Raw genomic sequence first — 57,671 nt, 5'->3', positions numbered from 1 at the left:
GTTTGTGCTGATGACACTGGGGGATGATCGGGCGGTATTGCAGACCTACGCGGCCGGCAATCTGGTGCACCAACGCTAATTTCAGAGGCACCAAAAAACCAATGTGGGAGGGGGCTTGCCCCCGATTGCGGTGGATCAGCCAACCTATGCATTGACTGACACACTGCTATCGGGGGCAAGCCCCCTCCCACATTTTTATCCCCGGTGAATCAGGGAAATTACAGTTTTACCGAAGAGCGCCCCGCCTTCTTGGTCTGCAACAGATGCGAGAACACCGCATGCAAATCATCCGATGCACTTTCCTCATCGAGGTTGAGCTTGCTGTCGATGTGATCCATGTGATGCATCATCAAATCCACCGCCAGTACCGCATCCCGGGCTTCGATCGCGTCGATCAACTGGGTGTGCTCATCGTAGGAACAGTGCGAGCGGTTGCCGCTTTCGTATTGGGCGATGATCAATGAGGTCTGGGACACCAGGCTGCGCTGGAAGCTGATCAGCGGCGCATTCTTCGCCGCTTCGGCCAGCTTCAGGTGAAATTCGCCGGAGAGGCGAATACCGGCGCCACGGTCACCACGGGAGAAACTGTCGCGTTCGTCGTTGACCATCTGGCGCAACTCGGCCAGTTGCTCGGCGGTAGCGTGCTGCACCGCCAACTCGGTGATCGCCCGCTCCACCAGACGCCGCGCCATGAACACCTGGCGGGCTTCATCGACGCTCGGGCTGGCGACGACCGCGCCACGATTGGGCCGCAGCAACACCACACCCTCATGGGCCAGGCGCGACAACGCGCGGCGAATGATGGTACGGCTCACGCCGAAGATTTCGCCCAGTGCCTCTTCACTCAATTTGGTGCCAGGTGCCAGGCGTTGTTCGAGGATCGCCTCGAAGATATGCGCGTAGACGATATCGTCCTGGGTTCCGCTGCGACCGGTCTTGCCGGCGCGCGGTTGTTTCTTGAGAGGTTGCAACTGTTCGTTCATGGGCACTCGGGTAGGGAGAACGGCGGCGAATTAACGGTAATACGACAACTTTAAGGTAATACGGCAACAGGGAGTCGCTGGCAAGTATCGCCTGAAAACACGGCACATTGTACACAACCCAATGCGCCAACACACTGTACGGCTGTTTGCGGCGCCGGCTGTATTGCAATGGGTCGCTGCGTTTGAGTTTAGGCTTGATTCCACGATTTCCCATGAACGACATCCCGCTGTAGGAGCGAGCTTGCTCGCGAAGAACCCAAGGGCGCCGCGTTTAATCTGATTGCGCGCGTTATCGTTGGCGATTTTCGCGAGCAAGCTCGCTCCTACCGCGTGCGGAGTCAGGTAAAAGGAACACCCTTTCATGACCGACGCCACCCAAGCGCCGCTGCGCCCGCTGGCCGACACTTCACCTTCGGCCATCGTCGCCGGTTTCATCGCGATGATGACCGGCTACACCAGCTCGCTGGTGCTGATGTTCCAGGCCGGCCAGGCCGCCGGTTTGACCACGGCGCAGATTTCCTCGTGGATCTGGGCGATTTCCATCGGCATGGCGGTGTGCAGCATCGGCCTGTCCCTGCGTTATCGCACGCCGATCACCATCGCCTGGTCGACACCCGGCGCGGCGCTGTTGATCACAAGCCTGGGCGGCGTCAGTTACGGCGAGGCCATCGGTGCCTACATCACCTGCGCAGTGCTGGTGACGATCTGCGGGATGACCGGCAGCTTTGAAAAACTTGTCAAGCGTATCCCCGCGTCGCTGGCGGCGGCGTTGCTGGCGGGGATTCTGTTCAAGATCGGCAGTGAAATCTTCGTCGCCGCGCAGCATCGCACCGGCCTGGTGCTGGGGATGTTTTTCACTTACCTGATCATCAAGCGCCTGTCGCCGCGTTATGCGGTGCTGGCCGCACTGGTGAGCGGCACCCTGCTGTCGGGCTTGATGGGGTTGCTGGATTTCAGCGGCTTTCATCTGGAAGTCGCGACACCGGTATGGACCACGCCGCACTTTTCGCTGGCGGCGACCATCAGCATCGGTATCCCGCTGTTCGTGGTGGCGATGACCTCGCAGAACATGCCGGGGGTCGCCGTGCTGCGCGCCGACGGCTACACCGTGCCGGCCTCGCCATTGATCACCAGCACCGGCCTCGCCTCGCTGGTGCTGGCGCCCTTTGGCTCCCACGGCATCAACCTGGCGGCCATCAGCGCGGCGATCTGCACCGGGCCGCACGCTCACGAAGACCGCAACAAGCGCTATACAGCTGCCGTCTGGTGCGGGGTGTTCTACGGGATTGCCGGGGTGTTCGGCGCCACATTGGCGGCGCTCTTCGCCGCGTTGCCCAAGGAACTGGTGCTGTCGATTGCGGCGCTGGCGTTGTTCGGCTCGATCATCAATGGCCTGAGCATCGCCATGAGTGAGCCGAAGGAACGGGAAGCGGCGTTGATCACCTTCATGGTCACCGCGTCAGGCCTGACGCTGTTTTCCATTGGTTCGGCGTTCTGGGGGATTGTGGCGGGAGTGTTGACGCTGCTGATTCTGAACGGGCGCAGGGCATAAAAAAACGGCGACCTTCAGGTCGCCGTTTTTTTGAGTATCACTTGGCCGCGTTGATCGGCTTTTCCGGATACCACACGTCCAGCAACGGGCTGACTTCAGCCTTGGTCAGCTCGGAACGGGTTTTCAGCCAGGCTTCAACGGCAGCACGCTGCTCTTCGTTGACCGAGCCACGCTTCTGCAGGCAAACCAGACCGTAGTCATCGCCGCCGACATAACCCAGACCGTTGGCTTCCATGGCTTCTTTGATGAATGCTTCGAGGAAAGCGTCGATAGCTTCTTCACTCAGGCCTTCTTTGAAGTCCAGGTTCAGTTCGAAACCCAGCTCTTGAAATTCATCAACGCACAGTTTTTTGCGCAGACGCTGGGAACGGTTAGTCGCCATTGGAACAATCCTCTTAAGTAATAACGGCCGGCACTTTAGCAGTTTAAGGCGGCAATTGCCCGACTCTCTGGGACGGGCGGCGTTTGGCCGATAAAAAAACCCGGATTACCCGCTATCGTTCAGCTACAAGTAAGCTCGGCTTGGGGCATAATGCCGACACTTTCATGACCAATGAGGGATTTTTCTTGTATACCCCTCGCCTTTTTCACCCTCCTCAGCAGTAGGGTCTTATTTTTTATGATCAAATCGTTGCGTTCTGTTTTCCTCGCCGGTGTTCTTCTGCCATTGGCCCTGCATGCCACCGCCGCCCCCGTCAATAACACCCTGCCCCCCAGCGTTGCCCAGGCCCTTCAGAAGGCCAAACTGCAAAATACCGCCCTGTCCCTGGTGATGTTGCCCTTGAACGGCCCCGGTACGCCGACCGTGTTCAATGCCGACGTTTCGGTGAACCCGGCCTCCACCATGAAACTGGTGACGACCTACGCGGCCCTGGAAATGCTCGGCCCCAACCATCAGTGGAAAACCGAGTTCTACACCGACGGCGTACTCAGTGGCGGCGTGTTGCGCGGCAACCTGTATCTCAAGGGCGGCGGCGATCCCAAGCTGAACATGGAGAAACTCTGGCTGTTGATGCGCGACCTGCGCGCCAACGGCGTACAACAGGTCACCGGCGACCTGGTCCTGGATCGCAACTTCTTCCAGCAGCCACAATTGCCGGAGTTCAATGACGACGGCAACGACGAGAACAAGCCGTTCCTGGTCAAGCCCGATGCCCTGCTGGTCAACCTCAAGGCGCTGCGCTTCGTGACGCGCAATGATGCCGGGCGGGTGATCGTGTCGGTCGAGCCGCCGATTGCGAGCATTCGCATCGACAACCAGGTGAAAGTCTCCAACGCCAAACAATGCACCGGCGACGTACGCTACAGCCCGGTGACCGCCGCCGATGGCAGTGTGACCGTGACCGTCAGTGGCCAGTTGGCGGACGGTTGCAGTTCGCAGACCTACCTGTCGCTGCTCGACCATGCCACCTACACCGCCGGCGCAGTGCGTGCGATCTGGAAGGAGTTGGGCGGCACCATCCAGGGCCGCGATATCCAGGCGCCGGTGCCCAAGGATGCCAAAGTGTTGGCCCGTGCGTTCTCGCCGGACCTGGCGGAAATCATCCGCGACATCAACAAATACAGTAACAACACCATGGCCCAACAGCTGTTCCTGAGCCTGGGTGCGCAGTTTCGCAACGATGCCGATGGCGACGATGCCAAGGCCGCGCAACGCGTGGTGCGTCAGTGGCTGGCGAAGAAAGGCATTACCGCGCCACACCTGGTGATGGAGAATGGTTCCGGCCTGTCCCGCGCCGAACGGGTCAGCGCCCGTGAGATGGCGGCCATGCTGCAAGCAGCCTGGAAAAGCCCCTACGCCGCCGAATACATCAGCTCGCTGCCGATCGCCGGCACCGACGGCACCATGCGTAAACGCCTGAAGACCACCGCCATGCGCGGCGAAGCCCATGTGAAGACCGGCACCTTGAACACCGTGCGCGCCATCGCCGGGTTCAGCCGCGACAACAATGGCAACACCTGGGCGGTGGTGGCGATTCTCAACGATTCCAAGCCGTGGGGCGCGTCGTCGGTGCTGGACCAGGTGCTGCTTGACCTGTATCGCCAGCCGAAAGCAGTGGCAGCCGCGCCGGTGCTCTAGAGCACCGGTTCAGTCTGTGGGAGCGGGTTCCACCCGGTCCCTGCCCGCCTGCTTGGCGACATAGACAGCCGAATCCGCGCGCAGCAGCAACCCGTCGATACCTTCATCGATCCGCCAGCTGGCGACCCCAAAGCTGGCGGTGACGACGCCCACCGGCGCCATCGGCACACTGCGCAACGACTGCCACAACTCCATCGCCAGGCAATAGGCCTGGGCGCTATCGGTATGCGGGCAGAGCACCACGAACTCTTCTCCACCCAGCCGGCAGAACACGTCGGTGCGGCGCAGGCGCTGGCTGATTCGCTTGCACAGCTCGCGCAATACGTCGTCGCCGATACCATGCCCGTGCTGGTCATTGATCCGTTTGAAGTGGTCGATGTCCAGCATGATCACCGACAGCGCTCCCGATGTGCGGTTGAGGCGCAGCAGTTCGACTTTCATGCGGTCCTGGAAATAGCGGCGATTGTGGATGCCGGTCAGGGAGTCGGTGATGGACAGCGTGCGCAATTCGTCTTCCACGCGCTTTAGATCGGAAATATCCGACACATAGCCGTGCCACAACGTACCGCCGCCGGGTAATTCTTCCGGGGTAGCTTCGCCACGAATCCAGCGCAGGCCCCGCTGGGGCAACTGCACGCGATATTCTTCGCGCCAGTGGCTCAATTGCAGCGCCGACAAACGTATTGACGCGCGTACCCGCTCAAGATCCTGGGGGTGAATGCGCTCCAGGATTTTGCCCGCATCCTGCTGCAACACGCCAAGCTCGATTTCATAGATATCGCGCATGCCTTCGCTGGTGTAAATGAAGCGCCAGCGATCGTGGGGCTCCAGCGTGAACTGGAAGATACCGCCAGGTACATGGACACTGAGTTTTTTCAGCAAGCGATCCCGCGCCGCCAAGGCCTCGTAGGCGCGCTTCTGCTCAGTGACATCCAGGTAAATGGCCAGGTGCCCGACCCACAGGCCATGGTCATCCAGCAACACAGTGGCCAGCATGTTCACGGTCAAAGGGCTGCCGTCCTCACGCACCAGCGTCCACTCGCGGGCGTCGTGCTGTCTGTCCGGGCTTTCCACCAGCATCGCCTGGCTCGGCGTAATACGCTTGCCCAGCGCCGCGCTCAAACGCGTGGCGCGAGCCTCAAGCTCCGAGGCCAGGTGCAGGCTTTCCAGCGTCAGGTGGCCCACCACGTGTTCGCTCTTGAATCCCAGCATCCGTTCGGCGCCGGCATTGAACATGTTGATGACACCGCGCAAGTCAGTGGCAATGATTGCGACGTGCGTTGCCGCGTCCAGCACACTGCGCAATTGGCCGTGTGCGCCGCGCAGTTCCTGTTCACGCAGGCGCAACTGCGCGGTACGCTGCTCCACCAATGCCAGCGCCCGCTGGCGTTGGCTGACCAGCACATAGAGCAGGGCCGCGAGCAGCGCACTCAGCAGCACGCCCATGACCAATATGGTGTGGGTCGAAGAATGGTTGGCCTTGTCGAATACCTCGCTGGCGCGCAGGCTCAGCGCGTAGACGTGGTCACCGAGGGTAAGTCGTCGGGCAGCGACAAGGTCGCTGTCGCCCGGCACATTGCTCGACGCATACAGCACACGCTGCTCAGTGTCGGAGGTATCGACGATCTGCATCACCAGGTTATCCCGGCTGGACTTGGGCAAACCCTCGGCCACCAGCTGGCGCATGCTGATCACCGCCATCACATAGCCGTACGGCTGGGGATCGACCGTTTTGCGCACCGGCGCCACCAGCAGCACCCCGGCGGCATACGCCGGCTCCAGGCCCACCAGTTGCATGGGCTGGGACACCGCCGCCTGGCCGCTGGCTTGCGCGCGCTCGACAACCGCGCGCCGCAGGGGTTGGGCCAGCAGGTCAAAACCCATTGGCGAACCCAACAGACTCTGGGTCTGGCTATATAAGACCGGCACGTATTCATCGCGCTCGGACGCCGGCGCCAGCTCGCCTGCCGAATTCAATTCGCGGATGGTGAAAGGTGCGCCACGCTGGCGCGAGATGGTCTGTTCGAACTGGCTGCGCTGATCCCCGGACACTCGCGGCGCCCAGGCATAGGCACGCGCGTGCAACAACAGGGACTGGGCGAAGCCGTCAAATTCGGCGCGGGACACTTCGTCGGAATTGACGAAAAAACGGCGCAGGCTATCCAGGCGCAGCTCCTGGTCTTCGAAGCGTTCCTGAATCCGGCTATAGCGCTCGCTGACCAGCAACTGGAAGCGCTGGCGCACCTGTTGCTGATACAGGTCGGCAGCGGCCCACGCGATGACCAGGGTCAGCGCGCTACCCGTTGCCACGACCACCAATGCCACCAGCCAAGCCGATGCCTGTTCACTGATAAAACCAAGGATTTTCGGGCGTACGGCTTGCATCGGCATAGGCAACACTCACAGCGCCAGCGTGCGGGGTGTCACTTTGGCTGGACGTTAAGTTATAGCCATCCGTCGGGGGTTTGACCAGTGTAAAAAATGCGCACGCTTAATGTGGGAGGGGGTATGCCCTCGCTCCTACCTCCCACATCAGCTACTCAGCGTGCGCTGATTTTCCACGCCCGATGGATCTTCGCGTTACGCGCGAAATCCGGGTCGATGGTCTTGTCGCTGATTTCCTCGACCGCATAGCGTTCGCTGAGGTTGTCTTCCAGCTGGAACTTGCGGAAGTTGTTCGAGAAGTACAACACGCCCCCCGGCGCCAGGCGCGCCATGGCCAGGTCGAGCAACTGCACGTGGTCACGCTGGACGTCGAAGATGCCTTCCATGCGCTTGGAGTTGGAAAAGGTTGGCGGGTCGATGAAAATCATATCGAACTCGTCACGACTGGCTTCCAGCCACGCCATCACGTCACCCTGTTCCAGGCGGTTCTTGTCGGAAAACCCGTTGAGGGAAAAATTGCGCCGCGCCCAGTCCAGGTAGGTCTTGGACAAATCGACACTGGTGGTGCTGCGCGCGCCACCCTTGGCCGCGTGCACACTGGCGGTAGCGGTGTAGCAATACAGGTTGAGGAAACGCTTGCCCGCCGCTTCCTTCTGAATGCGCATGCGCATCGGCCGGTGATCAAGGAACAGGCCGGTGTCCAGGTAATCGGTGAGGTTGACCAACAGCTTCACGCCACCTTCGCTGACCTCGGTGAACTTGCCCTGGGCGCTTTGGCGCTCGTATTGCTTGGTGCCGCTCTGGCGCTCGCGACGCTTGACCACCACGCGGCTCTTGTCGACGTTGAGCGCCTGGGGAATAGCCGCGAGCGCGTCAAACATGCGCGCCGAGGCCTTCTCCGGGTCGATGGACTTGGGCGCGGCATATTCCTGCACATGCACCCAATCGTGATACAGGTCGATGGCCATGGAATATTCCGGCATGTCGGCGTCGTACACACGGTAGCAATCCACGCCTTCGCGCTTGGCCCACTTGCCCAGCTGCTTGAGGTTTTTCTGCAGGCGGTTGGCGAACATCTGCCCGCCTTCGCTCAGGCGCGCCTGTTCGACCACCGGTGCCGGGGCCGGCTTGATCGGGTTGCCGTTCTTGTTGTACTGACGCTCTGCCGGTTCGGTCGGAGCCTGGTCGTAGGCCGCTTGCTCACGCTCGGCCTGGCGCTGCTCCGGGGTGCGACGCTCGCCGGTGACGAACTGATCGGGGTTGACCTTGATCAGCAACAATTTGCACGGCAAGGCGCCGTTCCAGAACGAATACTGTTTGTGGCTGCGAATGCCCATGCGCTTGCCCAGGTTCGGCGCGCCGGTGAACACGGCGGCTTCCCAACCCATGCAGGCCTGGCGCAGACGCTCGCCGAGGTTCTGGTAGAGATACAACAGGCTGGCCTCGTCACCCAAACGCTCGCCGTACGGCGGGTTGCAGATCACCAGGCCTTTCTGGTTCTGGTCCGGGCGCGGCTCGAACGTGCCGACTTCGCCCTGGTACACCTTGATCCAGTGGCTCAGGCCTGCGCGCTCGATGTTGTTGCGGGCCGGCTGGATCAGGCGCGGATCGGCTTCGTAGCCACGCACCCACAGCGGGGTTTTGTTCATGCCGACAGCGGCACGTTCAGTGGCCTCGGCGTGCAGTTTCTTCCACAGCGCCGGGACGTGCCCGAGCCAGGTGGTAAAGCCCCACAGTTCGCGATTGAGGTTGGGGGCCATGTCGGCGGCGATCATGGCGCCTTCAACCAGGAAGGTGCCGACGCCGCACATCGGGTCGGTCAATGCGCCGCCTTCGGCAGCAATGCGCGGCCAGCCGGCGCGAATCAGGATCGCCGCCGCGAGGTTTTCCTTCAGCGGCGCGGCGCCCTGCTGCAAGCGGTAGCCGCGCTGGTGCAGGCTGTGGCCGGACAGGTCGAGGGACAGGATGGCTTCGCCACGGTCCAGGCGCAGGTGGATGCGCAGGTCCGGATTGATCTTGTCGATGGACGGACGTTCGCCGGTCGGGGTGCGCAGCTTGTCGACAATCGCATCCTTGACCTTGAGCGCGCCGAAGTGGGTGTTGTCGATGCCCGAGCCGTGACCGCTGAATTCCACCGCCAGGCTGCCGTCGCTGACCATGTGGTCGGCCCACTCGATATCCAGCACGCCGTGGTAGAGGTCCTCGGCGTCCTTCATCGGGAAGCGCTTGAGGACCAGCAGCACCCGGTTGGCCAGGCGCGACCAGAGGCACAGGCGGTAGGCGGTTTCCATGTCGGCCATGCCGCGCACGGCCGAGGTGTGCTCGCGGGCTTCCTCAAGGCCAAGCCCGACGGCTTCCTCGATCAGCAGGCCTTCGAGGCCCTTGGGGCAGGTGAGGAAGAGTTCAAAACGGTCCGACATGGGGCATTCCAGGCTTTTCAGCAATAAATGAACGGGCGACGCATCGCCGGCTCGGTTTTCAATCAAGCACTTTTCTTGAAGAGCGCTCGCGTGGCACGAATGTGCCGTTCCACCCCGTCTGCCGGGCCCTCGGGCCTTTATCGACGGTGCAGAAAAAGAATTTGAAGCAACAAAAAGAAATATTCCGACCCTTCGTCGAATAATAACCGACTGCAACAGGGGGGCATTCTCACCAAAGGATTAATCACATTTCCTTCGCAGGGCACATCATAGCTGGCTTTGCTTGAAAAAAGGGGCGAAAAGCCATCCCAGCTTATGGCTATAGCATCGTTATCGTTACGTGCTTATGACAAAACGATCATTGAATCCATGTGACCTATTGGTTAGAACTCAACACAGGTTGGCGCCGTAACGACGCCGACACATCGGCTCGCCACGCCGGCAGCGAGCCCACCAACGGCAGAAAAACTCTGCCCGGCCTCAGACGAGGCCGAAGGATATCTAGACAGTCAACAAGTGAGGGAAACACCCTATGAGAAGACTTAAGCGTGATCCGTTGGAAAGAGCATTTTTACGCGGATATCAATATGGCGTTCATGGAAAATCCCGTGAGCTTTGCCCATTTACTCTACCGTCGGTACGCCAAGCCTGGATCAATGGCTGGCGAGAAGGACGTGGCGACAACTGGGACGGTATGACTGGCACTGCGGGCATCCACAGACTCAACGAACTTCACGCCGTCGGCTAATCAGGGCATTCACAATCCGACACATCAACTTGAATAGATAACGACTTAACCACGCACGTCCTATCCGGGCGGCGGGCTTCGGCCCAGGGGCTCCTTCAGGGAGCCCTTTTTATTGCCTGACGATTGCTCAGCGCAAGGCGGCGATCGCATCCACCGATTCGCGAATCAGCGCGGGGCCCTTGTAGATAAAGCCCGAGTACAGTTGCACCAGGCTTGCGCCCGCCGCGATCTTTTCAGCCGCGTGCCTGCCTTCGGTGATTCCGCCCACCGCGATGATCGGCAAGCGCCCCGCCAGTTCGGCGGCCAGCACCTTGACGATATGGGTGCTTTTGTCCCGCACCGGTGCGCCGGACAAACCGCCCGCCTCGTCGCCATGGGCCAGGCCTTCGACGCCCGCACGACTGAGGGTGGTGTTGGTCGCGATCACCGCATCCATGCCCGCGTCAACCAGGGCCTGGGCCACCAGCACGGTTTCTTCGTCGCTCATATCGGGCGCGATCTTGATCGCCAACGGCACACGCTTGCCGTGACGCACCGCCAGGTCTTCCTGGCGCTGGCGCAACGCTTCGAGCAGTTGCTTGAGCGAGTCGCCGAACTGCAGGCTGCGCAAGCCCGGGGTATTGGGCGAACTGACGTTGACGGTGACGTAGCTGGCGTGGGCGTAGACTTTGTCCAGGCAGATCAGGTAATCGTCCACCGCGCGCTCCACCGGCGTATCGACATTCTTGCCGATATTGATGCCGAGGATGCCCTTGTACTTCGCCGCCTGAACCCGCGACAACAAATGGTCCACGCCCAGATTGTTGAAACCCATGCGGTTGATGATCGCCTCGGCGTCCTGCAGGCGGAAGATCCGCGGCTTGGGGTTGCCCGGTTGCGCACGAGGCGTCACGGTGCCGATCTCGACAAAACCGAAACCCAACTGCGCAAACCCGTCGATGGCCGCACCGTTCTTGTCCAGACCGGCAGCCAGCCCGACCGGATTGGGAAAGTCGAGTCCCATCACCGACACCGGCACTTTCGCCGCAGCCTTGCATACCAGGCCATTGAGCCCCAGGCGGCCACCGGCGCCGATCAGGTCCAGGGACAGATCGTGGGAGGTTTCCGGGGAGAGTTTGAACAACAGCTGGCGGGCCAGGGTATACATGGGCGGGCTAGACTCGGATGGCGGCGAAAGGTGGCGCGATTATAGCCGGGGAGACGGGCCGCATGCGAGGCGTGCCGCCGACTCGTCAATTACGGTGGGCCATCAAGGCCTCATAACGCGCCCAGACTTTTTCGGCGTATCGCAGGCGCAACGCGTCGCGCTGCGCCCCGGCGCCCGGCCCCACATTGTAGGAACCCACCGCCGTCCAGTTGTAGCCGAAACGCTGGACGAAACCGGCAAGAATCGAGGCACCCACCTCCACCGACAGACATGGCTCGTTCACCAGCCGTTCCTCGGTGATGCCCAGCTCGAGCAAGCGAGGCAAGTGACTGCTGTTGATTTGCATCAAGCCGATATCGTGGGTGCCATTGGCGTTGACCGCGTTGATCGCTTGCGCCCGGTACCCCGACTCCACCGCCGCGATCGCCTGCAGCAACTCCGGCTCGAAGTCGTAGCGACGCGCCACCTCATCCCAGCAGTAGGCCAGGGCCTGGTTGCTGCCCAGCAGCAGGCCGAGGATCAGGCCCCTGCCCCACCGCTTAGACATGGCTGATCTGTCCGCATGCCGCGCACTTGTGCAGCACCCGCATCGGCTCAGCGTCTTTAGCCAGCACGGGGCAGGTAAAACGATACCCCTTGCCATACACGGTCTTGATAAACCCCTTGTCGGCGCTCAAGTGTTTGCGCAAGGCATAAATGCAACGGGTCAATGACTCATCAGCCACCTCGCCCCTGGGCCAGGCAAGCGCCAACAGGCGGTCCTTGGTCATCAACGTACCGCCGGAAACCAGCAACAATCGAAGCACGCTGCCCTCTTTGGGCGGCAGTTGGATATCGGTGTCCCTGCCTGTCAGCCGACCATCGTCATGCAAGGTCCAATCAGCGAAAACCAGGGACTTTGTCGACTCTTCAATCACCACCGCCATAAGGCACCTGCACGTTCGACTGCTGACATTCAATCCATTCTTCCTGTGACGGCCCACTTGCCCGATGCCATGACTATAAAAACCTCCCTCGCGTATCACGTTAGGAAAAACCCGATTCAATCGACGTCTTTCAGCGGTTTGCTGTAAGACAATTCGCCTCAACCGGAATACGGCAGCCACTCCTGATACACCTCATGCAGCTCCACCCCTAATCGATCCTCCAACTGCACCAACTCACCCACCGCCATCAGTTGCCCATTGACCCGTACCTCCACGCAATGGATGACTTCGGGTGCCAAAGGCAAGACTTTGCCCGGCGCAAACGCAGCCAGTCGCTTGCGGCTGATCAGTTGCTCCTGCAGCAGTATTTCCAGGTACATGGACTAACGCCTTTATTCAGGGAGAACGCTCGCCGCCCGACCTGACAAACGCACGTTGCACACGTTCATACTGCGCGGCCGTCAACGGCGGCGGCCCGGCCGGGGGCTTCGATTCGTCACGACCCGCTTCCACACGCCATGACGAGATTTCATTGACTTGCTTGGGCACATCCAATTCATCCACCAGTTTTTCGATCAGGCTGACCTGAGCAGGCTTGCCCTTGATCAGGAGGCTGTTGGTGTCCGGATAAGCGATCAGCGTCAGGTTCTTGTCCGCCAGCAGGCCCTTCTGCTCGCTGGCCAGCAGGCCTTGGATGACGGAGGCCATGCCCGGCACCGTGACCTTGTTTGCGCCGGTCCCATGCTGCCGATCCTCGACGTGGGTATTGAACACCTGCACCACACCGAAGGCCTGCGCCCCCACACGCAGTTCACTGCGTTGCCGGTCCGTCAATTGCGCCAGCCGCAGCACCTGGCTGACGTAGCTTGGCGGCCCGGACACGTAGAACGTACGCACCCCGCTGTCGCGCAAGGGATAGCGCGATTCATCCATGCCTGTTCGGCGCATGATGCCGCGCAGCCGGTTGACCGAGATGTAGCGCAGCGCCACCGCAGTGGTCCTGGCTTCGCTCGCGTTGTAGAGGTACACGGCCTGCCCGTCGCTGTGCCAGATCAGGCCTTCCTGCCCGGCCAGCGTTTCGAGGACCTGTTGCGGCGCGTCAAAATCGAATGTCCCGCTGACACGCTTGGGCGCCGCTTCCCGACTGACCACCACAGGCATCCCCAACGGCACCGACAGCGCCGTGAAAAAACTGTCCAGGCGCTCATCCCTGGCCTGATACGGATCGCCCCGGGCCACATGGCTGACCAGCAACAGCGCAACCCACAGCAGCATGCTGCCGAGGCGGTGGCGGTTCGTAATGGCGGAATCAGCATGCACCGTGGGTTTTTCCTGGGGAGGAGGACGCAAAAGAGCGGCCATACTGAGAGGCAGGCGAGGTTCAATCATGATGGAAAGCTGACGGCTGCCCCGTGGCATGTGCCTTGCTACGCACTCTCTATCAGGGCGCGCGCCATCGACGGTGCGGGCCTACGGACAAAGGCGTCGTTTCCCTGCAATGGCTGCTATCGCCATCCGAGGGAGCGACGCTTTTTTTTGCGAGAAAAGGTAGGTGTTGATGAACGATTCGGTCGACGGCAGCCCGGTGAACCCCGCGCTGGCCTGGGTAAACGGCAGTGACGCCCCGGAAAAAAGCAGCCTGGACCTGGGGTTCATGGCCCTGACTGATTGCGCCTCGCTGGTGGTCGCCGCCACCCAGGGGTTTGCGCAACCCTACGGCCTCACACTGAACCTCAAGCGCCAATCGTCCTGGGCCAACTTGCGCGACAAACTGGTCAGCGGTGAGCTGGACGCCGCCCATAGCCTCTACGGCCTGATCTATGCCGTGCACCTGGGCATCGGCGGCGTTGCGCCGAGCCCGATGGCGGTGCTGATGGGGCTCAATCAAAACGGACAGAGCATCAACCTGTCCCGTGGGCTGCAACAGCAGGGCGTGGTCACTCCTGAGGCGCTGGATCGCCACGTGCACCAAAGCCGCACAAAACTCACCTTCGCCCAGACCTTTCCGACAGGCACCCACGCCATGTGGCTGTATTACTGGCTGGCGAGCCAGGGCATCCACCCGCTGCGGGACGTGGACAGTGTGGTGGTGCCCCCGCCGCAGATGGTCGCGCACCTGCAGGCGGGACGCATCGACGGCCTGTGTGTCGGCGAACCCTGGTGCGCCAGCGCCGTCCAGCAGAACCAGGGCTTCACCCTGGCGACCAGCCAGTCGATCTGGCCCAATCATCCGGAAAAAGTCCTGGGTTGTACCCAAGCCTTCGTCGACCAGTACCCCAATACGGCGCGCGTATTGGTGATGGCGATTCTCGAGGCCGGTCGCTTTATCGAAGCGAGCACGCAAAACCGTCGTTCCACCGCCCAATTGCTCAGCGCCCGCGAGTACCTCGACGCACCGCTGGACTGCATCGAGCCACGACTGCTGGGGCACTACGAAGATGGCCTGGGCAACCAGTGGCAGGACCCGCATGCGCTGCGGTTCTTCGCCGATGGCGCGGTCAACCTGCCTTACCTGTGCGACGGTATGTGGTTCATGACCCAGTTTCGCCGTTGGGGCCTGCTGCGCGAAGACCCCGATTACCTGGCCGTCGCCCGCCAGGTGCAACAATTGGATGTGTATCGTCAAGCCGCCAGCGCCGTGGGCGTGCCGCCCCATGCCCAGGACATGCGCAGCAGCCAGTTGATCGACGGCAGGATCTGGGACGGCTCCGACCCCGCCGGCTATGCCCGCAGCTTCCGCCTGCACGCCATGGCGGGTGACATCAGCCGCCAAGCGCTGCGCTAGGAGCACGAGCATGCTGCGAATCCTGTTGATCAACGACACCCCGCGCAAGGTCGGCCGGCTCAAGGCCGCGCTGACCGAGGCCGGCTTTGAGGTGATCGATGAATCCGGCCTGACCATCGACTTGCCCGCACGCGTCGAAACAGTGCGCCCCGACGTGATCCTGATCGATACCGAGTCACCCGGCCGCGATGTGATGGAACAGGTGGTGCTGGTCAGCCGGGACCAGCCCCGCCCTATCGTGATGTTCACCGATGAACATGACCCGACTGTCATGCGCCAGGCGATCAAGTCCGGGGTCAGTGCCTATATTGTCGAAGGCATCCAGGCCCAGCGCCTGCAACCGATCCTCGAGGTGGCCATGGCACGCTTTGAAAGCGATCAGGCCCTGCGTGCCCAGCTGCACGCCCGCGATCAACAGTTGGCGGAACGCAAGCGCATCGAGTTGGCCAAGGGTCTGCTGATGAAAATGAAGGACTGCAATGAGGAAGAGGCCTACACCCTCATGCGCCGCCAGGCCATGAGCCGCCAGCAGAAACTGATCCAGGTGGCCGAACAGATTATTGCCATGAGTGAATTGCTCGGCTGATCTGGCGCGGCTCTTGCTAAAGAACCGTTATGGGTAGCCAACGGCGGTTGCCCCATCAACGACAAAGACGTCGCACACCCGGTTTGCCCTCGCGAACCCGGTGGCGGCGTTTTTTCGTTTCGGCCCCAGCGCTTGGAGCCACCAGGTCTTCCGACAAGCCCCCCCCAACCGTTGAGGTGCGTGATGAAATCAAGCTTCTGGAAATCCGGGCACACCCCGACCCTGTTTGCCGCGTTCCTGTATTTCGACCTGAGTTTCATGGTCTGGTACCTGCTGGGCCCCCTGGCGGTACAGATTGCCGCCGACTTGCACCTGAGCACTCAACAGCGCGGCCTGGTCGTCGCCACGCCGATCCTGGCGGGCGCGGTGCTGCGCTTTCTCATGGGCATGCTGGCCGACAAGCTGTCGCCCAAGACCGCCGGGCTGATTGGCCAGGTGATTGTCATCGTGGCGTTGTTCTGCGCCTGGAAACTGGGCATTCACAGCTACGAGCAAGCCCTGTTGCTGGGCATGTTCCTGGGCATGGCCGGTGCCTCTTTTGCCGTCGCCCTGCCGCTGGCCTCGCAATGGTATCCGGCCGAGCACCAGGGCAAAGCCATGGGCATCGCCGGCGCCGGCAATTCCGGCACCGTGTTTGCCGCCTTGCTGGCACCGGTACTGGCGGCGGCCTTTGGCTGGAGCAATGTATTCGGCTTCGCGTTGATTCCGCTGATTCTCACCCTGATCGTGTTCGCCTGGCTCGCGCGCAATGCCCCGCAACGTCCGAAAGCCAAGGCGATGGCCGACTATTTCAAGGCCCTGGGTGATCGCGACAGTTGGTGGTTCATGTTCTTCTACAGCGTGACCTTCGGCGGCTTTATCGGCCTGGCCAGCGCCCTGCCCGGCTACTTCAACGACCAGTACGGCCTGAGCCCGGTGACCGCCGGCTACTACACCGCGGCCTGTGTCTTCGGCGGCAGCCTGATGCGCCCGCTGGGCGGCGCCCTGGCGGACCGTTTCGGCGGGATCAAGACCCTGCTCGGCATGTACAGCGTGGCCGTGATCTGCATTGCGGCGGTGGGTTTCAACCTGCCCAGTTCCTACGCTGCGCTGGCGCTTTTCGTCTGCACCATGCTCGGCCTCGGCGCCGGCAATGGCGCGGTATTCCAACTGGTGCCCCAGCGTTTTCGCAGTGAGATCGGCGTGATGACCGGATTGATCGGCATGGCCGGCGGCATCGGCGGCTTTGCGCTGGCCGCCGGCATGGGCGCGATCAAACAGAGCACCGGCAGTTACCAGCTGGCCCTGTGGTTGTTCGCCAGCCTCGGCGTACTGGCCTGGTTTGGCCTGCACGGCGTCAAACGCCGCTGGAGAACCACCTGGGGTTCGGCTGCCGTGACCGCCGCCCGCGTCTGATGAGCCTGCAACTGAGCATCGCCCAGGCCAGCGCGATTGGCCCCAGGGCAGAAAACCAGGACGCGTTGCGGGTGGTCACGCCCGTGGCGGAACTGGCCGCGAGCAAAGGCTACCTGTGCGCATTGGCCGACGGCGTCAGCCAATGCGCCGATGGTGGCCTGGCCGCGCGCTCAACCTTGCAGGCACTGGCCCTGGACTACTACGCCACGCCGCAGACCTGGGGCGTGGCCCAGGCGCTGGAGCGCTTATTGGTCGCGCAGAACCGCTGGCTGCAAGCCAATGGCGGCGGTCAGCCGCTGCTGACCACCCTCAGCGCGCTGGTCTTTCGCGGCCGGCGTTTCACCCTCGCCCACGTCGGCGATTGCCGCGCCTATCGCTGGCTGGACGGCGAGCTGCAGCGCATCAGCGAGGACCATGTGTGGGACCAACCGGGCATGCAGCATGTGCTCAAGCGCGCCCTGGGCCTGGACCAGCACCTGGTACTGGACTTTCTCGATGGCGAACTGCGCGCAGGTGAGTGCTTCCTGCTGCTCAGTGATGGTGTCTGGGCCACCTTGGGCGACAACAGCATCCGCGCGATTCTGCGCGAGCAGACCGACCTGGACCTGGCGGTCAACACCCTGGTCAATGCCGCGCATTTGGCCGGAAGCCAGGACAATGCCAGCGCCTTGCTGGTGCGCATCGACGCCCTCGGCGGCGCCACGCTGGGCGACGCACTGGTGCAGTTGCAGCAGTGGCCGCTGCCGCCACCGCTCAAGGCCGGGCAACATTTTGAGGGTTGGCAGGTGCACAGCCTGCTGGCGCAGAGCCGACAGTCGTTGCTGTATCGGGTAAGGGATGATCAGCAGCAGCCCTGGCTGCTGAAAACCCTGCCATCAAGCCGCGACAACGACACTGACGCCGCCCAGGCCCTGCTCTCGGAAGAATGGTTTCTGCGCCGGGTCGCCGGCCGCGCGTTCCCTGAAGTGCATGCCGCCGGTGAGCGCCAGCATTTGTACTACGTGATGCGCGAATACCCGGGGCAAACCCTCGCCGAACTGTTCAAGCGCCAGGGCCCGTTGCCCCTGGCGCAATGGCAGTCCATCGCCGAGCGCTTGCTGCGCGCGGTCGGTCTGCTGCACCGGCGGCAGATCCTGCACCGCGATATCAAGCCGGAAAACCTGTTGCTGGGGGACGACGGCGAACTGCGCGTGCTGGATTTCGGCCTGGCCTACTGCCCAGGGCTGTCGCAAGACCCTGCCGGCGCACTGCCCGGCACGCCGAGTTTTATCGCCCCGGAGTCATTCAACGGTGAACGTCCTACCCCACAGCAGGATTTGTACAGCGTCGGCGTCACCCTCTATTACCTGCTGACCGGCCACTATCCCTACGGCGAGATCGAAGCCTTCCAACGCCCGCGCTTCACCCAGGCGGTCAGCGCCAGCCGCTACCGTCCCGATGTGCCGGACTGGTTGCCCGCAAGCCTGGAACGCGCCGTGGCCGCACAACCGCAGCAGCGCTATGAGACCGCCGAAGAATGGCTGCTGGTACTGGAACAGGCCGACCGGCGCGAGTTGAGCGTGCGCCCGCGCCCTTTGCTGGAGCGTGAGCCGCTCAAGGTCTGGCAGACCCTGGCGACGGTTTCGCTGCTGATCAATGTGGTGCTGCTGTTCTGGCTATTGCACCACTAACGGGCAAAATCCTCCGTTTCCTGGGGTTTAACGCTCAATAAAACCGGGATATCGACACTTGGCACAGCGGCTGCATTAGCTTCCTCAACAACCCACATATAGCCGCGCCTTCAACGTCGAAGGACCGAGCTTCCCGAGAGAACGGGACCAGGACAAAGGCGTCCTCGCTAGGTAACTAGCGGGGACGCCTTTTTTTGTTTGCGCGTGATTGGTCGGAGAGCGACATGAAAAAACTCAAACTGGTGATGATCGGCAACGGCATGGCCGGGGTTCGCACCCTGGAAGAATTGCTCAAGCTCAGCAGCGACCTGTACGACATCACGGTGTTCGGCGCCGAGCCCCACACCAACTACAACCGCATACTGTTGTCGCCGGTACTGGCCGGCGAGCAGACCTTCGAAGAGATCGTACTCAACGACCTGGACTGGTACCTCGATAACCACGTCAAGCTGCTGCTCAACCGCAAGGTGGTGCAGATCGATCGGGTCAAGCGCCGGGTCATCGCCGAGGATGGCACCGCAGCCGAATACGATCGCCTGCTGATCGCCACCGGCTCCACGCCGTTTATCCTGCCGATTCCCGGCAACACCTTGCAGGGCGTGATCGGCTACCGCGACATTGCCGACACCCAGGCCATGATCGACACCGCCAAAACCCACAAGCACGCGGTGGTCATCGGCGGCGGGCTGCTCGGCCTGGAAGCGGCCAACGGCCTGATGCTGCGCGGCATGCACGTGACCGTGGTGCACATCGGTGAATGGCTGCTGGAACGGCAACTGGACAAGACCAGTGGCCAACTGCTGCAAACCGAGCTGGAAAGCCGTGGCCTGGTGTTTCGCCTGTGCGAACAGACCCAGGCCCTGCACGACGCCGGCAATGGCCGCGTCGGCTCGGTGCAGTTCAAGAACGGTGACATCATCCCTGCCGACCTGGTGGTCATGGCCGCCGGTATCCGCCCCAACACCGAACTGGCGGAAAAGTCCGGCATCCCCTGCAATCGCGGGATTCTGGTCAACGACACGATGCAAACCTACGACCCGCGCATCTATGCCATCGGTGAATGCGCCAGCCACCGTGGGATCGCCTACGGCCTGGTCGCGCCGCTGTTCGAACAGGCCAAGGTATGCGCCAACCATCTCGCCCAGTTGGGCTTCGCCACCTATAAAGGTTCTGTGACCTCCACCAAGCTCAAAGTTACCGGCATTGACCTGTTCTCCGCAGGCGACTTCATGGGCGGCGAAGGCACTGAGACCATCACCCTCTCCGACCCCATCGGCGGGGTGTACAAGAAACTGGTGATCAAGGACGACATCCTGGTCGGCGCCTGCCTGTATGGCGATACCGCAGACGGCGGTTGGTATTTCCGCCAGATCCGTGAGAACCACGCGATTGGCGAGATTCGCGATCACTTGATGTTTGGCGAAAATGCGCTGGGCGACGTCGGCCACCAAGGGCAGGACAAGGCCATGAGCATGGCCGACAGCGCCGAAGTCTGCGGCTGCAACGGCGTGTGCAAGGGCACAATCGTGAAAGCGATCCAGGAACAGGGGCTGTTCAGCGTCGATGACGTGAAGAAGCACACCAAGGCGGCCAGTTCCTGTGGATCCTGCGTGGGGCTGGTGGAACAGATTCTGATCAACACCGTGGGCGGGGCCGCCGACGTCAAGCCCAAGAGCGAAAAAGCCATCTGCGGTTGCAGCGACCTCAACCACGGGCAGATCCGCCAGGCCATCCGCGAGCAGCACCTGCTGACCATCGCCGGCACCATGAGCTACCTGAACTGGCGCACGCCCAACGGTTGTGCCACCTGCCGTCCGGCGCTCAATTACTACCTGATCTCGACCTGGCCGGGCGAGGCCAGGGACGACCCGCAATCGCGCCTGATCAACGAGCGCGCCCACGCCAACATTCAGAAAGACGGCACCTATTCGGTGGTCCCGCGCATGTGGGGCGGCGTGACCAATCCGTCGGAACTGCGCCGCATCGCCGACGTGGCCGACAAGTACAACGTGCCGATGGTCAAGGTGACCGGCGGCCAGCGCATCGACTTGCTGGGCATCAAGAAGCAGGACCTGCCCGGCGTGTGGAAGGACCTCGACATGCCGTCCGGGCACGCCTACGGCAAATCCATCCGGACCGTGAAGACCTGCGTGGGCAGCGAGTTCTGCCGCTTCGGTACGCAAAACTCCACGCAACTGGGCATCGAGCTGGAGCATGACCTGTTCAACATGTGGTCACCGCACAAGGTCAAGCTGGCGGTGTCCGGCTGCCCGCGCAACTGCTCGGAAGCAGGCATCAAGGACGTCGGCATTATCGGTGTGGACTCAGGCTGGGAGATGTATATCGGCGGCAACGGCGGGATCAAGACCGAAGTCGCGGAGTTCTTCGTCAAGCTCAAGACCGCCGAAGAGGTGCGCGAATACAACGGCGCATTCCTGCAACTGTACCGCGAAGAAGCCTTCTACCTGGAGCGCACCGTGCACTACCTGCAGCGGGTCGGCATGGACCATATCAAGAAAGCCGTGCTGGAAGATCCGGCCCGGCGCCAGGCCCTCAACGAGCGCCTGCAGTTTTCCCTGTCGTTCGAGCAGGACCCCTGGAAAGAACGTCTGGAACAGCCGCTGCTGAAAAAAGAATTCGATGTGATCCCGGTCAAGCAATTGGAGGTGCCGGCATGAACTGGCTGGATATCTGCGCCCTGGAAGAAATCAACACCCTGGGCTCGCGCATCATCAACGGGCCCAAGGGCGACATTGCGATTTTTCGCACCAGCGACGATGAAGTCTTCGCACTCGATGACCGTTGCCCGCACAAAGGCGGGCCGCTGTCCCAGGGCTTGATCTATGGCAAACGCGTGGCCTGCCCGCTGCACAACTGGCAGATCGACCTGGCGTCCGGTGAAGCCCAGGCGCCGGATATCGGTTGCGCCCATCATCACCTCGCCCGCGTGGAAAACGGCCGAGTGATGCTGGCACTGCGGGATGCAGGGTGATGAACCGCCAGGTCACGGCGTCCACCTGCTGTTATTGCGGGGTGGGCTGCGGCGTGCTGATCGAGCATGACGGCACCCGCATCCTCGGCGTGCAAGGCGACCCGCACCACCCGGCCAACTTCGGCAAACTGTGCAGCAAGGGCGCCAGCCTGCACCTGACCGGCGACCTCGACGCCCGTGCCTTATACCCGGAACTGCGTCTGGGCAAAGACCTGGCCCGCGCCCGCACCGACTGGGACACCGCCCTGGAACATGCGGCCAACGTATTCGCCCGCACCATTGCCGAACACGGCCCCGACAGCGTGGCGTTCTACATCTCCGGGCAACTGCTGACCGAGGACTACTACAGTTTCAACAAACTGGCGCGGGCGCTGGTCGGCACCAACAATATCGACAGCAACTCACGGCTGTGCATGTCCTCGGCAGTGGTGGGCTACAAACGTAGCCTTGGCGCCGATGCGCCACCGTGCAGCTATGAAGACCTGGAGACCAGCGACTGTGTGATGATCGTCGGCAGCAACATGGCCTACGCGCACCCGGTACTGTTCCGACGCCTGGAGGAGGCCAAGGCGCGACGGCCGCAGATGAAAGTGGTGGTGATCGACCCACGGCGTACCGACACCTGCGACCTGGCCGACCTGCACCTGGCGATCCTGCCGGGCACGGATGTGGCGCTGTTCCATGGAATTTTGCATCTGTTGTTGTGGGAAGACTGGATCGACCGCGAGTTCATTCACGCCCATACCGACGGCCTGGCAGCGCTCAAACGCCTGGTGCATGACTACACGCCGCAAATGGTCACGCAACTGTGCGGCATCAGCGTCGAGCAGTTGCGCCTGTGCGCACAGTGGGTGGGTACCTCCAGCAGCTTCTTGTCGCTGTGGTGCATGGGCCTCAACCAATCCACCGCGGGCAGTGCGAAAAACAGCGCGCTGATCAACCTGCACCTGGCCACCGGTACGATTGGCCGCCCAGGCTGCGGGCCGTTTTCCCTGACCGGTCAACCCAATGCCATGGGCGGGCGCGAGACCGGCAGCTTGTCGAACCTGCTGCCTGGGCACCGCGACGCCGCCAACCCCGAGCACCGCGCAGCAGTAGCCGCGTACTGGGGTGTCGATCAACTGCCCGCAACCATCGGCCTCACGGCGATCGAACTGTTTGAACAGGTGCAGACGGGCAAGATCAAGGCGCTGTGGATCGCCTGCACCAACCCCGCCCAGTCATTGCCGGACCAGAATGCAGTGCGTGCAGCCCTGGCGGCGTGTCCGTTCGTGGTGTTGCAGGAGGCCTTTCGAACCACCGAAACCGCCGCCTACGCCGACCTGCTGCTGCCCGCCGCCAGTTGGGGTGAAAAAGAAGGCACGGTGACCAACTCCGAACGGCGTATTTCCCACGTGCGTCGCGCCATCACCCCACCGGGCGAAGCGCGACCGGACTGGGCGATTACCGTGGATTTCGCGCAGCGCCTGGAGCGCCATCTGCGGCCGGGGCTGGACAGCCTGTTTGCCTTTGAGCAACCGGCGCAGATCTTTGACGAGTTCAAGCTGTTGACTCAAGCGCGCGACCTGGATTTGTCAGGCCTCAGCCATGCCCTGCTTGACCGGCTCGGCCCGCAACAGTGGCCGTTTCCCATGGGCGCACAGGCCGGGACGCCACGCCTCTACGTCGACGGGATTTTCCCCACCGATAACGGCCGTGCGCAGTTTGTCGCCGACCCGTATCGCGCCGCCAGGGAGCAGCGTGACGCACGCTTTCCCCTGACCCTGATCACCGGTCGTCTGCGCGACCAGTGGCACGGCATGAGTCGCACCGGCACGGCGGCACAGCTGTTCGGGCATGTCAGCGAAGCGCTGCTGAGCCTGCACCCGGACGAGCTGCGCCGTCACCGCTTCAAGGAAGGCGACCTGGTCAACCTGAAAAGTCGCCGAGGCAATCTGGTGGTCGCGGTCACCGGCGATGACAGCGTGCGCCCCGGTCAAGCGTTCCTGCCGATGCATTGGGGCGACCGTTTTCTCAAAGGCGGCGTGAATGTGCTCACCCAGCCGGCGTTCGATCCGTTGTCGAAACAGCCGGAACTCAAACACAGCGGTGTGCGCCTGGAAGCGGTGCAACTGCCGTGGCAGCTGTTTGCGCTGATCGAGGGTGACGTGCAACGACACTTCGACGCCCTGCGCCCGCTGTGCGAAGCATTTGCCTACGTCAGTCTAAGCCTGACAGGACGTGAACGGCCGGCGCTGCTGGTGCGTGCAGCCCATACCGAGGCGCCCGACCTGCAGATACTGACCCGCATCGACCAGTTGCTGGGCCTGCATGACGGTCCGGTGATGGCCTACGACGACCCGCGCCGCTCTATCGGCAAGCGGGTGAAAATCGAACAGGGCCGCATCACGGCGGTTCGCCTGGCCGGTGAAACCCTGGCCCGGCATTGGCTGCAAAGCCTGTGGCTGGAGGGCCGCACCGACGATCAACTGCGTCGCTGGCTGTTGGCGCCACTGAGCGCCCCACCGGGGGGAGCGGCGGCCAGCAGCAAGGTCCTGTGCAATTGCAAGAATGTCAGCGAAAACGCGGTGTGCGCCGGGATTGCCCGCGGCCTGGACCTGACCGGGCTCAAACAGCAACTGGGATGCGGCACGCAATGCGGCTCCTGCGTGCCGGAAATCAAACGTCTGCTGGCCGTCGGCCCGCAGCCAATCGCAATCAGTGTGTGAGGGGAACAACATGAGCGCAAAAGTGTGGCTCGTAGGCGCTGGGCCCGGTGATCCGGAATTGCTCACCCTCAAGGCGGTAAGGGCCCTGCATGAAGCAAACGTGGTATTGATCGACGATCTGGTCAACCCGGCCGTCCTGCAGCACTGCACCGACGCGCGCGTGATAACCGTCGGCAAGCGCGGCGGCTGTCGCTCCACGCCGCAGGCGTTTATTCACCGCCTGATGCTGCGCTATGCGCGCCAGGGCAAGTGCGTGGTACGGCTTAAAGGCGGCGATCCATGCATTTTCGGTCGCGGTGGCGAAGAGGCGACGTGGCTGCGCGAGCGTGGGATCGAGGTGGAGCTGGTCAACGGCATTACCTCGGGGCTGGCTGGAGCGACGAATTGCGATATCCCGTTGACCCTGCGCGGCGTGAGCCGTGGCGTGACCCTGGTCACTGCGCATACCCAGGATGACAGCAGCCTGAACTGGCGCGCACTGGCCGAAGGCGGAACGACGCTGGTGGTGTACATGGGCGTGGCCAAGCTCGAGCAAATCCGGCAACAGTTGCTGGAAGGCGGCATGGCTGCGGATATGCCGGTGGCGATGATCGAAAATGCATCGTTGCCCGAACAGCGCGAATGCCGTAGCCACCTCGTTGCCATGCATGAAGACGCGCAAGCTTTTGCGCTCAAGAGCCCGGCAATCCTTGTGATTGGCCGTGTTGCCGGCGCAGCGCAGATGGCGTGCGATGCGGCAGCGGCCAGCGCTTGAGGTAAATCGCAGGCGAAAAAAAGCCCGGCCTAAGCCGGGCTTTTTGTGAAACTCGGCTAATTACTTAGCTTGAGCTTCAACCTGTGCTTCTACGCGACGGTTAACAGCGCGACCAGCTTCAGTTGCGTTGTCAGCAACTGGGCGGGATTCGCCGTAACCTACGGAGGTGATGCGGCTAGGAGCTACGCCATCTTTAACCAGGACTTGCTTAACAGCGTCAGCACGACGCTGGGACAGCTTCTGGTTGTAAGCGTCTGGACCTACGGAGTCAGTGTGACCAGCAACTTCTACGTTGGTGTCTGGGTACTGAGCCATGAAGTCGGCCAGGTTTTTGACGTCGCCGTAGCTGTTAGGCTTAACAACAGACTTGTCGAAGTCGAACTTAACGTCCAGCTCAACACGAACAACCTGAGCAACCGGAGCTTCTGGCTCTGGAACTGGCTCTGGAGCTGGTGCTGGGGTAGGAGCTGGAGCAGCTGCGCCAGCGTTACCGCCGAAGTTCACACCCAGGCCAACCAGCGCGGAGTAGTCCCACTTGCCGTTGTCCAGACCGTAGTCAGCTTCAACACCAGCACGAGCGTACAGGTTGTTGGTGAAGTAGTACTTCACGCCGGTACCGATGGTAGCGAAAGTGGTCTGGTCGCGACCGCTGTGGCCGTCAGCCTGAACGTTGGTACGGCTCTGGTGGCCGAAACCGCCTTCAACGTATGGACGCAGGCTGTCAACGCCAGCTTGACCGAAGTGGTATTGGGCAACCAGGCTGCCGGTATCACCTTTGATCTTCTGGCTACCAGTACCGTCGTTCGAACGGGTGTGGTTAGTCTTGTCGTAGGACAGGTTCAAGGACAGGTCGTCGGTCAAGAAGTAACCGATGCGAGCGCCAGGATTGAAGCCGTCTTCGATGTGCTTGACGCTATCGTTGTACTGCTTCTTGTAGAACAGCTCGCCTTCAACTGCGCCTTGGCCTTGTGCCAGAACGCCGAAAGAAGTAGCGGCAATAAGAGAACCAATGGCCAAGCCCAAGGTGTTTTTCAGTTTCATCCGTTAAATCCCCATCTGGTGATTGTAAAGCAGTCCCACAAACCGGGGGACAACTCGGCGACAAGTCTAACAGAACTTGCCTACACGTAAGAGATATTTGCTACGCACTAAGTTTCAGTCTCGCCCGCAAATTTCTCACGTAATTTATCAAGAGCACGTTTGTAACGCATCTTTGTAGCACTCAAACCCATGTGCATGATGTCAGCGATTTCTTGAAATTCCAATTCTGCGACGAAACGTAGCACCAGAATTTCACGATCGATCGGATTCACATGCACCAACCAGCGATCGAGTCCGCCCTTTTCCTCGGGTGTCGGCGCCTTTTCTTCAGACGCTTCCTCAAGGGGGTCCAGACTCAACGCGTCCATCAAGCGACGCTTTCGCCGTTCCTTACGATACTGCGTGATGCACTCGTTGTACGTGATGCTGTAGAGCCAGGTCTTGAACTTCGATTTGCCCTCGAAGTTCTTCAGGCCGTACAGCACCTTGAGCATCACTTCCTGACAGACATCGTCCGCATCTCTATCGTTCCCCAAATACCTTGAACAAACGTTGAACAGAGTGCGTTGATACCTGCGCATCAATTCTTCGTACGCGCGTGTTACGTGAAACAGCTCCGTGTGCGAACGCGCGACCAACTCCTCATCAGAGAGCTCACGGGGGTCATAGCGCGTGGACAGCGTTTGGGCTTTATTCAAAACAAGTCGTGCCGGCAGTCAGGTCAATGTCCGCTGCAACCCGGTCAGCCGGGTTCGCGGCGGCGTACATTAGCAGGGTTTGCCGGTTTAGCGGCTACTGACCTGCTGCTCCAGGAGAATCCGGTTGGACAGCGAAACCAGTTCTCCGTCATCGGTCAGCACGGTCGTCTTGACTGTACCGATCTCCTCGATTTGCCCTTCGACCTCGCCCACACGCACCTGTTGCCCCACCTGATACAGCTCACGCACATAGATTCCCGCAAGAATCTGACCGGCAATTTCCCGGCTTCCCAAGCCCATGGCCAGTGCAACGGCCAGACCAACGGTAATCAAAACAATCACGATAACGTGGTTCAGCAGGTCGGTCTTGACCTCCAACTGGCTGATCGCGACCGAAATACTGATGATGATCACCAGTCCCTGGGCAATTCGCCCCAGGCCCGCCGCATAGTCCAGGCCGACCCCTTCGGCGGCTCCGCGTACCAGGCCATTGGCCAGTTGCGCGAGTAAAACGCCTACCAGCAGCACCAGCGCGCCGCCGAAAACTTTCGGCAAATACAGTGCCAGCATGTCGAGCGTAGCTGAAACTCGTTCAAGTCCAAGGGACTGAGCCGCAGAAACCAGAAAAATAAGCAGGACGAACCAATAAACGATCTTGCCGACCAGCGTCGAAATCGGAACCTGCAACCCGGCACGGCCCAGCAGCTTGGTCAGCCCGGTACCGGCCATCAAGCGGTCCAGCCCGAGCTTGGCGAGCAATTTGGACAACAGGGTGTCGAGCAGCTTGGCCACGACAAAGCCCAGCAGCACCAGGACCAGGGCACCAAACAGGTTGGGAATGAAATTCGCCACCTTGGTCCACAATGCGGTCATTGCAGTGACCAGGCTCTGGGTCCAGAGATCAAGTTCCATATTCAATCAGCCTTATCAGCAGTGCGAGCAAGAGGTTTATGCCGGGAAACAGGCGATACATGGGCCGAACCGTTGTTCAGGGCCATCATCAACGCCGGCACCCAACGCCCGAGCAGACCGAACAGGGAACCCGCCCCAACCTGACGGTTGGCGGTTTTCAGTACGCGGCCCAGGCAGGCATCGTCATCCCGGTTGGATGGCGAAGCATTGAGCATGTCACGCAAAGACTGTTCGAACGGATCGTGCATAGAGACCTCTCGCAAGTGATTTAAAAGACGAGGGTAAAATTCATCGGGTCACATCGACCCTTTCCTACGTTCAGCTCATATTCAGCTCAAACCCAGCGTAACCGTCGAAAAAGCCACCATTGACCCAGCGCCACCGAGACCATCAGCAGGCACGCAATCATGAATCCGTATGGGCTGCCGGAAAACGGGATGCCCCCCACATTGATGCCGAGCAAGCCGGTCAGGAAACTCATCGGCAAGAAGATGCCGGTGATGATGCCGAAGCGGTACATCGTGCGGTTCATACGCAGGCTCAAACGCCGGTCTTCGGCCTCAAGTACAAGCCCCACGCGCTCTCGGGCCAATTCGAGTTCTTCCAGGTAGCGGGTCAGGCTGTTGTGTAATTCGTTCCAATAGTCAGCGTCGTCATCACAGAACCACGCCAGTTTGATTCGCGTCAGCTGCGCAAAAATATCCCGTTGCGGCGCGAGGAAACGCTTCAGCCCGGCCGCTCGCCGACGGATCTGCAGGACGCTGCCGTGCTCGGGGGTATACCGTTCGTCGGCATCGAGGTTTTCTTCCTCGGCATCGACAATTTCGGACAGCCCAGTGACCAGATCCTGCACTTTGTTGGTCAGGTATTGCGCCATATAAAGGATCAGTTCCGACGCGGTCCTGGGCCCCTTGCCCTCGGCCAACTGCACCAGCAGCTCATCGGTGGCGCGTAACGGGCGCAACCGCAGGGAAATCACACGATTGGCCGCTGCGAATATACGTACCGAAACCATGTCCTCCGGTTCCGCGCCGGGGTTGAGATTGATCCCGCGCAGAAAGAGCAGCAGTTCGGCATCCGGCAACGGCAGCAGCCGCGGACGGGTGTTTTCTTCCAGCAGCAGGTCACAGGCAAATTCACTCAAACCGCTGGATTGGCGCAGCCAGGTCTGGGTTTGCGGATGGCTGCGGTCCCAATGCAGCCACAGGCTTTCCTGGGGCTGCAGTTGCAACTCGTCAAGCTCGGTCCGGGCAATCGAACGCGCACCGCCTTTACCGTCCAGCACCAGGGCATGCACCAGCCCCCACTGCGCGTTGTCTTCCTCGAACATCCTCATCCCTTTCGACTACTGCGGTTTATTCCGGCATTTTCAGTGGGGTGGGCGAGACGATCACCCCGTTGTTATCGGCGTACACGTATTCACCCGGGCGGAACGTCACGCCTGCAAAGTTCACCACCACGTTCAGGTCACCCAGGCCGCGCTTGTCGGTTTTCATCGGATGGGCGGCCAGGGCCTGCACACCCAGGTCAGTCTGGGCAAGGACGTCGACATCGCGGATGCAACCGTAGATCACCATGCCTTCCCAGCCGTTTTTCGCGGCCTTTTCGGCGATCAGGTCACCGAGCAACGCACGCCTGAGCGAACCACCGCCATCGACCACCAACACCTTGCCGGCGCCCGGCTGCTCGGCCTGAGCCTTGACCAGGGAGTTATCCTCGAAGCATTTGAGGGTGACAATCTCGCCGCCGAAGGAGTCTCGGCCACCGAAATTGCTGAACATCGGCTCGAGCACCTGCACCAGCTCCGGGTAGGCGTCGCACAGGTCGGGGGTCACGTAATGGTCCATCGCGAAACTCCTGTCATCAAAGAAGGGGTCGAACAGCTCACGGCATACATCAGGAAAACGTGCTGCAGAAGGCATTCTTTACATGCCTGGCCACTGGCGCCGGCCATGATCAAACTGCAATCAACGCAACGCAACAGCCGTTACGCGACTGAATATGACCAGAAGCGCCTGAGGCGTCATATCTTAGCCGCAACCACTCAAGAGTGAAACGGCCTCGATAGCGCGCTTCGTCACACTGCCACAGCCACCTCGGGACGGGTGCCGAGCACGGGTGTCAGCGGGTCTTTCAACCAGCGCTCCACCAAGGGCCACACCTGGGCCTGCGCGGCTTTGCTGAGGAGCATTTGTACATGCCCGAAATCTTCGGTAAAACCCTGCCGACGCCCCAGGCACAGGTACTGGCGATGCTCGCTGCCGACTTGCTCGAACAGCTTGCGGCATGCCCAGTCCGGGTCCTGCCGATCGCCCGCCGCGCTGACCGCCAACAACGGCACATCGACCGCGGCCAGGCCTTTCCACCAATCGCGCTCGGCGTCGCCAAAGCGGCCGAACAGGCCATTCCAGCGCAACGCTTCGATCATCACGCCGGCCGGCTCGTCCTCCGGTCCACGCTTGAATCGTGGGCCGGACACCTGGGCCAGACGCTTCAGGATCAATCGAGCGCCCCACTCCACCGGTGGAATTTTCAACGGCCAATGCGTGCGGCTGACCTGGCAGCCAAATAACGCCACCGAGGCCACTGACTGCGCGTTCAAGTATTGACCACCCAGCGCCGCAGCCAAGGTCGTGGCGCCGAGGGAATGCCCGATCCAATGCGGCACCTGCCCGCTTTGCTCGTGCACAAAGGCGCCAATGGCCGGCAAATCGTAACGTGCGTAGTCGGCAACGCGGTTGCGCACGTAGTCGCGGTTGCGCCTGGACAGGCCATGGCCGCGCATTTCCGGGATCCACACATCAAAACCCCGGCGCGCCAGGTGAGCGCCCAGGCCGATGCCCTTGGGCGAATACCAGAAGCGCCGATTGGAAAAACTGCCGTGCAGGAAAATAACCGGCGTGCCCCGGTTTTCCGGGACATCGGCCAGACCCAACCGGGTAACCGCCAGCTCGACGGTCGCGTCGGGGCTGTTGCCGGGTTTGAGGCGGTACACATCTTCACTCAGGTCGCCACGACGTTCAGCGCTGATCAGGGCGACGGGAAACAGGTTGCTGCTGCTTTGCATAATGTTCTTGCACAAAAAAGGGCGGCGTCCGGCAGGAATTCCGCCCTGTACAGATAAGAATGCCGGTCACCCTCGACAGGTGACCGGCACTTTTGACGTAGCGGCTTTAAGCGGACGCTTGGCCTTCGGCGAGGAAGAACCAGGTTTCAAGCACGGAATCGGGGTTCAGCGAGACACTTTCGATACCCTGTTCCATCAGCCATCTGGCCAGGTCAGGGTGATCGGAAGGGCCCTGGCCACAGATACCGATGTACTTGCCGGCCTTGTTACAGGCCTGGATGGCGTTGGACAGCAGCTTCTTGACCGCAGGATTTCGCTCGTCGAACAGGTGAGCGATGATCCCGGAGTCACGGTCCAGGCCCAGGGTCAGCTGGGTCAGGTCGTTGGAGCCGATGGAGAAACCGTCGAAGAACTCCAGGAACTCTTCGGCCAGGATGGCGTTGGACGGCAGTTCGCACATCATGATGACGCGCAGGCCGTTTTCGCCACGGGACAGGCCGTTTTCAGCCAGCAGGTCCACGACTTGGCTCGCTTCGCCCAGGGTGCGCACGAACGGCACCATGATCTCGACGTTGGTCAGCCCCATCTCGTTGCGCACACGCTTGAGGGCGCGGCATTCGAGTTCGAAACAGTCACGGAAGGCTTCGCTGATGTAACGCGAGGCGCCACGGAAACCCAGCATGGGGTTTTCTTCTTCCGGCTCGTAAAGCTTGCCGCCGATCAGGTTGGCGTATTCGTTGGACTTGAAGTCCGACAGTCGCACGATGACCTTTTTCGGGTAGAACGCCGCTGCCAGGGTGCTGATGCCTTCCACCAGCTTCTCGACGTAGAAGCCCACCGGGTCGTTGTAACCGGCGATGCGCTTGTCGACGCTTTCCTTGATGTCCAGCGGCAGGCCGTCGTAGTTCAACAGGGCCTTGGGGTGCACGCCGATCATGCGGTTGATGATGAATTCCAGGCGGGCCAGGCCCACACCGGCGTTCGGCAACTGCGCGAAGTCGAAGGCGCGGTCCGGGTTGCCGACGTTCATCATGATCTTGAACGGCAGGTCCGGCATGGCGTCGATGGAGTTCTGCTTGATGTCGAAGCCCAGCTCACCTTCAAAGATGAAGCCGGTATCGCCTTCGGCGCAGGACACCGTCACACCCTGGCCATCTTTCAACAGCTGTGTGGCGTTGCCGCAACCGACCACCGCAGGAATTCCCAGCTCACGGGCGATGATCGCCGCGTGGCACGTGCGCCCGCCACGGTTGGTCACGATGGCGCTGGCACGCTTCATCACCGGCTCCCAATCCGGGTCGGTCATGTCGGAGACCAGCACGTCACCCGGCTGGACTTTGTCCATCTCGGACACGTCCTTGATGATGCGTACCTTGCCGGCGCCGATGCGCTGGCCGATGGCGCGGCCTTCCACCAGCACGGTGCCGGTTTCCTTGAGGAGGTAGCGTTCCATGACGTTGGCCGACGTACGGCTCTTAACGGTCTCGGGACGGGCCTGCACGATGTACAGCTTGCCGTCGTCACCGTCCTTGGCCCACTCGATGTCCATCGGGCACTTGTAGTGCTTCTCGATGATCATCGCCTGCTTGGCCAGCTCGCTGACTTCAGCGTCGCTCAGGCAGAAACGCGCACGCTCGGCCTTGTCAACGTCGACGGTCTTGACCGAACGACCGGCCTTGGCCTCGTCGCCGTAGATCATCTTGATCGCCTTGCTGCCCAGGTTACGGCGCAGAATGGCCGGACGACCGGCCTCAAGGGTGTGCTTGTGCACGTAGAATTCGTCCGGGTTCACCGCGCCTTGTACGACGGTTTCACCCAGGCCGTAGGCGCCGGTGATAAACACCACGTCACGGAAGCCCGATTCGGTGTCCAGGGTGAACATCACACCGGCGGTGCCGGTTTCCGAACGCACCATGCGCTGCACGCCGGCAGACAAAGCCACCAGCTTGTGGTCGAAACCCTGGTGCACGCGGTAGGAAATGGCGCGGTCGTTGAACAGCGAGGCGAACACTTCCTTGGCCGCGCGGATCACGTTTTCCACGCCACGGATGTTCAGGAACGTTTCCTGCTGACCGGCGAAGGAGGCGTCCGGCAGGTCTTCGGCGGTGGCCGAGGAGCGCACGGCGACGGCCATGTCCGGGTTACCGGCCGACAGGGTGGCGAAGGCGGTGCGGATCTCTTCGTTGAGCTTCTCGGGGAACTCCGCTTCCATGATCCATTGGCGGATCTGGGCGCCGGTCCTGGCCAGGGCGTTGACGTCATCGACATCCAGGGCGTCCAGGGCAGCGTGGATCTGGTCGTTGAGACCGCTCAGCTCAAGGAAGTCACGGTAAGCCTGGGCCGTGGTGGCGAAACCACCCGGCACCGACACGCCAGCGCCTGCAAGATTACTGATCATCTCGCCGAGGGATGCGTTCTTGCCCCCCACGTGCTCTACATCATGGACGCCGAGCTTATCGAGGGAAACTACGTACTCTACCAAGGTGATCTCTCCACTTTCTGTGTTGGAAAAGCTCAGGACGCGGCTTGCTCAGTAGGAGCGAACGCCAGCGCTTGTGGCCTGGACCTGGAAAATAAGTGAGAATGCGGCCCACTGCGGGACGGCAAAATCGCGCCTATCATATCCAAGATTCGCCATCAGCTTAAGGCCCAGGGCTCAAATGAAACGATCTGCTTTCTTTATTTCCGATGGCACCGGCATCACGGCCGAAACACTGGGCCAGAGCCTGCTCGCGCAGTTCGAAAACATTACCTTCGCCAAATTCACGCGGCCTTATATAGACAGCGTGGACAAAGCGCGGGCCATGGTACAACAAATCAATCTGGCGGCTGAAAAAGACGGTTGTCGCCCGATCATTTTCGACACCATCGTCAATCAGGACATTCGTGAGATTCTGGCGACCTCGAATGGTTTCATGATCGACATCTTCTCCACGTTCCTGGCGCCATTGGAACAGGAGCTGAGCGAACATTCCTCTTACTCCGTCGGAAAGTCCCATTCCATTGGTCATAATTCCAATTATATGGAGCGTATCGAAGCGGTGAACTTCGCCCTCGACAACGACGACGGCGCCCGCACGCACTATTACGACAAGGCCGACCTGATCCTGGTGGGTGTATCGCGCTGCGGCAAGACCCCGACCTGCCTGTACATGGCCATGCAATTCGGTATTCGCGCAGCCAACTACCCGCTGACCGAAGACGATATGGAACACCTGACGCTGCCCGCCGCCCTGCGCGCGCATTCGCATAAGCTGTTCGGCCTGACCATCGACCCGGACCGCCTCACCGCGATCCGCAATGAACGCAAGCCCAACAGCCGTTATTCAAGTTACGCCCAGTGTGAGTTCGAAGTGCGCGAAGTGGAAAATCTGTTCCGTCGCGAGAATATTGCGCACATCAATTCCACGCATTTTTCAGTGGAAGAGATATCGGCGAAGATTCTGGTGGAGAAGGGTGTGGAGCGGCGGTTCAAGTGACCTGCATTGCCTGAGCTGACGCTATCGGTATGAACCAAACTTCTGCTATGCCGCTGAACCTGTGGGAGGGGGCTTGCCCCCGATGGCGGTGGATCAGCCACCTGATGCACTGACTGACACTCAGCTATCGGGGGCAAGCCCCCTCCCACATTTGATCTTCGCTGCTCTGAGCATTTCGCTCGCTTAACTGACTGGCGTTAACACGACCCAATTGTGTCAGTCTGGCTACAGGTGAAACCTTCCACCCCCCTGCCCCAGCGCCGTCGCCAGCGCATCGAACCCCGCCCGCAGCAACTGATCATCCCCCGAGGTATTGCAAATACTTGCCCGGATAAACTGCGGCACCGCCGTCTGCCCTACTGCAAAGGCTTCGGCGGTCGCGATCAGGTAGTTGTTCTGCTTGAGCTCCGCCTCGATTTCCGACGCGCGCCAGGGTTCCGGTACTTCGATCCAGAAGTGCGGGCTGTTGAGGTGAGTGCGATACTGCAGGCCGCTCAATAAGCCCTCCACCAATGCCTTGCGCCGGGTTATCTCGTTGATCTGCTGGCGCAGCAGGTATTGCGCCGTGCCGTTTTCGATCCATTGGGTCGCCAGTTCCAGGGTCACCGGGGTGGCCATCCAGCAGGTCGAACGCAACGCCGCTGAAATCCGGCTGACCAGCGCCGGCGGCGCATGCACATAGCCCACGCGCAGTCCGGCCGAGACCGCCTTGCTCAGGCTGCTGATCAGGATCGTACGCTCAGGGGCGAAATAACTGAGGGGCGCAGGACGATCCTCTACCAGCACCCCGTGGGCCTCATCCTCAAGAATCAGCAGATTATGTTCACGGCAGACCTTGGCCAACGCTTCACGGCGCGGGACTGACAACACGGCGGTTGTAGGATTCTGGATCGTTGGCGTGCAATACAATGCCGAAACCCGGTGATTTCGACAGACTTCATCCAGCGCGCCCGGCAGCACGCCTTCGTCATCCATCTCCAGCCCGATCAAGCGCACACCCAGCATACGCGCGGCGGTGATAAGCCCTGGGTAAGTCAATTGCTCGGTGACCACCGTGTCGCCGGCACGCAGCAACGCCATCATTGCGCAGAGCAGGCCGTGCTGGCCGCCATTGACGCAGATGACCTGCTCGGGAATCGGATGGAAGTCGCGCTGCACCAGCCATTGCGCACCGGCCTCGCGGTAGCGCGGCAGGCCCGCATCCGGGGTATAGGCGCTGATGTCCTGGAGAAATTTACCGTTGGTCGACAGGGTCTGGAAGCTCTGGGCAAGGAATACCGTTTCCTGCCCGGGAATATGCATGTTGCGGCTCATGTCGAAGTACTGGCGCGGCTCCTCGCTGACGTTGCGAAAGCCTTCATCACGCTGGCGCTCCATCCCACGCTTGCGCACGAATGTGCCGTCACCCACCCGAGCGACTACCAACCCCAAGCGCTCCAGCTCACCGTAGGCCCGGCTGATGGTGCCGATAGTGACGCCCAGATTGTCGGAAAGGACCCGATGGGGCGGCAGTTTTCTTCCCGGCTCAATCGTGCCTTCAAGGATGCCCCTTTCCATGACATCGGACAGGCGCTTGTACTTCACGCCCTGACCATTGGACAACCCCTCACGCATAATTGACACCATGTCAATATTTGTTTTGACAGTCATCATTCGCCCTAATAGTGTGCTTTTGCGGGTTCAATCACCGGATTGAATCACTTATAACAAGTCCAATATAGAGTTCAATTCCGGCTCAGGGAAGCAATAAACGATGCCAATGTCCGCCATTCTTGAAAACACCGCAAAAACCAAAACCCGCAAACAGTGGCTGGCCGGGTTGATCACCAGCGTGATGTTCCTGATCGTGTGCCTGAGCTGGGGCACCACCTGGCTGGGCATCAAGATTGCGGTGGAAAGCGTGCCACCGCTGACGTCAGCAGGCCTGCGCTTCCTGATCGCCTTCCCCTTGTTCCTGTGTTTCGCCATGGTGCGCCGCGAGCCGATTCTGTTCCCACGGGAAAGCCGCTGGTTCTTCGTGTTCGTGACCCTGTGCTACTTCAGCATTCCCTATTACCTGCTCAATTACGGCGAGATGCACGTCTCGTCCGGCCTGACGGCCCTGCTGTTCAGCTGCATGCCGGTGTTCATCCTGATCTTCTCCGCGCTGTTCCTGCGTGAGCGCATCTACCTGTCCCAGGTGGTCGGCATCGGCATCGGTTTCGGCAGCCTCTACATGATCATCAAGAGCCAGGGCCTGCACCTGGACCATGCCGAATTCTTCGGCGTACTGGCGATTCTGGCCGCCGCGATCATGCACGCGTTGTGCTACGTGATTACCAAGCAAAAAGGCAGCGCCATCAGTGTCATCACCTACAACACCCTGCCCATCGGCATTGCCGGGCTGATGCTGTTCGTGGCCGGCCTGTGGTTTGAAAATCCGACTTTCGACGCTATCACCCTGCGCTCCTGGAGCGCGCTGTTCTACCTTGGGCTGGTCGCTTCGGTGGGTGGTTTCATTGTGTATTTCATGCTGCTCAAGCGCCTGAGCCCAATCATCCTGTCCTTCGTGTTCATCATCTTCCCCGTGTTCGCGGTGATCATCGGCGCCTGGTACGAAGGCGTGGAAATTTCCCGTGACCTGATGCTGTACTCGGCGATCCTGCTGGCCGGCTTTGCGATCACCAAGCTGCCCATCGAAAAACTGCTGGCGAAGAAAAATTGACCCTCAACCCAAGCGAGAGAAACATGGAAGTCCTCCGCCCCCACGCCCTGGAACAGATCTACGCCCACGCAAGCCGCAGCTACCCCGAGGAGTGCTGCGGTTTCATCTTCGCCGACGGCAGTGTGTACCTGGGCAGCAATATCCAGAACGAATTGCATCGCAGGAACCCGCAGATGTACCCGCGCAGTGCGGCCAACGGCTACACCTTTTCAGTCGCCGACACGCTGCTGCTGAACAAGGCGTTTCGCAGCGACAACCCGGTGGTGGTGATCTACCACTCGCACCCGGATGTCGGCGCCTATTTCAGTGATGAGGACCAGGACAAGGCGCTGTTCCTGGGCGAACCGATCTACCCTGTCAGCTACCTGGTGGTGGATGTTCGCCAGGGCCAGGCCCTGGGGTCAAAGCTGTTTGCCTGGGATGGCAAGCATTTCGCCCTTCAACCTTTCAACGACCTGCACACGGAGTTGTCCATGAACGCTGTCTCTTTCCCCGACATTCTGGTTCGCGTGGCCAAGCTGCCGCAATCGACCCTTGAGGGCGCCGGATCGACATTGCGCGAAGTCATTGAAAACCTCTGCGACAGTCACCCACAGTTGCGCCCGCACCTGTTTCACGAGCAGAACAACCAGCTCAAGGAGCACTTCCTGTTTACCGCCGAGGACGCGTTGATCGACGCCGACGACAGCTTGCCGGAAAACGCTCGGATCGAAGTGCTGCTGGCCACCTCCGGCGGCATCGACGTCGACACCCTGAGCAACGAAGAAGTGCAACGCTACGTGCGCCATATCACCCTGCCCGGTGTCGGCCGTGAAGGTCAGTTGAACCTGAAAAAAGCCAGGGTGCTGATCATCGGCACCGGCGGCCTGGGCTCACCCATCAGCCTGTACCTGGCGGCGGCCGGCATCGGCACCCTGGGCCTGGTGGACTTCGACGTGGTGGAAAGCAGCAACCTGCAACGCCAGGTCGTGCACGGCTACAGCACCCTGGGCATGCCCAAGGTGGAGTCCGCCAAACAACGCTTGCAGGACCTGAACCCCCACATCCGGATCAACGCGCACAACACCTCACTCAATACCGACAACGCCCTGGAACTGGTGGGCGCCTATGACCTGGTGATCGACGGCACGGACAATTTCGATACCCGCTACCTGGTCAATGACGCCTGCGTGCAATTGGGCAAGCCGCTGGTATACGGCGCGATCTACCGCTTCGACGGGCAAATCAGTGTGTTCAATCATAAAGGCGGGCCGTGCTACCGCTGCCTGTTCCCCAAAGCCCCGCCCGCAGAGCTGGCGCCCAATTGCAGCGCCGGCGGGGTCATCGGCGTGTTGCCGGGGGTGGTGGGCATGATCCAGGCGACGGAGGCGATCAAATTGCTGATCGGCATTGGCGAACCGTTGTCCGGCCGCTTGATGCGCTTCGATGCGCTGGCCATGAAATTCAGTGAAATCCGCTTCAAGCGCCGTGCCGACTGCCCGTGCTGCTCGGACCTGCGCCACAGCGAGACCGCCACGCCGGCGGTGTGCGCGGATGCCGTGCCGAGCCAGCCGTCCCTGGCCGAAGAACGCTACATCGAGCCTCGGCTGCTCAAGCAAGTGATCGACAACCCCCGCAGTGCCGATGTGTTGCTCGACGTACGCGACGCCAGCGAACTGGAAGTGTGCAAACTGCCGGGCGTGGTGCACATCCCCCTGGCCGAGCTGGATGAGCAGCTCGGCAGCCTGAGCCGCGACAACACCCATTACCTGATCTGCTACGCCGGCACGCGTGCCGAGCAGGCCGCCAGTACCTTGCTGGCGGCGGGCTTCGCCAACACCAAAGTCCTGCAGGGCGGCATGAAGCATTGGGTGCGCGACGTCGAACCCGACATGCCGTTGTACTGACCGGGGGCAGACCGATGCTGCATAACTCCATTCTCGACGTGATCGGCCAAACCCCGATCGTGCGTCTGGCGCAGTTTTCCGAAGACCTCGGCATCGAGGTCTACGCCAAGCTGGAATCCCTCAACCCGGGCGGCAGCCACAAGGCGCGCATCGCCCTGGGCATGATCCTCGACGCCGAGCGCCGGGGCGTGCTGATGCGCGACTGCGGACAAACCATCATCGAACCCAGCGGCGGCAATACCGGCATCGGCCTGGTGATGGCGGGCAATGTGCTCGGCTACAAAGTGGTGCTGGTGATCCCGGACAACTACAGCCCCGAAAAACAGAAGCTGCTGCGCTTGTATGGCGCCAAGGTGGTGCTCTCGGACAGCCGCCTGGGTAACAACTCCCACGGCGAAAAGTGCATGGAACTGCTGTTGGAAAACCCCAATTACGTGATGCTCAACCAGCAGCGCAACGGTGCCAACCCGCAAACCCACCGCGACACCACCGCGCCGGAAATCCTCCGCGCCTTTGGCGAACGGCGTGTGGACTACTTCGTCAGCGGCATCGGCACCGGCGGGCATATCACCGGTATCGGCGAAACCCTCAAGGCCGCCTGGCCGGCACTGCGCATCATGGGCGTGGAGCCGGAGGAATGCGACTTGCTCAAGGACCGGCACGCCCCGCACGCCATCCAGGGCCTGTCGATTGGCCTGATCCCGAGCATCCTCAACCTCGACGTACTGGACGGCATGCTCAAGGTGTCGCATGGGGCGTGCCTGGAGATGATCAAACGCATCATGCGCACCGACGCCATCAGCCTGGGGCTGTCCTCGGCCGCCAACATGGTCGCCATCGCCCAACTCGCCCCGGAACTGCCGCCCGAAACGGTGGTGCTGACCATGGTCTACGACGATGCCGACAGCTACCTGCCCAGTTTCGAATAGCCGGTTACCCAACCAACCAGAATGCGGGGGTGCCTCCATGGGAGGCTTTATCGACATGCAACAGCTGCACGATGAGTTGCTCACCCACCTCATCCAGACCCTGACGCCCGGGCAGATGAAGCAGCTGGAACCGCACCTGGCGCCGCTGGTCCAGAACGCCGCCCAGGCGGTGGCCGAGGACCTGATCGCCTACGCCTATCGCGACCCGGCTTCGCGCGGACGCGGTGAGCTGATCCTGGAATCCTACGCCTCGTTCAAGGCGGTGTTGTTTTACCGGCTCGCGCACCTGGTGTGGCATTTTCCGGAGCCCGCCCACGGCGTATTCACCCGCATTGCGCTCAAGCTCAGCAACCAGGGCAAGATCCTGTCCGGGGCCGAGATTCACCCGGCTGCGCGCATCGGCCGGCGCTTTGTGCTGGACCATGGTTACGGCACGGTCATCGGTGAAACCTGCGAGATCGGTCACGACTGCTACATCCTCTGCGGCGTGACTCTGGGCGCCCGCGGTATTGCCAACAACCCGGACGGCAAGCGCCATCCGCGCCTGGGCAACCATGTGGAAGTTGGCGCCGGGGCGCGGGTGCTGGGCTACGTGCAGATCGGTGACAACGTGTTTATCAGCCCGGCCTGCGTCATTACCCAGGACGTGCCGGCGGGCACCAAGGTCAAGGTGGTCAACCAGATCCAGTTGCAGAAAAACGATGAATCGGAGCACAGCAACTACCTCGGTGCGTTCGCCCTGGATGAGCGCCTGCACGTGGTCGGCGAGGTCGATGCGGGGCACAAGGTCACGGTGCTGGACGCCGACTTTCATCCGCTGCCGGGGCTGATGCTCGAACCCACGGTGAAGGAGCGTCATCACCTGCAATTTCGCCTGCACCGCCAGGGCGTCGGCGAACAACTGCCACGCCTGCCGCTGAACCTGAAAGTCTGCGGCCCGGCGTTCGAAATCACCCTGCTCTCTCCCCCTGGCTTGAGTGCGATGGTGCGTCACCTGTTGCAAGCCAGCCCACTGATCGTCGGAGGTTGAACATGTCCGTGCACACCATGGAAACCCTGGCGCTGTTCGACAGCGCGCCCTATCAAAACGCCTTCAGCGCCCGGGTGATTGCCGTCAGCGAGCACGGCGTCGTGCTGGAGCACACCTTGTTCTACCCCACCGGCGGTGGGCAACCGGGCGACACCGGCCACTTCACCCTGGCCGACGGCACCCGGGTGCAGGTCACCGGCACGGTGCGCGATCCGGTGCTGCGCTCGATCATCTGGCATCAGGTGGACCATTGCCCGGCGCAACTGATTGCCGGCGCCCAGGTAGACGCCGGCCTGGATTGGGAGCGCCGCTACCAGCACATGAAGATGCACACTTGCCTGCACTTGCTGTGTTCCATCATCGACGCGCCCGTCACCGGTTGCAGCATCAGCGCGGACAAGGGTCGCCTGGATTTCGACCTGCCGGAAATGACCCTGGACAAAGACAGCATCACCCGCGACCTCAACGCACTGATCGAGCAGGCGCACCCGGTGCAAACCCTGTCGATGGCCGCCACCGAGTACGCCACCCTGCTGCAGATCACCCGCACCCAGGCCGTTGCGCCGCCGGTCATCCAGGGCTCGGTGCGGGTGATTGAAATTGCGGGTATCGACATCCAGCCGTGCGGCGGCACCCACGTGCTCAATACCGAGGAAATCGGCCGGGTGTTCTGCGAGAAGATCGAGAAGAAGAGCAAGCACAACCGCAGGGTGATTTTGCGGTTTGAAGGCTGAAATGTGGGAGGGGGCTTGCCCCCGATAGCGGTGGGTCAGTCACCTGATGCACTGACTGACACTCAGCTATCGGGGCAAGCCCCTCCCACATTGGCCGCGTTGTTTTCTAGATCATGAACAGGTCCATGAAACGGTTGACTGGGGTAGCCTCAAGCCGTGCCTGGTCCGTGCACAAGGCAAAAATCTCGGCGCTGCGCTGCGCGGGGAAGCGCGTCGCCAGATTGGCTTTGAACTTGGCTTCCAGCAGAGGAATTCCATCCAGCCGACGACGGCGATGGCCAATCGGATACTCTACCGCCACCTGCTCGGTGCAGGTGCCGTCGGTGAAGAACACCTGCACCGCGTTGGCGATGGAGCGCTTGTCGGCCTCCAGATATTCGCGGCTGTAACGCGGGTCTTCAACGATGACCATTTTCCCGCGCAGCTCATCGATGATCGGATGGGCGGCATGGAAGGAGTCTTCATACTGTTCGGCCACCAGGTCACCGAAGGCCAGGGGCACGGCGGTCATGTATTGCAGGCAATGGTCACGGTCCGCGGCGTTGGCCAATGGGCCAACCTTGGAAATGATACGAATGGCCGACTCGTGGGTGGTGATCACGATACGTTCGACTTCATGCAGGCGCTGCTTGACCTGCGGATGCAGGATGACCGCCGCTTCGCAGGCAGTCTGCGCGTGGAATTCAGCGGGAAAGCTGATCTTGAACAGCACGTTTTCCATCACGTAGGTGCCGTAGGGCTGGGACAGGCTGAACCTGCGCTGTTCTTCCGGCTTGACGGCAAGGTCCTTGTTGGAGTGGCTGAACAAAACGTCGTAGAAGCCCCACTGCGGCGCGCTCAGTACACCGGGTATGCCCATCTCGCCACGCATCGCGATATCCGCCAGGCGCACCCCGCGACTCGATGCATCGCCCGCCGCCCAGGACTTGCGCGACCCGGCATTGGGCGCATGGCGGTACGTACGCAACGCCTGCCCGTCGACAAACGCATGGGACAAGGCGGCGAGCAGTTGCTCGCGGTTGGCGCCCATCAGCTTGGCGGTGACTGCCGTCGAGGCGACTTTGACCAGCAGCACATGGTCGAGGCCGACGCGGTTGAAGGCGTTTTCCAGGGCAATCACGCCCTGGATTTCGTGGGCCATGATCATCGCTTCCAGCACCGTGCGTACGCTCAGCGGCGCGTCGCCGTTGGCCACGCGTTGCTGCGACAGATGATCAGCCACCGCGAGGATGCCGCCCAGATTGTCCGAAGGGTGGCCCCACTCCGCCGCGAGCCAGGTGTCGTTGTAATCGAGCCAGCGCACGATGCAGCCGATGTCCCAGGCGGCCTTGACCGGGTCCAGTCGCAACGAAGTGCCCGGCACCCGTGCGCCGAACGGCACCACGGTGCCTTCGACGAGCGGCCCCAGGTGCTTGGTGCACTCGGGGAAGCGCAACGCCAGCAGGCCGCAGCCGAGGGTGTCCATCAGGCAGTTGCGTGCAGTGTCCAGGGCGGCTTGGGACTCGACTCGGTAGGTGAGGACATAGTCGGCAATGTCCTGCAGGACCTGGTCGTAGTCGGGGCGGTTGTTCTGGTCGACGTTGGCGCTCATGGCAGTTCTCCAAAAAGGGTGGTTTATTCCTCAGGGTCACGGTTGATCATCAGGGCAGGTCTGGTTGCCTGCCTTGGAATAGAAACCCACTGTGGAGAGGGCCCATCTGTAGGAGCGAGCTTGCTCGCGAAAAACTTACAGGCGCCGCGTTCATTCAAAAAGCACGCGTATTCGTTGAAGTTTTTCGCGAGCAAGCTCGCTCCTACAGTAGCAATTAGGGCAAGCCCCCTCCCTTGGGATTGGTGCCGGGTTTTAGAATGAGTCGCCGGGGACGCGCACGAAACCTTCCATCAACACCCGCGCACTGCGGCTCATGATGGCTTTCTTCACCACCCACTCACCGTTGACTTGCGTCGCCTCGGCACCGACGCGCAAGGTGCCCGACGGATGGCCGAAGCGCACGGCGCTGCGCTCCACGCCACCTGCCGCCTGGTTGACCAGGGTGCCGGAAATCGCCGCCGCCGTACCGATCGCCACCGCCGCCGTGCCCATCATGGCGTGGTGCAACTTGCCCATGGATAGGGCCCGCACCAGCAGGTCCACATCGCCGGCCTTGATCGCCTTGCCGCTGGAGGCCACGTAATCGGCTGGCTTGGCCACGAACGCAACCTTCGGCGTGTGCTGTCGCTGGGCCGCTTCGTCCAGGTGTTTGATCAGGCCCATGCGCAACGCGCCATAGGCACGCACGGTCTCGAACATCGCCAGGGCCTGCGGGTCGCCGTTGATTGCGCCTTGCAGCTCGGTGCCGGTGTAGCCCAGGTCTGGGGCATTGATGAAAATCGTCGGGATACCGGCATTGATCAGGGTGGCCTTGAAGGTGCCGACACCCGGCACTTCCAGTTCGTCAACCAGGTTGCCGGTGGGGAACATCGAGCCGCCACCGCCCTCTTCTTCCGCCGCCGGGTCGATGAATTCCAGCTGCACTTCGGCGGCGGGAAAGGTCACGCCGTCGAGTTCGAAATCACCGGTTTCCTGCACCGCACCGTCGGTGATGGGCACGTGGGCAATGATGGTCTTGCCGATATTGGCCTGCCATATGCGCACCACGGCCACGCCGTTGTGGGGCACGCGGGCCGGGTCGACCAGGCCGGCGCTGATGGCGAACGAACCGACCGCCGCCGACAGGTTGCCGCAGTTGCCACTCCAGTCGACAAACGGCTTGTCGATGGAGACCTGGCCAAACAGGTAGTCCACGTCATGCCCGGCACGGGTGCTCCTGGACAGGATCACGCTTTTGCTGGTGCTGGACGTGGCGCCGCCCATGCCGTCGATCTGCTTGTCATAGGGGTCGGGGCTGCCGATCACCCGCAACAGCAAGGCGTCACGGGCCGCACCCGGCACCTGGGCCGATGGCGGCAGGTCCTCGAGGCTGAAGAAAACCCCCTTGCTGGTGCCGCCACGCATATAAGTGGCGGGGATCTTGATTTGCGCTGCGTGTGCCATGGTTATCCTCTTCAGGCGGTGGCCGCCGATTCCAGGAAGTCCTGGGCAAAACGTTGCAACACGCCGCCCGCCTCGTAGATTGACACTTCTTCAGCGGTGTCCAGGCGGCAGGTCACCGGCACCTCGACACGCTCGCCATTTTTGCGGTTTATCACCAGGGTCAGTTGCGCACGCGGCGTGCGTTCGCCGAGCACGTCATAGGTTTCGCTGCCGTCGATCTTGAGTGTGTGGCGGTCGGTACCCGGCAGGAACTCCAGGGGCAATACGCCCATGCCCACCAGGTTGGTGCGGTGGATACGCTCGAAACCCTCGGCGGCGATCGCTTCCACCCCGGCCAGGCGTACGCCCTTGGCCGCCCAGTCGCGCGACGAGCCCTGGCCGTAGTCGGCACCGGCGATGATGATCAGCGGCTGCTTGCGTTCCATGTAGGTTTCGATGGCTTCCCACATCCGCGTGACCTTGCCTTCCGGCTCGATACGCGCCAGGGAGCCCTGCTTGACCTTGCCGTTTTCCTGCACCATTTCGTTGAACAGTTTCGGGTTGGCGAAGGTGGCGCGTTGCGCAGTCAGGTGATCGCCCCGGTGCGTCGCGTAGGAGTTGAAGTCAACTTCCGGCAGGCCCATTTTCGCCAGGTACTCGCCGGCGGCGCTATCGAGCATGATCGCGTTCGACGGCGACAGGTGATCGGTGGTGATGTTGTCCGGCAGCACCGCCAGCGGGCGCATGCCCTTGAGCGGACGCGCACCGGCCAATGCACCTTCCCAATACGGCGGGCGGCGAATATAGGTGCTTTGCGGGCGCCAGTCGTACAGCGGGGTGACTTTGGGGCCGGTGTCTTCGTGAATGGCGAACATCGGGATGTACACCGCACGGAACTGCTCCGGCTTGACCGACGCCTTCACCACCGCGTCGATCTCTTCGTCGCTTGGCCAGATGTCCTGCAGGCGGATTTCCTTGCCGCCGGCGTCGAGCCCGAGCACGTCTTTCTCGATATCGAACCGAATGGTGCCGGCAATCGCATAGGCCACGACCAGCGGCGGCGAGGCCAGGAACGCCTGCTTGGCATACGGGTGAATGCGCCCGTCGAAGTTGCGGTTGCCCGACAGCACGGCAGTGGCGTACAGGTCGCGGTCGATGATTTCCTGCTGGATCAGCGGGTCGAGCGCGCCGGACATGCCGTTGCAGGTGGTGCAGGCAAAGGCCACCACGCCAAACCCGAGTTTTTCCAGCTCATGCCCCAGGCCTGCTTCCTCCAGGTACATGGCCACGGTTTTCGAGCCCGGCGCCAGGGACGACTTGACCCACGGCTTGCGCGTCAGCCCGAGCCTGTTGGCGTTGCGCGCCAGCAGGCCGGCGGCGATCACGTTGCGCGGGTTGCTGGTGTTGGTGCAACTGGTGATGGCGGCGATGATCACGGCGCCGTCGGGCATTTGCCCTGGCACTTCGTCCCACTGCCCGCTGATGCCTTTTGACGCCAGGTCGCGGGTGGCGACACGGGCGTGCGGATTGCTCGGGCCGGCCATGTTGCGCACAACGCTGGAAAGATCGAATGTCAGGCCACGCTCGTAGTGCGCGCCCTTGAGATCATCGGCCCACAGGCCGGTGTGGCGCGCATATTGTTCGACCAGGGCGACTTGTTCGTCTTCCCGGCCAGTGAGTTTCAGGTAGGCGATGGTCTGCTGGTCGATGTAGAACATGGCCGCAGTGGCGCCGTATTCGGGGGCCATGTTGGAGATGGTGGCGCGGTCGCCCAGGGTCAATGCCGATGCCCCTTCGCCGAAGAACTCCAGCCAGGCGCCGACCACCTTCTGTTGGCGCAGGAACTCGGTCAGCGCCAGCACCATATCGGTGGCGGTGATACCCGGCTGCAGCTTGCCGGTCAACTCCACGCCGACGCTTTCGGGCAGGCGCATCCACGACGCACGCCCAAGCATCACGCTTTCGGCCTCAAGGCCGCCGACACCGATGGCGATCACGCCCAGGGCATCCACATGCGGGGTGTGGCTGTCGGTGCCCACGCACGTGTCGGGAAACGCCACACCGTCACGCACCTGAATCACCGGGGACATTTTCTCCAGGTTGATCTGGTGCATGATGCCGTTGCCCGGCGGGATCACGTCGACGTTCTTGAAGGCCTTCTTGGTCCACTCGATAAAGTGGAAGCGATCTTCGTTGCGGCGGTCTTCGATGGCGCGGTTTTTTTCGAACGCCTGGGGGTCGGCACCACCGGCTTCGACGGCCAGGGAGTGGTCGACGATCAACTGGGTGGGCACCACCGGGTTGACCTGCGCCGGATCGCCGCCTTGCAGGGCAATGGCGTCGCGCAGGCCGGCCAGGTCCACCAGCGCGGTCTGGCCAAGGATGTCATGGCAGACCACGCGGGCCGGGAACCAGGGGAAGTCGAGATCACGCCGACGTTCGATCAGTTGGCTCAGGGACGCGTTGAGGGTGGCCGGGTCGCAGCGGCGCACCAGGTTTTCCGCGAGTACGCGTGAGGTATACGGCAAGGTAGCGTAGGCGCCGGGGCTGATTGCCTCGACAGCCGCACGGGCATCGAAGAAATCCAGGCGGCTGCCGGGGAGCGGTTTGCGAAATTCAGTGTTCATCGTCAGGACTCGGTCACGGTGATTGCAAAAGGAAGACCTACGCCGGTCGGAAAATTGAAATGCAATCCAAAATGTGGGAGGGGGCTTGCCCCCGATGGCGGTGTATCAGTCGACACATGTGCTGCATGACACCCTGCTATCGGGGGCAAGCCCCCTCCCGCACGTTGATCGCATTCCAGTCCCGGGTCCGCGGGCCCTCTCATTCAGCGACGTTCGATTGGCACGAACTTGCGCTGCTCAACGCCGATGTACTCGGCGCTTGGACGGATGATGCGGTTATTGGCGCGCTGCTCGAACACGTGCGCCGCCCAGCCGGTGAGCCGCGAGCAGACGAAAATCGGCGTGAACAGCTTGGTGGGAATGCCCATGAAGTGGTACGCCGAGGCATGGTAGAAATCGGCATTGGGGAACAGTTTCTTCTGGTCCCACATGGTCTTGTCGATGGCTTCGGACACCGGGAACAACACCGTGTCGCCCACCTCGTCAGCGAGTTTTTTCGACCAGCCCTTGATCACTTCGTTACGCGGGTCGCTGTCCTTGTAGATCGCGTGGCCAAAACCCATGATCTTGTCCTTGCGCGCCAGCATGCCGAGGGTGCCTTCGACGGCTTCTTCGGCCGAACCGAAACGCTCGATCATCTCCATCGCCGCTTCGTTGGCACCGCCGTGCAGCGGGCCGCGCAGGGAACCGATGGCCGCGGTCACGCAGGAATACAGGTCGGACAGGGTCGACGCACAGACCCGGGCGGTGAAGGTCGAGGCGTTGAATTCGTGTTCGGCGTAGAGGATCAGCGACACGTTCATCACTTTGACATGCAGCTCGCTCGGCTTCTTGCCATGCAGCAGGTGCAGGAAGTGCCCGCCAATGCTCGGCTCGTCGGTGACGCAGTCGATGCGTTTGCCGTCGTGGCTGAAGCGGTACCAGTAGCACATGATCGCCGGGAACGCGGCGAGCAGGCGGTTGGTGACGTCATGCTGCACGCTGAAGTCTTTTTCCGGCTCGATATTGCCCAGGAACGAACAACCGGTGCGCATCACGTCCATCGGGTGGGCGTCGGCGGGGATGCGCTCGAGCACTTCCTTCAACGCTTGCGGCAAGTCGCGCAGCTTGCCCAGCCTGGCGCTGTAGGCCGCCAGTTCGGCCTGGGTCGGCAGTTCGCCGTACAGCAGCAGATAGGCGACTTCTTCAAATTGCGCATCGGCGGCCAGTTCACGCACGTCATAGCCGCGATAGGTCAAGCCGGCACCGGCCTGGCCCACGGTCGACAGTGCGGTCTGCCCGGCCACCTGGCCACGCAGGCCGGCGCCACTCAATACTTTTGCTTCAGCCATGGTTCTTCTCCCATTTTATAGTTGTTCAGAGAGCCGTTACTTCTTCGCGGCAAACAGCGCGTCGAGCTTCTGCTCGAAGGTGTGGTAGTCGATACGATCGTAGAGCTCCATGCGGGTTTGCATGGTGTCGATCACATTCTGCTGCGTACCGTCGCGGCGGATGGCGGTGTACACATTCTCGGCCGCCTTGTTCATGGCGCGGAAGGCCGAGAGCGGGTACAGCACGATGGAAACATCGGCAGATTTCAACTGTTCGGTGGTGAACAGCGGGGTCGCGCCGAATTCGGTGATGTTGGCCAGGATCGGGGCTTTCACCCGCGAGGCGAACAGCTTGTACATCTCAAGTTCGGTGATGGCTTCCGGGAACACCATGTCGGCGCCGGCCTCGATGCAGGCGGCGGCGCGCTCCAGGGCGGACTCCAGACCTTCCACGGCCAGGGCGTCGGTGCGGGCCATGATCACGAAGCTGTCATCGGTGCGCGCGTCCACGGCGGCCTTGATGCGGTCGACCATTTCCTGCTGGGACACGATTTCCTTGTTAGGGCGATGGCCGCAGCGCTTGGCGCCGACCTGGTCTTCGATATGGATGGCGGCGGCGCCGAACTTGATCATCGACTTGACGGTGCGCGCCACGTTGAACGCCGAGGAACCGAAACCGGTGTCCACGTCCACCAGCAGCGGCAGGTCGCACACATCGGTGATACGGCGTACATCGGTCAGCACGTCATCCAGGCCGGTAATGCCCAGGTCCGGAACGCCCAGGGAGCCGGCGGCCACGCCCCCGCCTGACAGGTAGATCGCCTTGAAGCCGGCGCGCTTGGCCAGCAAGGCGTGGTTGGCATTGATTGCGCCAACCACCTGCAGCGGCTGTTCACTGGCGACCGCGTCTCGGAAACGCTGGCCTGGGGTGCTCTTGTTCGTGGAACTCATGACTCACCTCTATTTATTGGGGAGCGCCGTCCGGAAAGTGACGGGCGATGTTGCGTTTGGAAGCACCGATATGCCGGCGCATCAACAGTTCGGCCAGTTCACCGTCGCGATCGGCAATCGCGTCAAGAATGCGGTGATGCTCGGCAAAGGCCTGGCGTGGACGATTGGGGGTGGCGGAAAACTGGATGCGGTACATGCGCACCAATTGGTACAGCTCACCGCAGAGCATCTGGGTCAGGGTGCGGTTACCGGCACCTTGAATGATCCGGTAATGAAAATCGAAGTCACCTTCCTGCTGGTAGTAGCCGACACCGGCCTGGAACGCGGCATCCCGTTCATGGGTGTGCAATACCTGGCGCAGTTCTTCGATTTCCGCGTCGGTCATGCGCTCGGCCGCCAGCCGGCAAGCCATGCCTTCCAATGACTCGCGGATTTCATACAGCTCGATCAGCTCGGCGTGACTCAATGACACCACCCGCGCGCCGACATGGGGCACCCGCACCAGCAGGCGCTGGCCTTCCAGACGGTGAATCGCCTCGCGCAACGGGCCACGGCTGATGCCGTAGGTACGCGCCAGCTCCGGTTCGGAAATCTTCGTGCCGGGGGCGATCTCGCCCTTGACGATGGCGGCCTGGATGCGCCGGAAGACGTTTTCCGACATAGTTTGGGATTCATCCGACAGCGCCGACGGAAATCCCGATTGACCCAGCATATTGTCGACACCTTTAAATGCAATGCGGCAAAAACTAGCTAATGCTCACTACTTAGTCAAAGAATAAATCAACATTGTCGACAATCGTCTAATAACCTTATTGGCCGTTGATGAGCATGGCCGCCTGCCAGCGCTGGCGCCAAAAAAGCATCATGTTAGAATGCCCGCCGCTTTTGCCTGACATCTCAAGATGAAATGGCGCACGAGGGAGCTTGCGCAGTAATGCCAGTCGCCTTGAATTTCGCACTGCATCGCCTCAGGAATTATGAGACTCAAGCCCTTCCCCCTATTGTTGTTATGCCTATTGTCCATACCAAGCCTTGGCGTTGCCGCCGAGAAGACGGTGTATGGCCTGAACGAATACGCCAAGCTGGCGGGCATCGACCTGGAAGTCGCGGCCAAACTCGACACCGGCGCCAAGACCGCTTCGCTGAGTGCGCGCGATATCAAACGCTTCAAGCGCAACGGCGAATCCTGGGTACGCTTCTACCTGGCCATCGATACCGCCCACTCCCACCCCATCGAACGCCCCCTGGCCCGCGTCAGCAAAATCAAGCGCCGCGCCGGTGACTACGACCCCGATGAGGACAAGCAGTACACCGCTCGTCCGGTGATTGCCCTGGATATCTGCATGGGCAGCGCTTTACGCAGTATCGAAGTGAACTTGACCGACCGCAGCACCTTCCAATATCCGCTGCTGATCGGCTCCGAAGCGCTCAAGCGCTTTGATGCGCTGATCGACCCCAGCCTTAAATATGCAGCAGGCAAACCTGCCTGCGCCGCCGACGCTCATACCGCCGAGTAAACCGAATGCGCTCTCTGACCCTGCACCTGAAAATCCTGATCACCATTCTGGTGGTGCTGGGTATTTCGGTCACCGCCTACCAGATCTTCGTGCTGGGCATCCCTGTCACCGAGGACGCCACCGACGACTTGTGGAACATCGACGCCAAGGTCGAGTTCGTCGCCAACCCCAAGGACCCGGTGAAGATTTCGATGTTCGTGCCGCCGTTGAGCCGCGACTTCGTCAGCCTCAATGAGAGTTTCATCTCGAACAACTACGGGGTGAGCGTCAACCGCGCCGACGGCAACCGCAAGGTCACCTGGTCGGCGCGCCGCGCCAAGGGTAACCAGACGCTGTATTACCGCCTGGTGCTGACCAAGCGCTACAGCGGTGAAAAGGTCAAGATCAAGGGCCCGACCTTTCGCGACAGCATCGCCGTGGAAGGCCCGGAAAAAATCGCCGCCGAAGCCTTGCTCGCGCCGATTCGCCAGCACTCGGCAGACGTCGAAACCTTCATCACCGAAGCCATCAAGCGCACCAACAACCTCAACGACGACAATGTGAAACTGCTGCTGGCGGGCGACCCGTCGACGCCGCACAAGGCCAAGATCGTCGAATTGCTGTTGTCCATCGCCCACGTCCCGGTGGAAAAAGTCCACACCATCCGCCTCGTCGCCGACCAGCCGCAATCGCCTGAACTGTGGCTGCGCAGCTTCAACGGCAACGACTGGCTGTACTTCAACCCGGAAACCGGTGAACAAGGCCTGCCCGCCGACCGCCTGCTGTGGTGGACCGGCGATGAAAACCTGATCACGGTCGATGGCGGCAAGAAAGCCATGGTCACCTTCAGCCTGAACAACAGCGAGATGAATGCCATTCGCCTGGCCAAGCTGACCGACGAAAACACCGACGCCAACTTTCTCGAATACTCGCTGTACGGCCTGCCGCTGCAAACCCAGCAGACGTTCATGATCATGGTGATGATCCCGATTGGCGTGCTGGTGATCCTGATCCTGCGCAACCTGATCGGCCTGCAGACCCTCGGCACCTTCACCCCGGTGCTGATTGCCCTGGCGTTTCGCGAGACGCAACTGGGCTTCGGCATTGTGCTGTTCACCATTATTACCGCGCTGGGGCTGTCGCTCAGGTCCTACCTGGAACACCTCAAGCTGCAGATGCTGCCGCGCCTGTCGGTAGTGCTGACCTTCGTGGTGGTGCTGATTGCCGCCATCAGCCTGTTCAGCCACAAGCTGGGCCTGGAGCGAGGCCTGTCGGTGGCGCTGTTCCCGATGGTGATCCTGACCATGACCATCGAACGCCTGTCGATCACCTGGGAAGAGCGTGGCGCCAACCATGCGCTGAAAGTCGCGATCGGCACGCTGTTCGCGGCCTCCCTGGCGCACATCATCATGAGCGTGCCGGAGCTGGTCTACTTCGTGTTCACCTTCCCGGCGATCCTGCTGATCCTGGTAGGTTTCATGCTGGCCATGGGGCGTTATCGCGGTTATCGCCTGACCGAACTGGTACGTTTCAAGGCGTTCTTGAAGGCTGACTCGTAATGTTCGGCTTCTGGAAGACCTGGAAAGCCCTGGAGGCGCGCGGGATCATGGGCATCAACCGGCGTAACGCCGACTACGTGCTCAAGTACAACAAGCGCAGCCTGTACCCGATCGTGGATGACAAGATCATCACCAAGGAGCGGGCCATGGCGGCCGGCATCCATGTGCCGCAAATGTACGGGGTGATCTCCACCGAGAAGGAAATCGACAAGCTCGACGACATTATCGGCGGGCGCAGCGACTTCGTGATCAAGCCCGCCCAGGGTGCCGGCGGCGATGGCATCCTGGTGGTGGCGGACCGTTTTGAAGGGCGCTATCGCACGGTGTCCGGCAAGATCATCAGCCATGAAGAAATCGAGCATCAGATTTCCAGCATCCTGACCGGCCTGTACTCCCTGGGCGGCCACCGCGACCGCGCCTTGATCGAATACCGCGTGGTGCCCGACCAGATCTTCAAGAGCATCAGCTACGAAGGCGTGCCGGATATCCGCATCATTGTGCTGATGGGGTATCCGGTGATGGCGATGTTGCGCTTGCCGACCCGTCAGTCCGGTGGCAAAGCCAACCTGCACCAGGGCGCGATTGGCGTGGGCGTGGACCTGGCCACCGGCCTGACCCTGCGTGGCACATGGCTGAACACCATCATCACCAAGCACCCCGATACCACCAACGCAGTGGATGGCGTGCAACTGCCCAACTGGGACGGCTTCATGAAATTGGCGGCCGGCTGTTATGAGCTGTGCGGCCTGGGCTATATCGGCGTGGACATGGTGCTCGACCAGGAAAAAGGCCCGCTGATCCTGGAGCTGAATGCGCGGCCGGGGCTGAATATCCAGATTGCCAACGACTGCGGCCTGACCCTGCGCACCCATGCGGTGGAGGCGCGGCTGGAAGAACTGAAAGCCGCCGGCGTGACCGAAACCGTGGAAGAGCGGGTGAAGTTCGTACAGGAAATGTTCGGTCATATTCCGCCGGTGGAAGGCTGATCCGGTCTTCAAACTGTCTATCCCCGACATCCCCTCTAGGAGCAAATCCTACAGGGGACTACAATCCCCTCCCCCGCGCCACTGGCTGATCCACCCCCGCATGTCGACCTGTTCCGTACATCCGCTGCCCTATCGGGCCAATCCCGCCGAGTACTTTGCGGCGATTCGCCATGCCCCTGGCGCGGTGCTGCTCGACAGCGGCCGGCCGGCTGCCGAGCGTGGCCGTTATGACCTGCTCAGCGCCTGGCCGGAGGAAACCTTCGCGTTTGAGCCTGAGGAGCGCGGCGACAATTTCCTGCAACGCCTGCGCGATAGCCTGACGAACTTGGGCGAAGCGGCGCTGCCCGCCGGTGCAGAGCTGCCCTTTGCCGGTGGTTTGATCGGCTACCTGAGTTATGACTTCGGCCGCCACCTGGAACACATGCCGCACTTGGCGGTAGACGACTTGCACCTGCCGGACGCGCGCCTGGGCCTGTATGCCTGGGCGCTGATCAGTGATCACCAGGCGCAGACCAGCCAACTGGTGTTTCACCCCACACTGGCCGACCGTGAGCGGCAGCGCCTGATTGCCTTGTTCAGTCGGCCATTCACTGCGCCAACGGCCAGCTTCACGCTGCAAGGCCCCATGGCGCCAGACCTCACGGCCGAGGCGTACCGCCAGGCCATCGTGCGCATCCAGGACTACATCCAGGCCGGTGACTGCTATCAGGTCAACTTTGCCCAGCGTTTTCGCGCACCGTGCGCCGGTGATCCCTGGGTGGCTTACTGCGCATTGCGCCAAGCGTGCCCGACGCCGTTCTCCGGATTTCAGAGCCTGCCGGATCACGGTGCGGTATTGAGCCTGTCGCCCGAGCGTTTCGTGCGGATCAGCGAGCGCCATGTCGAAACCCGCCCGATCAAGGGCACCCGCCCCCGTGGCCTGACACCCCAGGAAGACGCCGCGCACGCCGACGAACTGTTGGCCAGCCCCAAGGACCGCGCGGAAAACCTGATGATCGTCGACCTGCTGCGCAACGACCTCGGCCGCAGTTGCCGAATCGGCTCGGTAAACGTACCGGAACTGTTCAGCCTGGAAAGCTACCCCAACGTGCACCACCTGGTGAGCAGCGTCACCGGCACGCTGGCCGACGACAAGGATGCCCTCGACCTCATCGAAGGCAGCTTCCCCGGCGGTTCCATCACCGGCGCGCCGAAGATCCGCGCCATGCAGATCATCGACGAACTGGAGCCGACCCGACGTGGCTTGTACTGCGGTTCACTGATGTACCTGGACGTGCGCGGCGAAATGGACAGCTCCATTGCCATCCGCAGCCTGCTGGTCAAGGACGGGCAGGTGTGCTGCTGGGGCGGCGGCGGGATCGTGGCGGACTCGCAGTGGGAGGCGGAATATCAGGAGTCGCTGACCAAGGTACGGGTGTTGTTACAGACACTGGAAGCGCTCTAGAACCAGGCCATTCCTGCCGCGCAAGGCAGCGACTTCGCCACGAAAAACCCCGAATCAGAACGGTTGTGGACCGACGGTGAGCTGCGCGATAGCTTCCGTCTTCCACCGCCCACCGGCCGTCTGTGAAGGATCACATATGCGACTGTTCAATCGTCAGGATTTGTTTCAGGAATTGCATCCTCTCCCGCTCCACTCTACCATCTCCCAAAACGGGAGGTCAGAACGATGCGCATAATCGCCCTCTCCACCCTACGAATATTCTGGGAGAGTCGCCCGGCTTTTGCCGACGCGAAAACGCCCTTGGTCGAGCTATATCGCCATATGGAAAAAGCCACTTATCCGACACCACAGGCCCTCAAGGCAGAGCTCAGGACTGCGAGCATTCTCAAAGGCGCCAGGGTTGTGTTCAACGTGGGTGGCAACAAGTATCGGGTGATCATGTCGATCGATTATGAGCGACAACTTGGGTTTATCCGCTTCGTCGGCACCCACGCGCAGTACGACTCAATCAACGCGGAGACCGTATGATGAACATCAAACCTATTCACTCTCATGAAGACCTGGCCGCTGCGCTCGCGCGCGTCGAGCAGATTTGGGGAGCGGCCATCGGCAGCCCCGAAGGTGACGAGCTCGAAATTCTCGCTGTTCTCATCGAGAAATACGAGGCGGAACATTTTCCAATGCCGCCTTCGGACCCTGTAGAAGCGATCAAATTCCGCATGGAACAAATGGGCTTGACCGCCCGCGACCTTGAACCCTTTATCGGCCCCAGCGGGCGAGTTTCAGAAGTTCTGAACGGCAAGCGCAAGCTGAGCCTGGCGATGATCAAACGCCTGCATGAAGGATTGTGTATTCCTTACGAACGATTGCTGGCAGGCATTTAGGCGCAGGCTGGGAGGCCCATGTGGGAGGGGGCTTGTTCCCGATGAGGCCATCAGCCGCGCCGGATAACTTACAGGCTCAACGGCCGATTCGACGCCTTGATAAACTCCCGCTTCAAATCCTCAAACGTGTGCACGGCCGGAAACTGCGGGAATTCACGAATCACATTGTCTGGCGCATGGAACAGAATTCCGCGATCAGCCTCACCCAGCATTGTGGTGTCGTTGTAGGAATCGCCGGCAGCAATCACGCGGTAATACAGCGTCTTGAACGCCAGCACCGACTGGCGCTTGGGGTCTTTCTGGCGCAGTTGGTAACCGACCACCCGGTCGCTTTCATCGGTAATCAGGCGGTGGCAAAGCAAGGTCGGAAAGCCCAACTGGCGCATCAGCGGCTGGGAGAACTCGTAGAAGGTGTCGGAGAGGATCACCACCTGGAAGCGCTCGCGCAGCCAGTTGACGAACTCGATGGCGCCGTCCAGTGGCTTGAGTGTCGCGATCACTTGCTGGATATCGGCAAGCTTGAGCCCGTGCTCGTCGAGGATACGCAGGCGCTGCTGCATCAACACGTCGTAGTCGGGAATGTCGCGAGTGGTGGCGCGCAGGGATTCAATACCGGTTTTTTCGGCGAAGGCGATCCAGATTTCCGGAACCAGCACCCCTTCCAGGTCGAGACAGGCAATTTCCACAAGACACTCCGTTCGTATTATTCAAGTTGAGCGAGCAAAAGGACTGCCGAACTCTAGCGATTCAAGCACGCCGCCGCAACGCAGGGCGGATTTTGATACCATCGCCGCCTATAGAGCGCTCAGCGCCACTGACCTGTAGGAACCGTCCTGATGAACCAAGCCTTCGACGTCGTTGAACTCGCCACGACCTATGCCAACAAGTCCGCCCAGGACATTCTCAAGCTGGCGTTCAGCCAGTTCGGTGACGACCTGTGGATTTCCTTCAGCGGCGCCGAAGATGTGGTGCTGGTGGACATGGCCTGGAAACTGAACAAGAACGTCAAGGTGTTCAGCCTCGACACCGGCCGGCTGCACCCGGAAACCTATCGGTTTATCGAACAGGTGCGTGACTTTTACAAGATCGACATCGAACTGATCTCGCCGGACCAGAGCAAGCTGGAACCCTTCGTCAAGGAGAAAGGCCTGTTCAGCTTCTATAGGGACGGTCATGGCGAGTGCTGCGGCATCCGCAAGATCGAACCGCTGCGCCGTAAACTGGCAGGCGTGCCTGCCTGGGCCACCGGCCAGCGCCGCGATCAGAGCCCGGGCACCCGCAGTCAGGTGGCCGCGCTGGAAATCGATACGGCGTTCTCTACCCCGGAACGTACCCTGTACAAGTTCAACCCGCTGGCGCAGATGACCAGTGAGGAAATCTGGGGTTACATCCGCATGCTTGAGCTGCCCTATAACAGCCTGCATGAACGCGGCTTTATAAGCATTGGTTGCGAGCCCTGCACCCGCCCGGTATTGCCCAATCAGCACGAGCGTGAAGGCCGCTGGTGGTGGGAAGAAGCTACGCAGAAGGAATGCGGGCTGCATGCGGGGAATATCATCAGCAAGGCTTGAAGTTGATGCGGTAAAACCTGTGGGAGGGGGCTTGTGTGGGAGGGGGCTTGCCCCCGATGGCGGCCTCTGGGCCTACCGGGATGTTGGATCAGATCGAGTACATATCCGTTTCTGCGGAAACGGCTACTTAGGGTTCCGCCCTGACGGCGGGTCACTTTGGAAAAGCCCCAAAGTAACCAAAGGGCTCTTGCCCCACCACTCGGCACCTCGCCCAGGCTC

49 protein-coding genes and 1 pseudogene (1 of these 50 running past the window's edge) are annotated in these 57,671 nt (G+C 61.4%); 25 read left to right on the top strand and 25 right to left on the bottom strand.

What is annotated here, in order from left to right; all coding sequences use genetic code 11:
- Positions 1-79 carry the 3' portion of a guanine deaminase gene (gene guaD, locus BFP89_RS23540; RefSeq protein WP_065887866.1) on the top strand. It extends 1,226 nt beyond the left edge of the window, so only the last 79 of its 1,305 coding nucleotides appear in the window; its start codon lies off the left edge, out of view; its stop codon occupies positions 77-79.
- A 139-nt stretch (positions 80-218) separates the two neighbouring features.
- On the opposite strand, the gene BFP89_RS23535 is transcribed toward guaD, so the two are convergent.
- Complete coding sequence (locus tag BFP89_RS23535) at positions 219-983, bottom strand: GntR family transcriptional regulator (protein WP_065887865.1); 765 nt, start codon at positions 981-983, stop codon at positions 219-221.
- Positions 984-1,344: 361 nt separating this feature from the next.
- Here BFP89_RS23535 and BFP89_RS23530 point away from each other — a divergent pair, with 361 nt between their 5' ends.
- The gene (locus tag BFP89_RS23530) at positions 1,345-2,535 is read left to right on the top strand and encodes a benzoate/H(+) symporter BenE family transporter (RefSeq protein WP_065887864.1); all 1,191 of its coding nucleotides are present in this window, start codon (positions 1,345-1,347) and stop codon (positions 2,533-2,535) included.
- 37 nt (positions 2,536-2,572) lie between these two features.
- Here the strand turns inward: BFP89_RS23530 and BFP89_RS23525 are convergent, their stop codons facing one another.
- Entirely contained in the window at positions 2,573-2,917 is a 345-nt protein-coding gene (locus tag BFP89_RS23525) for a YggL family protein (protein WP_057721210.1), read from the bottom strand.
- A 237-nt stretch (positions 2,918-3,154) separates the two neighbouring features.
- Here BFP89_RS23525 and dacB point away from each other — a divergent pair, with 237 nt between their 5' ends.
- Complete coding sequence (gene dacB / locus BFP89_RS23520; RefSeq protein WP_065887863.1) at positions 3,155-4,615, top strand: D-alanyl-D-alanine carboxypeptidase/D-alanyl-D-alanine endopeptidase; 1,461 nt, start codon at positions 3,155-3,157, stop codon at positions 4,613-4,615.
- A gap of 9 nt (positions 4,616-4,624) precedes the next feature.
- On the opposite strand, the gene BFP89_RS23515 is transcribed toward dacB, so the two are convergent.
- Together BFP89_RS23515 and rlmKL are read right to left on the bottom strand one after the other, a co-directional pair.
- On the bottom strand, positions 4,625-7,006 hold the full coding sequence (locus BFP89_RS23515) for a sensor domain-containing diguanylate cyclase (RefSeq protein WP_065887862.1): 2,382 nt from the start codon (positions 7,004-7,006) through the stop codon (positions 4,625-4,627).
- Positions 7,007-7,155: 149 nt separating this feature from the next.
- Complete coding sequence (rlmKL, locus tag BFP89_RS23510; RefSeq protein ID WP_065887861.1) at positions 7,156-9,420, bottom strand: bifunctional 23S rRNA (guanine(2069)-N(7))-methyltransferase RlmK/23S rRNA (guanine(2445)-N(2))-methyltransferase RlmL; 2,265 nt, start codon at positions 9,418-9,420, stop codon at positions 7,156-7,158.
- 532 nt (positions 9,421-9,952) lie between these two features.
- Here rlmKL and rmf point away from each other — a divergent pair.
- Positions 9,953-10,168, top strand: a complete 216-nt coding sequence (rmf, locus tag BFP89_RS27950; RefSeq protein ID WP_002553055.1) for a ribosome modulation factor — start codon at positions 9,953-9,955, stop codon at positions 10,166-10,168.
- A 127-nt stretch (positions 10,169-10,295) separates the two neighbouring features.
- Here the strand turns inward: rmf and BFP89_RS23505 are convergent, their stop codons facing one another.
- The 5 genes and pseudogenes from BFP89_RS23505 to BFP89_RS23485 form a co-directional block, all read right to left on the bottom strand.
- On the bottom strand, positions 10,296-11,315 hold the full coding sequence (locus tag BFP89_RS23505) for a quinone-dependent dihydroorotate dehydrogenase (RefSeq protein ID WP_065887860.1): 1,020 nt from the start codon (positions 11,313-11,315) through the stop codon (positions 10,296-10,298).
- 85 nt (positions 11,316-11,400) lie between these two features.
- A complete protein-coding gene (locus BFP89_RS23500) occupies positions 11,401-11,862 on the bottom strand; it encodes a transglycosylase SLT domain-containing protein (RefSeq protein WP_065887859.1) in 462 nt (153 codons plus the stop codon).
- Complete coding sequence (locus BFP89_RS23495; protein WP_065887858.1) at positions 11,855-12,241, bottom strand: winged helix-turn-helix domain-containing protein; 387 nt, start codon at positions 12,239-12,241, stop codon at positions 11,855-11,857. Before BFP89_RS23495 ends, BFP89_RS23500 begins: the two co-directional genes overlap by 8 nt.
- A 158-nt stretch (positions 12,242-12,399) precedes the next feature.
- Positions 12,400-12,621 carry a FliM/FliN family flagellar motor switch protein gene (locus tag BFP89_RS23490; RefSeq protein ID WP_065887857.1) on the bottom strand — a complete coding sequence of 74 codons (222 nt, stop codon included), beginning with the start codon at positions 12,619-12,621 and terminating at the stop codon, positions 12,400-12,402.
- A gap of 106 nt (positions 12,622-12,727) precedes the next feature.
- Positions 12,728-13,516, bottom strand: a pseudogene (locus BFP89_RS23485) (secretin N-terminal domain-containing protein); the annotation flags it as partial.
- Between the two features lie 283 nt (positions 13,517-13,799).
- On the opposite strand from BFP89_RS23485, the gene BFP89_RS23480 reads away from it, so the two are divergent.
- The 8 genes from BFP89_RS23480 (at position 13,800) to cobA (ending at position 25,131) form a co-directional block, all read left to right on the top strand.
- Entirely contained in the window at positions 13,800-15,026 is a 1,227-nt protein-coding gene (locus tag BFP89_RS23480) for a CmpA/NrtA family ABC transporter substrate-binding protein (protein ID WP_065887856.1), read from the top strand.
- 10 nt (positions 15,027-15,036) lie between these two features.
- Positions 15,037-15,612 carry an ANTAR domain-containing response regulator gene (locus tag BFP89_RS23475; RefSeq protein WP_065887855.1) on the top strand — a complete coding sequence of 192 codons (576 nt, stop codon included), beginning with the start codon at positions 15,037-15,039 and terminating at the stop codon, positions 15,610-15,612.
- A gap of 183 nt (positions 15,613-15,795) precedes the next feature.
- Entirely contained in the window at positions 15,796-17,007 is a 1,212-nt protein-coding gene (locus BFP89_RS23470; RefSeq protein ID WP_065887854.1) for a nitrate/nitrite transporter, read from the top strand.
- A complete protein-coding gene (locus BFP89_RS23465; RefSeq protein WP_065887853.1) occupies positions 17,007-18,677 on the top strand; it encodes a bifunctional protein-serine/threonine kinase/phosphatase in 1,671 nt (556 codons plus the stop codon). Before BFP89_RS23470 ends, BFP89_RS23465 begins: the two co-directional genes overlap by 1 nt.
- Before the next feature lie 224 nt (positions 18,678-18,901).
- Positions 18,902-21,355 (top strand): nitrite reductase large subunit NirB, encoded by a 2,454-nt coding sequence (nirB, locus tag BFP89_RS23460; RefSeq protein WP_065887852.1) that lies wholly within the window; start codon positions 18,902-18,904, stop codon positions 21,353-21,355.
- On the top strand, positions 21,352-21,669 hold the full coding sequence (gene nirD / locus BFP89_RS23455; protein ID WP_065887851.1) for a nitrite reductase small subunit NirD: 318 nt from the start codon (positions 21,352-21,354) through the stop codon (positions 21,667-21,669). The genes nirB and nirD overlap by 4 nt, the downstream gene beginning before the upstream one ends.
- Positions 21,669-24,377 (top strand): nitrate reductase, encoded by a 2,709-nt coding sequence (locus BFP89_RS23450; protein WP_065887850.1) that lies wholly within the window; start codon positions 21,669-21,671, stop codon positions 24,375-24,377. The genes nirD and BFP89_RS23450 overlap by 1 nt, the downstream gene beginning before the upstream one ends.
- A 10-nt stretch (positions 24,378-24,387) precedes the next feature.
- Positions 24,388-25,131 carry a uroporphyrinogen-III C-methyltransferase gene (gene cobA, locus BFP89_RS23445; RefSeq protein WP_065887849.1) on the top strand — a complete coding sequence of 248 codons (744 nt, stop codon included), beginning with the start codon at positions 24,388-24,390 and terminating at the stop codon, positions 25,129-25,131.
- Positions 25,132-25,191: 60 nt separating this feature from the next.
- Here the strand turns inward: cobA and BFP89_RS23440 are convergent, their stop codons facing one another.
- The 8 genes from BFP89_RS23440 to ppsA form a co-directional block, all read right to left on the bottom strand.
- Positions 25,192-26,172: an OmpA family protein gene (locus BFP89_RS23440; protein WP_065887848.1), complete on the bottom strand. Its 981-nt coding sequence runs from the start codon at positions 26,170-26,172 to the stop codon at positions 25,192-25,194.
- Positions 26,173-26,279: 107 nt separating this feature from the next.
- The gene (sigX, locus tag BFP89_RS23435) at positions 26,280-26,870 is read right to left on the bottom strand and encodes an RNA polymerase sigma factor SigX (RefSeq protein ID WP_057721193.1); all 591 of its coding nucleotides are present in this window, start codon (positions 26,868-26,870) and stop codon (positions 26,280-26,282) included.
- Between the two features lie 87 nt (positions 26,871-26,957).
- The gene (locus BFP89_RS23430; RefSeq protein WP_034099717.1) at positions 26,958-27,782 is read right to left on the bottom strand and encodes a mechanosensitive ion channel family protein; all 825 of its coding nucleotides are present in this window, start codon (positions 27,780-27,782) and stop codon (positions 26,958-26,960) included.
- A gap of 2 nt (positions 27,783-27,784) precedes the next feature.
- Positions 27,785-28,030, bottom strand: coding sequence for a CrfX protein (locus BFP89_RS23425; RefSeq protein WP_065887847.1), 246 nt, complete (start codon positions 28,028-28,030; stop codon positions 27,785-27,787).
- Positions 28,031-28,116: 86 nt separating this feature from the next.
- Positions 28,117-29,112, bottom strand: a complete 996-nt coding sequence (locus tag BFP89_RS23420) for a zinc transporter ZntB (RefSeq protein ID WP_065887846.1) — start codon at positions 29,110-29,112, stop codon at positions 28,117-28,119.
- A 25-nt stretch (positions 29,113-29,137) separates the two neighbouring features.
- Entirely contained in the window at positions 29,138-29,629 is a 492-nt protein-coding gene (rraA, locus tag BFP89_RS23415; protein ID WP_065887845.1) for a ribonuclease E activity regulator RraA, read from the bottom strand.
- Between the two features lie 230 nt (positions 29,630-29,859).
- Positions 29,860-30,849 (bottom strand): alpha/beta fold hydrolase, encoded by a 990-nt coding sequence (locus BFP89_RS23410; protein WP_065887844.1) that lies wholly within the window; start codon positions 30,847-30,849, stop codon positions 29,860-29,862.
- A 106-nt stretch (positions 30,850-30,955) separates the two neighbouring features.
- Positions 30,956-33,331, bottom strand: a complete 2,376-nt coding sequence (ppsA, locus tag BFP89_RS23405; protein WP_065887843.1) for a phosphoenolpyruvate synthase — start codon at positions 33,329-33,331, stop codon at positions 30,956-30,958.
- A gap of 178 nt (positions 33,332-33,509) precedes the next feature.
- Here ppsA and BFP89_RS23400 point away from each other — a divergent pair, with 178 nt between their 5' ends.
- Positions 33,510-34,328, top strand: a complete 819-nt coding sequence (locus BFP89_RS23400) for a posphoenolpyruvate synthetase regulatory kinase/phosphorylase PpsR (protein WP_003230310.1) — start codon at positions 33,510-33,512, stop codon at positions 34,326-34,328.
- Between the two features lie 225 nt (positions 34,329-34,553).
- On the opposite strand, the gene BFP89_RS23395 is transcribed toward BFP89_RS23400, so the two are convergent.
- Positions 34,554-35,978: an aminotransferase-like domain-containing protein gene (locus BFP89_RS23395; protein ID WP_065887930.1), complete on the bottom strand. Its 1,425-nt coding sequence runs from the start codon at positions 35,976-35,978 to the stop codon at positions 34,554-34,556.
- A 160-nt stretch (positions 35,979-36,138) separates the two neighbouring features.
- Here BFP89_RS23395 and BFP89_RS23390 point away from each other — a divergent pair, with 160 nt between their 5' ends.
- From BFP89_RS23390 to BFP89_RS23370, 5 genes are read left to right on the top strand one after another with little or no spacing between them, the layout of a single operon-like run.
- On the top strand, positions 36,139-37,032 hold the full coding sequence (locus tag BFP89_RS23390) for a DMT family transporter (protein ID WP_165386122.1): 894 nt from the start codon (positions 36,139-36,141) through the stop codon (positions 37,030-37,032).
- Positions 37,033-37,055: 23 nt separating this feature from the next.
- Positions 37,056-38,918: a molybdopterin-synthase adenylyltransferase MoeB gene (moeB, locus tag BFP89_RS23385; protein ID WP_065887841.1), complete on the top strand. Its 1,863-nt coding sequence runs from the start codon at positions 37,056-37,058 to the stop codon at positions 38,916-38,918.
- Positions 38,919-38,932: 14 nt separating this feature from the next.
- The gene (locus tag BFP89_RS23380) at positions 38,933-39,847 is read left to right on the top strand and encodes a PLP-dependent cysteine synthase family protein (protein ID WP_065887840.1); all 915 of its coding nucleotides are present in this window, start codon (positions 38,933-38,935) and stop codon (positions 39,845-39,847) included.
- A gap of 37 nt (positions 39,848-39,884) precedes the next feature.
- Positions 39,885-40,877 carry a serine O-acetyltransferase gene (locus BFP89_RS23375; protein WP_065887839.1) on the top strand — a complete coding sequence of 331 codons (993 nt, stop codon included), beginning with the start codon at positions 39,885-39,887 and terminating at the stop codon, positions 40,875-40,877.
- 2 nt (positions 40,878-40,879) lie between these two features.
- On the top strand, positions 40,880-41,611 hold the full coding sequence (locus BFP89_RS23370; RefSeq protein ID WP_065887838.1) for an alanyl-tRNA editing protein: 732 nt from the start codon (positions 40,880-40,882) through the stop codon (positions 41,609-41,611).
- A 106-nt stretch (positions 41,612-41,717) separates the two neighbouring features.
- Here the strand turns inward: BFP89_RS23370 and prpD are convergent, their stop codons facing one another.
- The 6 genes from prpD to BFP89_RS23340 all read right to left on the bottom strand — a co-directional run bounded on the left by prpD (position 41,718) and on the right by BFP89_RS23340 (position 50,224).
- On the bottom strand, positions 41,718-43,202 hold the full coding sequence (prpD, locus tag BFP89_RS23365; protein ID WP_065887837.1) for a 2-methylcitrate dehydratase: 1,485 nt from the start codon (positions 43,200-43,202) through the stop codon (positions 41,718-41,720).
- A gap of 252 nt (positions 43,203-43,454) precedes the next feature.
- Positions 43,455-44,645: a 2-methylaconitate cis-trans isomerase PrpF gene (prpF, locus tag BFP89_RS23360; protein WP_065887836.1), complete on the bottom strand. Its 1,191-nt coding sequence runs from the start codon at positions 44,643-44,645 to the stop codon at positions 43,455-43,457.
- A gap of 11 nt (positions 44,646-44,656) precedes the next feature.
- Positions 44,657-47,251 (bottom strand): Fe/S-dependent 2-methylisocitrate dehydratase AcnD, encoded by a 2,595-nt coding sequence (gene acnD / locus BFP89_RS23355; protein WP_065887835.1) that lies wholly within the window; start codon positions 47,249-47,251, stop codon positions 44,657-44,659.
- Between the two features lie 203 nt (positions 47,252-47,454).
- Positions 47,455-48,582 carry a bifunctional 2-methylcitrate synthase/citrate synthase gene (gene prpC / locus BFP89_RS23350; protein ID WP_065887834.1) on the bottom strand — a complete coding sequence of 376 codons (1,128 nt, stop codon included), beginning with the start codon at positions 48,580-48,582 and terminating at the stop codon, positions 47,455-47,457.
- A gap of 36 nt (positions 48,583-48,618) precedes the next feature.
- Positions 48,619-49,512, bottom strand: a complete 894-nt coding sequence (prpB, locus tag BFP89_RS23345) for a methylisocitrate lyase (protein ID WP_057721179.1) — start codon at positions 49,510-49,512, stop codon at positions 48,619-48,621.
- A 13-nt stretch (positions 49,513-49,525) separates the two neighbouring features.
- A complete protein-coding gene (locus BFP89_RS23340) occupies positions 49,526-50,224 on the bottom strand; it encodes a GntR family transcriptional regulator (protein WP_065887833.1) in 699 nt (232 codons plus the stop codon).
- Positions 50,225-50,489: 265 nt separating this feature from the next.
- Here BFP89_RS23340 and BFP89_RS23335 point away from each other — a divergent pair, with 265 nt between their 5' ends.
- From BFP89_RS23335 to BFP89_RS23310, 6 genes are all read left to right on the top strand, one after another.
- Positions 50,490-51,029: a retropepsin-like aspartic peptidase RloA gene (locus BFP89_RS23335; RefSeq protein WP_065887832.1), complete on the top strand. Its 540-nt coding sequence runs from the start codon at positions 50,490-50,492 to the stop codon at positions 51,027-51,029.
- A 5-nt stretch (positions 51,030-51,034) separates the two neighbouring features.
- Positions 51,035-52,567 (top strand): osmotic stress tolerance membrane protein RloB, encoded by a 1,533-nt coding sequence (locus tag BFP89_RS23330; protein ID WP_065887831.1) that lies wholly within the window; start codon positions 51,035-51,037, stop codon positions 52,565-52,567.
- On the top strand, positions 52,567-53,553 hold the full coding sequence (locus BFP89_RS23325; protein ID WP_065887830.1) for an alpha-L-glutamate ligase-like protein: 987 nt from the start codon (positions 52,567-52,569) through the stop codon (positions 53,551-53,553). Before BFP89_RS23330 ends, BFP89_RS23325 begins: the two co-directional genes overlap by 1 nt.
- A 100-nt stretch (positions 53,554-53,653) precedes the next feature.
- Positions 53,654-54,997: an aminodeoxychorismate synthase component I gene (gene pabB, locus BFP89_RS23320; protein WP_065887829.1), complete on the top strand. Its 1,344-nt coding sequence runs from the start codon at positions 53,654-53,656 to the stop codon at positions 54,995-54,997.
- 225 nt (positions 54,998-55,222) lie between these two features.
- Entirely contained in the window at positions 55,223-55,525 is a 303-nt protein-coding gene (locus BFP89_RS23315) for a type II toxin-antitoxin system HigB family toxin (protein ID WP_065887828.1), read from the top strand.
- Positions 55,525-55,881: a helix-turn-helix domain-containing protein gene (locus tag BFP89_RS23310; protein ID WP_065887827.1), complete on the top strand. Its 357-nt coding sequence runs from the start codon at positions 55,525-55,527 to the stop codon at positions 55,879-55,881. Before BFP89_RS23315 ends, BFP89_RS23310 begins: the two co-directional genes overlap by 1 nt.
- Before the next feature lie 68 nt (positions 55,882-55,949).
- On the opposite strand, the gene thrH is transcribed toward BFP89_RS23310, so the two are convergent.
- Positions 55,950-56,567 carry a bifunctional phosphoserine phosphatase/homoserine phosphotransferase ThrH gene (gene thrH / locus BFP89_RS23305; RefSeq protein ID WP_065887826.1) on the bottom strand — a complete coding sequence of 206 codons (618 nt, stop codon included), beginning with the start codon at positions 56,565-56,567 and terminating at the stop codon, positions 55,950-55,952.
- 150 nt (positions 56,568-56,717) lie between these two features.
- Here thrH and BFP89_RS23300 point away from each other — a divergent pair, with 150 nt between their 5' ends.
- Positions 56,718-57,452 (top strand): phosphoadenylyl-sulfate reductase, encoded by a 735-nt coding sequence (locus BFP89_RS23300; protein ID WP_065887825.1) that lies wholly within the window; start codon positions 56,718-56,720, stop codon positions 57,450-57,452.
- Positions 57,453-57,671 lie beyond the last annotated feature (219 nt).

Origin of the sequence: Pseudomonas sp. 31 R 17, assembly GCF_900004915.1 — a bacterium.
Taxonomy (GTDB): domain Bacteria; phylum Pseudomonadota; class Gammaproteobacteria; order Pseudomonadales; family Pseudomonadaceae; genus Aquipseudomonas; species Aquipseudomonas orientalis_A.
Note: the sequence above shows the minus strand (reverse complement) of the source record. Positions and strands in the feature narration are given on the sequence as shown.

Coding starts and splice junctions, on each gene's coding strand:
- BFP89_RS23535 (WP_065887865.1), bottom strand. CDS start 983: ATGAACGAACAGTTGCAACCTCTCAAGAAACAACCGCGCGCCGGCAAG.
- BFP89_RS23530 (WP_065887864.1), top strand. CDS start 1,345: ATGACCGACGCCACCCAAGCGCCGCTGCGCCCGCTGGCCGACACTTCA.
- BFP89_RS23525 (WP_057721210.1), bottom strand. CDS start 2,917: ATGGCGACTAACCGTTCCCAGCGTCTGCGCAAAAAACTGTGCGTTGAT.
- dacB (WP_065887863.1), top strand. CDS start 3,155: ATGATCAAATCGTTGCGTTCTGTTTTCCTCGCCGGTGTTCTTCTGCCA.
- BFP89_RS23515 (WP_065887862.1), bottom strand. CDS start 7,006: ATGCCGATGCAAGCCGTACGCCCGAAAATCCTTGGTTTTATCAGTGAA.
- rlmKL (WP_065887861.1), bottom strand. CDS start 9,420: ATGTCGGACCGTTTTGAACTCTTCCTCACCTGCCCCAAGGGCCTCGAA.
- rmf (WP_002553055.1), top strand. CDS start 9,953: ATGAGAAGACTTAAGCGTGATCCGTTGGAAAGAGCATTTTTACGCGGA.
- BFP89_RS23505 (WP_065887860.1), bottom strand. CDS start 11,315: ATGTATACCCTGGCCCGCCAGCTGTTGTTCAAACTCTCCCCGGAAACC.
- BFP89_RS23500 (WP_065887859.1), bottom strand. CDS start 11,862: ATGTCTAAGCGGTGGGGCAGGGGCCTGATCCTCGGCCTGCTGCTGGGC.
- BFP89_RS23495 (WP_065887858.1), bottom strand. CDS start 12,241: ATGGCGGTGGTGATTGAAGAGTCGACAAAGTCCCTGGTTTTCGCTGAT.
- BFP89_RS23490 (WP_065887857.1), bottom strand. CDS start 12,621: ATGTACCTGGAAATACTGCTGCAGGAGCAACTGATCAGCCGCAAGCGA.
- BFP89_RS23480 (WP_065887856.1), top strand. CDS start 13,800: ATGAACGATTCGGTCGACGGCAGCCCGGTGAACCCCGCGCTGGCCTGG.
- BFP89_RS23475 (WP_065887855.1), top strand. CDS start 15,037: ATGCTGCGAATCCTGTTGATCAACGACACCCCGCGCAAGGTCGGCCGG.
- BFP89_RS23470 (WP_065887854.1), top strand. CDS start 15,796: ATGAAATCAAGCTTCTGGAAATCCGGGCACACCCCGACCCTGTTTGCC.
- BFP89_RS23465 (WP_065887853.1), top strand. CDS start 17,007: ATGAGCCTGCAACTGAGCATCGCCCAGGCCAGCGCGATTGGCCCCAGG.
- nirB (WP_065887852.1), top strand. CDS start 18,902: ATGAAAAAACTCAAACTGGTGATGATCGGCAACGGCATGGCCGGGGTT.
- nirD (WP_065887851.1), top strand. CDS start 21,352: ATGAACTGGCTGGATATCTGCGCCCTGGAAGAAATCAACACCCTGGGC.
- BFP89_RS23450 (WP_065887850.1), top strand. CDS start 21,669: ATGAACCGCCAGGTCACGGCGTCCACCTGCTGTTATTGCGGGGTGGGC.
- cobA (WP_065887849.1), top strand. CDS start 24,388: ATGAGCGCAAAAGTGTGGCTCGTAGGCGCTGGGCCCGGTGATCCGGAA.
- BFP89_RS23440 (WP_065887848.1), bottom strand. CDS start 26,172: ATGAAACTGAAAAACACCTTGGGCTTGGCCATTGGTTCTCTTATTGCC.
- BFP89_RS23430 (WP_034099717.1), bottom strand. CDS start 27,782: ATGGAACTTGATCTCTGGACCCAGAGCCTGGTCACTGCAATGACCGCA.
- BFP89_RS23425 (WP_065887847.1), bottom strand. CDS start 28,030: ATGCACGATCCGTTCGAACAGTCTTTGCGTGACATGCTCAATGCTTCG.
- BFP89_RS23420 (WP_065887846.1), bottom strand. CDS start 29,112: ATGTTCGAGGAAGACAACGCGCAGTGGGGGCTGGTGCATGCCCTGGTG.
- rraA (WP_065887845.1), bottom strand. CDS start 29,629: ATGGACCATTACGTGACCCCCGACCTGTGCGACGCCTACCCGGAGCTG.
- BFP89_RS23410 (WP_065887844.1), bottom strand. CDS start 30,849: ATGCAAAGCAGCAGCAACCTGTTTCCCGTCGCCCTGATCAGCGCTGAA.
- BFP89_RS23400 (WP_003230310.1), top strand. CDS start 33,510: ATGAAACGATCTGCTTTCTTTATTTCCGATGGCACCGGCATCACGGCC.
- BFP89_RS23395 (WP_065887930.1), bottom strand. CDS start 35,978: ATGACTGTCAAAACAAATATTGACATGGTGTCAATTATGCGTGAGGGG.
- moeB (WP_065887841.1), top strand. CDS start 37,056: ATGGAAGTCCTCCGCCCCCACGCCCTGGAACAGATCTACGCCCACGCA.
- BFP89_RS23380 (WP_065887840.1), top strand. CDS start 38,933: ATGCTGCATAACTCCATTCTCGACGTGATCGGCCAAACCCCGATCGTG.
- BFP89_RS23375 (WP_065887839.1), top strand. CDS start 39,885: ATGGGAGGCTTTATCGACATGCAACAGCTGCACGATGAGTTGCTCACC.
- BFP89_RS23370 (WP_065887838.1), top strand. CDS start 40,880: ATGTCCGTGCACACCATGGAAACCCTGGCGCTGTTCGACAGCGCGCCC.
- prpD (WP_065887837.1), bottom strand. CDS start 43,202: ATGAGCGCCAACGTCGACCAGAACAACCGCCCCGACTACGACCAGGTC.
- prpF (WP_065887836.1), bottom strand. CDS start 44,645: ATGGCACACGCAGCGCAAATCAAGATCCCCGCCACTTATATGCGTGGC.
- acnD (WP_065887835.1), bottom strand. CDS start 47,251: ATGAACACTGAATTTCGCAAACCGCTCCCCGGCAGCCGCCTGGATTTC.
- prpC (WP_065887834.1), bottom strand. CDS start 48,582: ATGGCTGAAGCAAAAGTATTGAGTGGCGCCGGCCTGCGTGGCCAGGTG.
- prpB (WP_057721179.1), bottom strand. CDS start 49,512: ATGAGTTCCACGAACAAGAGCACCCCAGGCCAGCGTTTCCGAGACGCG.
- BFP89_RS23340 (WP_065887833.1), bottom strand. CDS start 50,224: ATGCTGGGTCAATCGGGATTTCCGTCGGCGCTGTCGGATGAATCCCAA.
- BFP89_RS23335 (WP_065887832.1), top strand. CDS start 50,490: ATGAGACTCAAGCCCTTCCCCCTATTGTTGTTATGCCTATTGTCCATA.
- BFP89_RS23330 (WP_065887831.1), top strand. CDS start 51,035: ATGCGCTCTCTGACCCTGCACCTGAAAATCCTGATCACCATTCTGGTG.
- BFP89_RS23325 (WP_065887830.1), top strand. CDS start 52,567: ATGTTCGGCTTCTGGAAGACCTGGAAAGCCCTGGAGGCGCGCGGGATC.
- pabB (WP_065887829.1), top strand. CDS start 53,654: ATGTCGACCTGTTCCGTACATCCGCTGCCCTATCGGGCCAATCCCGCC.
- BFP89_RS23315 (WP_065887828.1), top strand. CDS start 55,223: ATGCGCATAATCGCCCTCTCCACCCTACGAATATTCTGGGAGAGTCGC.
- BFP89_RS23310 (WP_065887827.1), top strand. CDS start 55,525: ATGAACATCAAACCTATTCACTCTCATGAAGACCTGGCCGCTGCGCTC.
- BFP89_RS23300 (WP_065887825.1), top strand. CDS start 56,718: ATGAACCAAGCCTTCGACGTCGTTGAACTCGCCACGACCTATGCCAAC.